The sequence below is a fragment of the Paraburkholderia caffeinilytica genome, assembly GCF_003368325.1.
Classification (GTDB): Bacteria; Pseudomonadota; Gammaproteobacteria; order Burkholderiales; family Burkholderiaceae; genus Paraburkholderia; species Paraburkholderia caffeinilytica.
In genome coordinates this window covers 1547999-1605669 of sequence record NZ_CP031466.1, presented here as the reverse complement: position 1 = coordinate 1605669, position 57671 = coordinate 1547999, and the positions used below count along the sequence as shown (strand labels likewise).

Genomic DNA, 57671 nt, shown 5'->3' with positions numbered 1-57671 from the left:
AAGGCCTCGTCGAAAAATTCTGCGAGTGGTACATCGGCCGTATCGCGGAGTACAGCGATACGCCCCAAACCCATGACGCCGGCGATGCGCCGGTTTCGCACGACGAAAAAGTCGTGTCTTTCGTGCGCTGAGCGCCATACCGCAACCAGGAGCGGGAGAAAATAATGATGCGCGATCAGGCGACGCTTCAGCTCAGCCCCGAGCCGGCCCCGAACCGGGAGGCTTTGGGGCCCAGGACTTTGAGCCGGGTCACGCAGCCGCGGTTCTGGGAGACGTTGCCGGCGCGCTGGAATAGCGATACCGACGAGACGCTGGTGTGCTGCCAGGTCCGTCAGGAAACGCACGACGTCAAGAGCTTTTTCTTTCGCGCGCCGTCCGAGCGGGCGTTCGTGTTCGAGCCGGGACAGTTCATCACGCTGGAGCTGGAGATCGACGGTGAGGCGGTGAATCGCTGCTATACGATCTCCTCGCCGCCCACGCGTCCGCACACGATTTCCATCACGGTGAAGCGCGTGCCCGGCGGTAAGGTCTCGAACTGGCTGCACGACAATCTGCACGCGGGTATGCAGGTTCGCGTGCTGGGGCCGTCCGGCGAGTTCACCTGTGCGCGGCATCCGGCGCGTAAATTTCTGTTCCTGTCGGCGGGTTCGGGCGTGACGCCATTGATGTCGATGAGCCGCGCGCATCACGAACTCGGCGAGGATAGCGACATCGTATTCGTGCACAGCGCGCGCACGCCGGACGACATCATCTTTGCTCGCGAACTGGATCTGATTGCGTCGAATCAGGCCAATTTCCGCACCGCGTTCGTCTGCGAGCGGCTCGGTGCGCGGCGCAATTGGCATGGCGTCACCGGCTTTCTGACCTTGCCGCTGCTCAAACTCATCGCGCCGGATTTTCTCGAGCGCGAGATTTTCACCTGCGGTCCGGCGCCCTACATGCAGGCAGTCCGAAATTTGCTGGATGAAGGCGGCTTCGATCGCAGCCACTATCACGAGGAAAGCTTCTCGTTCGAGACGATCAGCGAAGTGGCCGCGCAATTGACGACCGCGCATGTCGCCGACGCGTTGCAGGCGCCGACAGCCACCGCCGAGAGCTTTGTCGAAGCGCGTGAGCATGCGGCTGGATTCGCTCCCGCGCAGGTGCCGCTGGAGACGGAGACGAAGTTCAAGGTGAGCTTTGCCAAAAGCAACCGCGAGATCGAATGTGGCAGCGGCCAGCATGTACTCGACGCGGCGAAGAAGGCCGGCGTGCGCCTTGCCGCCTCGTGCACGCAGGGCATGTGCGGCACCTGCAAGGTGAAGCTGGTGTCCGGCGAAGTCGCCATGAAACATGCGGGCGGAATTCGTCAGCGCGAAATCGATCAGGGCATGGTGCTGCTGTGCTGCAGCAAGCCGTTGAGCGATCTCGTCGTCGATAAGTAAGACAAGAGCGGGACCCTGACTCGCGGCTGAGGTCGTCTGCGGACAACTGGATGTCGGAAAACGACGCTACCCGGCAATTCTGGTTGGCGATTCTAAATGCTCAATGGGTAGTTTGGACGGCGAACGGGAGAGTGGCGATGAGACTGGTCAAAAAGATGTTGATGTTGAGCGCGTTGAGTGCGGCGCTGGCGGCGGGCAGCGTGAGTGTGTCGGCCGATACCAAGCCGACGATCAAGATTGGCTACGTGGAAGGGTGGGACGACAGCGTTGCGACTTCCAACGTCGCTGCGCGCGTGATCGAGAAGCGCCTCGGCTATCAGGTGCAGCTCGTGCCGGTCGCGGCCGGCGTGATGTGGCAAGGCGTGGCGCGCGGCGACCTCGACGCGACGCTGTCCGCGTGGCTGCCGGTCACGCATGGCGCGTACTGGAACAACTTCAAGGATAAGGTTGTCGATCTGGGACCCAACTTCAACGATGCGAAGATCGGCCTGATCGTGCCGGATAACGTTGACGTGAAGAGCGTGGGCGATCTGGAAGCGAAGAAGGCGGAGTTCGGCTCGCGTATCGTTGGCATCGATGCCGGCGCGGGCGTGATGCAGAAGACCAGCGAGGCGATCAAGGCCTATGGGCTCGACTATCAGTTGATGCCGAGCTCGGGCAGCGCGATGACCGCGGAACTGGCCCGTTCGGAAGCAGCGAGCAAGCCGATCATCGTGACCGGCTGGAAACCGCACTGGATGTTCGCGAAGTACAAGCTCAAATTCCTCGAGGATCCGAAGAAAGTGTTCGGCGAAGCGGAGCACGTGGATAGCGTGGTGAATCCCGAACTGGCCACGAAGGCGCCGCCGGTCGTCGCGTTCCTCAAGAAGTTTCAATGGAAGCCGGGCGAGATCGACAGCGTGATGCTGGCGACGCAAAACGGCGAGAAGCCGACGGCCGCTGCCGATGCGTGGATCAGTGCGCACGGGGATCGCGTGGATAGCTGGGTGAAGTGACTTCGTGCTTCGCGTGAATGAGTTGCCGCTTGTTTTGAGCGGCAACTTCTGCAGAAAACGCCGCTTTTTCCCGCGGCGTTTTTTTTATTGCAGCACGACGGTGCGATCGCCGTTGATAAACACCCGGCGCTCGATAAACGCCTTCACGGCCCGCGCCAGCGTGATGCATTCGACGTCGCGTCCCGTCGCAAGCAGCCGCTCCGGGCTGTACGAGTGATCGACCCGCTCCACGACCTGCTCGATGATCGGACCTTCGTCGAGATCGTCGGTGACGAAGTGCGCCGTTGCACCGATCAGTTTCACGCCGCGCGCATGCGCCTGGTGATAAGGCTTGGCGCCTTTGAAGCCGGGCAGAAACGAATGGTGGATATTGATCGCGCGGGCCGCGAGCGCACGGCTCGTTTCGCCGGAAAGAATCTGCATGTAGCGCGCAAGAATCATCAGCTCGGCACCTGACGTCTCGAACAGATCGAGCAAGCGCGCCTCCTGTTGCGGTTTCGTGTCGGCGCTGATCGGTAGATGATGGAACGGCAAGCCGTGCTGTTGCGCGAGCGGTTCGAGATCGCGATGGTTCGATGCGATGCCGACAATATCCATCTTCAACTCACCCATGCGCCAGCGGAACAACAGATCGGCGAGACAGTGTTCGAGTTTCGACACCATGATCAACACCTTCGGCCGCGTGCCGACGTCATGCATCGCCCACGTCATCTGAAAGCGCTCGGCGATCGATTCGAATTCGCGCTTGAGTGCCGCGATGTGCAGGGTCTCCTGGGCGTCGACGCCATGAAACACGCAGCGTACGAAGAAGCGCTCGCTGAGGTCGTCGTCGAAAACGGTCAGTTCGTCGATATAGCAATGATGCCGGTCGAGAAAGCCGACGACGGCGGCAACCTGGCCCGCCGCGCTCGGACACGCGACGGTGAGAACCAGTTGATCGGGACGGGAATCGGCGGACATGTGCTCTCCACTTAGGCAATAGGGCCACGCCGCGGGGCGCGGCATGCATCGTCGCAGTAGAGCAAATCGGCGGGGCACGAGGATAGAAGCTAACCGCCGTGACGCTGGAATGGGAGCGTCAGGTGAGGCTGGGGCGGGCGATGGAGCGCTTTGGGCAGCCTCGACAGCGTGCGGTATTCATTCGGCGTCGAGCCCGCATTCGCCGAGCAGCCATTGGCGGAAGGCATTGACCACCGGTGCCGCCGCGCGCTGCGTGACGAGCAGGTAGCCGCGTTCGGTGACCACCGGCGTGTCGAACGGCTCGACGAGCTGCCCGGTGGCGAGCAGCTCGTCCACCAGTGGCGCCCAGCCGAGCGCGACGCCCTGGCCCATGATCGCCGCGTGGGCCACGAGCGTAAAACTGTTGAACGTGATGCCGCGATGCGCGGCGGGTGCATCGAGACCCTGCGCCGTGAACCAGTCGGCCCATGAGAGCCAGCGTGCCGGCTGGGTGGGTTCGAGATGCAGCAGCGGCAAGTTCAACAGATCGGACGGCGTGCGCAATTGCGGATGCGCGTCGAGAAAAGCCGGGCTGCACACCGGCGTGACACGTTCGGGAAATAACTTGAGCGCGCCTCGCGCGGCCCAGTCGGCATCTTCATCGCCGAACGCAATCACAATGTCAGCCTGATCGTGCGAGGGATCGCGCGCCGGGTCGAAGACGTTCTGCGACGTGATGATCTTGACGTCGACGTCGGGCATCAGCGCCTTGAACTGCGACAGGCGCGGCATCAGCCAGTAGGTCGCGAAACCGAAATCGGTGGAGAGCGTGAGGGTTTGCGGCGTGCGCCGAGCGCGGATTTCGGCGGTGGCGAGGCGGATCGTGTCGAGGGCATTGCGCACGGCTTCGAAGAGGCGCACGCCGTCTTCCGTCAGCGTGACGCCACGATGGCCGCGCTCGAACAGCGGTGCGCCCAGCGCTTCCTCGAGTTGCACCACGCGTTGACTGACCGCCGGCTGCGTCGAACCCAGTTCGCGTGCGGCCGCCGTGAAGCTCGCGAGACGCGCCGCGGATTCGAACATCGTCAACGCCTGCATAGGCGGCAAGCGATCCTGCCTCGGCATAAGCCCCCCTTATAGGCACATAACGATTTGCCGTCTTCACAGTGGCGAATTGGACGGCAATAGTGGTGTTCATGCGGGACCGGCACACTGGTTATCCCGCTTGCAACGACACCCGCACCCCTATCTGCGATTCTATTCGAGGCGCGCTCCAATGCATGACACGAAGCAGAATATCGTTATTCTGATGGCCGACCAGATGACGCCGTTTGCGCTCGCTGCATACGGACATCGTCTAACGAAAACCCCCAATCTCGATCGCCTCGCGAAACAGGGCGTCGTATTCGACTCGGCATATTGCGCCAGTCCGCTGTGCGCGCCGTCACGCTTTTCTTTTTTGTCGGGAAAACTGCCGTCCGCGATCGGCGCTTATGACAATGCAGCGGAATTTCCGTCGCAAACGCTGACATTCGCGCACTATCTTCGCGCCGAAGGGTATCGCACGATACTGTCCGGCAAAATGCATTTCTGCGGCGCGGATCAATTGCACGGATTCGAAGAGCGGCTCACCACCGACATTTATCCCGCCGATTTCGGTTGGACGCCGAACTGGGACGATGTCGAAACGCGCCCATCGTGGTATCACAACATGAGTTCGGTGATCGACGCGGGTCCGTGCGTGCGCACGAACCAACTGGACTTCGACGATGAAGTCACGTTCACCACGCGCCAGAAGCTCTTCGATATCGCGCGCGAGCGGCATGCCGGCAAGGATGCACGGCCGTTCTGCATGGTCGCCTCGCTAACGCATCCGCATGACCCGTACGCGATTGCGCAGAAGTACTGGGACATGTATGCGGATGAAGATATCGCGATGCCCGCGTATCGCGATTCGCTCGCAGAAGCCGATCCGCATTCCAGGCGCTTGCGCCACGTTTGCGAAACCGACCGCACGCCGCCGACCGACCAGCAGATCCGCAACGCACGGCGCGCTTACTACGGCGCGATCTCCTACGTCGACGACCAGTTCGGCGCGATCCTCGAGGCGCTCGAACAATCGGGGCTCGCGAAAGATACCGTTATCGTGGTGACGTCCGACCATGGTGAGATGCTCGGCGAACGCGGGCTCTGGTACAAGATGACGTTCTTCGAAGGCGGTTGCCGCGTACCGTTGATCGTTCACGCGCCGCAGCGGTTCGACGCGCGTCGTGTGCACGAGTCGGTCTCGCATCTCGATCTGCTGCCCACGCTAGTGGAATTGGCGCGCGGCGAACAGCCAACGGCCTGGCCGGATTCGCCCGACGGTCAAAGCCTCATACCTCATCTCCGTGGAACCCAGGGCGGCCACGATCAAGCGATCGGCGAATACCTCGCCGAAGGCGCTATGGCGCCGATTGTGATGCTGCGTCGCGGGCGCTTCAAGTTCATTCACACACCGGCCGATCCCGATCAGCTCTACGACGTGGCCGCGGACCCGTTGGAACGCAACAACCTCGCAGCGCGTGCCGACCATGCTTCACAGGTTGCGGCATTTCGCGAGGAGATCGCCCGGCGCTGGAACCTCGCCGCGCTGCACGACGAAATACTGAGAAGCCAGCGCCGCCGCCGCTTCCATTTCGAAGCCACGACGCAGGGCACGGTCGCGTCATGGGACTGGCAACCGCATGTCGATGCGAGCCAGCGCTACATGCGCAATCACATCGACCTCGACACGCTCGAAGCGATGGCGCGTTTTCCCGCAGTCGCGCGTTGATCTCCCCGCTTACGATTCAATCCACCTACAGGAAGCCGACATGATGAAAAAGCTCTTCAAACAGGCGGTATCCGGCGTTGCGCTGTTGTGTGCGGCGACCACCTTCGCCGCAGCCGCCGAACCGCAGTCCTGTACGCAGGTCAACATGGCGGGGCCAGGCTGGACCGACATCGACGCGACCAATGCAATGACCGGCGTGCTGCTGAAGGCGCTCGGCTACCATCAGAACGTGGCGAACCTGTCGGTGCCGATTACTTATCAAGGCCTGAAGAAAGGGCAGATCGACGTGTTTCTCGGTAACTGGATGCCGGCGCAAGCGCCAGTCGTCAAGCCGTTCGAGGATGAAAAGTCGATCGAAGTCGTGCACCCGAATCTGAGCAACGCAAAGTTCACGCTCGCGGTGCCCGACTACGTGGCGGCGGCCGGCGTGCATTCGTTCGCGGACCTCGCGAAGAACGCCGACAAGTTCGACAGCAAGATCTATGGCATCGAACCGGGTGCGCCGGCCAATCAGAACATCAAGAAAATGGTCGACGACAAGGCCTATGGACTCGGCGGCTGGAAGCTCGTCGAATCGAGCGAGACGGGCATGCTCACGCAGGTCGACCGCGCGGTGCGCGAGAAGAAATGGATCGTGTTTCTGGCGTGGGAGCCGCATCTGATGAACACGAAGTTCAAGCTGACTTACCTCGATGGCGGCGACAGGTACTTCGGGCCGAACTATGGCGGCGCCACGGTCAATACGGTTGCGCGCAGCGGGTACGCCGAGCAGTGTCCGAATGTCGGCCGCCTGTTCCGGCAACTCACGTTCAATGTCGATCTGGAGAACGGCGTGATCACCGAGGTGCTGGAGAAAAAGGCCGGCGTCGATGCGGCCGCCACCGAAGCGCTCAAGCGCCACCCCGAGTTGCTGAAGTCATGGCTCGACGGCGTGAACACCGCCGGCGGCGCCAACGGCCTGCAAGCAGTGCAAACCGCACTCGGTGTGAAATAACGGCGGCATCGCCGGCTATCAGGTCGCTGCTCGACAGATTCATGTCGCATCCGGTCGAATCCTCCTAAATCTGGACACTTATTCTTGACCCGTCGATGCAGGCATGCAGATGATCGTATGCCGCGCCGATAGCTTCAATCAGCCTGGCCGGCCGAGTCGGTTCTAGCCGGCCAGGTCAGCGCAATTGAGCTTCAATCAGTCTCAGCCGATTTCGAACTGCCCGTCATGCGAGAAGCGCCGCGCGTTGGAAGACAACACGCAGCAGGGATCGCTTTATTCAACGAAATACGCAGGCAAAGAGCAGGGGATAATTAGATGAAGAAGAAAAGTGCCGTTAGTCTTTCGGGACTCGCCCTCGCGGCAAGCGCGGTATGTGCGCCGACGGTGGCCCATGCGCAAAGCAGCGTCACCCTGTACGGGATTCTGGACGCCGGCATCACCTATGTGAACAATGCCGGTGGCGCGCACCAGTACAAATTCGACGACGGCATTTCGTACGGCAACCGGATCGGCTTCAAAGGCGTGGAAGATCTCGGCGGCGGCCTGCAAGCGGTCTTCGTGCTCGAATCGGGTTTTCACCTGGGCAATGGGCAACTGGGATTCGGCGGTGCTGAATTCGGACGCCAGGCTTATGTCGGCATCAAGAACTCGTGGGGGACTTTCTCGTTCGGCAACCAGCTCGACATGACCGAAGAGTTCGTCTTTCTGTACAACATCTCCGCATGGGCGAGCGGCTACGCGATTCACCAGGGCGACTTCGACCGGATGAACGGCGACCGTCTGCCGAACTCGGTGAAGTTCCTGTCGAACGATTTTGCGGGCTTCACCTTCGGCGGCATGTACTCGTTCGGCAACACCGCGGGCAACTTCCATGAGAAGAGCGCATGGAGCGTGGGCGCGCATTACGACCACGGTCCGTTCAACATGGGCGTGGCGTATACGCAATTGAACAATCCGTACGGCATCTATGCGTTCGACCCGTATGCGATGATCGGCACGCGCACCTTCCTCGGGCAGCCGACCGTCTCCGTCGATGCGACGACTGGCGCGGTGACCGATCTGTATAGCTCGTCGGCATTCCCGGTGGACAAGCAAGGCGCGTTCGCGATCGGCGCGGCCTATACGATCGGCGACCTGATGCTCACCGGCGACTTCACCTACACGACGATCAAGGGCTTCGGGCAGACCTCGCACATGCAGGTGTACGAAGGAGGCGCATCGTATAACTTCACGCCTGCGCTGTCGCTGTACGGCGGCTATCAGCACACGAGCTTCGAAGGCAATCACTGGAACCAGGGCTCGCTCGGGCTGCACTACCTGTTGTCCAAGCGGACCGATGTGTATATTTCCGGCGACTATCTGCGCGCGTCGAGCGGCGTGGATGCGGTGATCGGCTATAGCTTCACACCGTCGACGTCGAATACGCAATCCGATGTGCGGATCGGGATGCGGCATTCGTTCTGACGTAGCCGAGGTGGGGCCGGCACTCGAGTGCCGGCCCTGCACTGCGGACCTCGATGCGACAAGCCATCCGGGCCGGCATCACTCCGTGACGGCAGCACTGCCGCCCAGATAAGCGGCACGAACCCGGTTGTCCTGTGCCAATTCGTGAGCGGGGCCGGCGAGGGCGATGCGGCCGCTTTCCAGCACGTAGGCCCGCTGCGCGATGCGCAGCGCCTGGCGAGCGTTCTGCTCGACAAGCAGGATCGACGTGCCTTCCTTGCAGATGTCGGCGATCATGCCGAAAATCGCCCGGACCAGCTTCGGCGCGAGCCCCATGGAGGGTTCGTCGAGCACGATGATGCGAGGCCGCAGCATCAGCGCGCGGGCGATCGCCAGCATCTGTTGCTCGCCGCCGCTCAGCGTCCCCGCCAGCTGGCTGCGCCGCTCGCCGAGCCGCGAAAAAGTCTGGTAAACGTCCTTTATTCGCTGCTCCAGTACCGCGCTGTCGCGCCGGATCAGATAGCCGCCAAGCCGCAGATTTTCCTCCACGGTCAGCGCCCCGAACATACGGCGGCCTTCCGGTACATGACCGAGACCCAACGCCACGATCTGGTGGGCGCGCAAGCCGGTCAGCGTGTGCCCGGCCATCACGATCTGTCCCGCGCGAGGGCGAATCAGACCGGAAATGGCGCGCAGCGTCGTGGTTTTCCCCGCCCCGTTGCTGCCGAGCAAGGCCACGATCTCGCCCTCTCCGACGTCGAGCGAGATGCCATGCAGAACCTCCACGTTCCCGTAGCTCACGTGCAGATCGTGTATTTCTAGGAGTCCCACAGCGATTTCTCCCCGGCCGTATCGTCGGCTGCTTCGTCGGCCTCGGCCGTGCCGAGGTAGGCGTCGATCACCCGCGGATCGGCCTGGATGTCGGATGGCGTTCCCTCGGCGATGATGACGCCATGGTCCATGACGATGATCCGGTCCGACACGCTCATCACCAGCATCATGTCGTGTTCGATCAGCAGCACCGTCACGCCGGAATCCCGGATACGCCGGATCAGTTCCATCAGCGCGTGCTTCTCGGTCGGGTTCATCCCCGCTGCCGGTTCGTCCAGCAGCAGCAGGTGCGGGTTGCTGGCGAGGGCGCGGGCGATCTCCAGCCGGCGCTGATCGCCGTAGGGCAGGTCGGCCGCGCGTTCGCCCGCGCGTGCCGCGAGTCCGACGAAACTGAGCCAGCGCAGGCCTTCCGTTGCGTGATCGGCTTCCTCGGCGCGAGCGGAGGGCAACGCAAGCAATTCGGCGACGAGCGGCGTATGGAGGCGATGATCCATGCCGATCAGCACGTTCTCGAAGGCCGTCATGTTGGCAAACAGGCGGATGCCCTGGAAGGTCCGCGCCATCCCGGCGTGGACGATGCGATGCGGCGCGCCGCCGGCCAGCGAGGCGCCGCGCCAAAGCACCTGGCCGCCGGTCGGGCGGATCACACCCGTGAGGCAGTTGAACACCGTCGTCTTGCCCGCACCGTTGGGGCCGATCAGGCTAAGGATTTCGCCGTTGCGCACGGTGAAGCTGATACCGCCGACCGCCTGCACGCCGCCGAAGCGGCGCTGCATGTTGCGCACCTCGAGCAGGATTTCATCGGCGATCGTGTCCCGGGGCGGAAGGGCTTCCGGCGCACCGGTATCGTCGCGCGGCGGCGCCACCCGGCGCAGCGGCGCCGGCCATAGGCCTTGCGGTCTGAGCAGCATCAGGATCACGAGCCCGATGGCGAAACCGAAGATGCGCCAAAGGTTGAGAAAACGCAGCACCTCGGGCAGGCCGGCGACGATGACGGCGCCGAGTATCACACCCGGAATGCTGCCCCGGCCGCCGAGCACGACGACGATCAGGATCGTCACGGACTGCAGATAAGTGAAGCCGGTCGGGTCGATGGTGCCGAAGCGCGCGGCGAACAGGCTGCCGGCGAAACCGCCGATCAATGCGCCGAGGATGTACGCCAGCATCTTGACGCGCAACGTCGGCACGCCGACGGCCTCGGCCGCCGCCTCATCCTCGCGGATGCTGGTCCACGCGCGTCCGAGCCGGGATTGGCCAAGCCGGACCGCAAACACCAGCACTAGCACGAGGAATGCGATGCCCAGTTCGTAGACCGCGGCCGGCGAGCTGATTTCATAGCCGAACAGGCTTGGGCTGGCGATGCCGTAGATGCCGTTCGGACCGCCCGTGATGTTGAGATTGGTGGCAACGATGCGCGTGATCTCGCCGAACCCGAGCGTGACGATGGCCAGATAGTCGCTGCGCAGGCGCAGGGTAGGGTAGCCGATGACGATGCCGGAAGCACCGGCAAACACCAGGCTGAACGGCAGCGTTTCCCAGAACGAGAAGTGCAGCAGCGTTTCCAGCAGCGCCGTCGTGTACGCGCCGATGGCGAAGAAGGCCGCATAGCCCAGATCGAGCAAACCGGCATACCCGACCACGATATTCAGCCCGAGGCCCAGGATCGAATAGGTGGCGATGGTCAGGCCGACATCGACGATATAGTTGCTGGCGACAGCGGGTAGCGCCACGGCAGCGGCAAGAAGCGCGACGCCGGCAGGGCGCGATCGGCGCAATGACCCGAGCATGGCGCTCATGGCGCTACATTCTCTCGACCACGCGCTCACCGAACAAACCGGTCGGTTTGATCACGAGCACGGCAATCAGGACGCCGAACACGAGCACATCGGTCCACCGCGATGAGACGTAGCCCGCGCTAAAGGATTCCAGCAGGCCGATCAGGATGCCGCCCGCCATGGCGCCCGGAATATTGCCGATGCCGCCGAGCACTGCAGCGGTGAAGGCGCGCAGGCCCAGCACGAAGCCCATGAAGAAATTGATCTGGGTGTAGTAGAGCCCTTCCATGACGCCGGCCACGGCAGCCAGCGCCGAGCCGAGGAAGAAGGTTAGCTGGATCAGCCGCTCGACGTCGATACCCATCAGGCGCGCCGCGTCCTGATCGATCGCGAGCGCGCGCATCGCCGTGCCGACGAAGGTACGGTGAACGAAAAAATACAATGCGAGCATCAACGCAAAACTGGCGGCGATGATGCTGACCTGCGCGAACGTGATCTGCACGCCCTCGAATTCGAGTCCGGCCTGGGTGAGCACATGGGGATACGTGTTGAAGCCGGCGCCGTAAAGCAGCAGCACGCCGTTTTCCAGCGCCAGCGAAACGCCGAGCGCGGTGATCAGAATGGACAGCCGCGGTGCGCGCAACAGCGGCTGGTAGGCCACTCGCTCGATGGCGAGACCGAGTGCGCCGGTGACGGCCATCGCGGCCACAAAGGCGATCAGCAACGCCAACGCGAGCGGCAGGTGCGCCGCGGCAAGCACCGTCAAGCCGGTCCAGCCGATGAACGCGCCCACCATGAACAGATCGCCGTGAGCGAAGTTGATCAGCCGGATGATCCCGTAGACCATCGTGTAGCCGAGGGCGACGAGGGCATAGAACGAGCCGATCGTCAGCCCTTCGATGACGAACTGGAAGAAGTTGCTCATGGCGGGGCGCGCGCCGCGACAGGGCCTATTTCATCGCCATCCAGTGTCCCGCGGCATCCTGCTTCTGGTAGGGCGCGAAATTGTCGCCCCGAACGATGATGGTGATGTACACCGCCACGCTGCGGTCCCCCTTCGGGTTGAAGCCGATCGTCCCGGTCGCGCCCTGGTAGTTCGAAATCTTGTGCAAGGCGGCCGTGATCGCGGCGGGCGTTGCCGACTTCGCGTCTGCGATCGCCTTGGCCGTGACGCCGACGGCGTCGTATTCATAGACCGAATAAGGTCCCGGACCTTGCCCATAAGCCTTCGTATAGTCATCGACAAAGCTGTGCGCGCCGCTCAGGAACTGCGCCAGCGGCGCCGTGGTGATGATCATGTCATTGGCCGCGGGACCGGCTGTTTTCATCAGCGTTGGGTCGTTGGTGCCGTCGCCGCCCATCAAGGTCATCTTCAGGCCCAGTTGCCGCGCCTCCTTCACGAGCAGGCCGGCCTCCGAGAAATAGCCGGTGTAGTAGATCACGTCCGGCTTCAGTGAGGCGACATGGGTGAGCGTTGGCGAGTAGTCCATCTGACCGGGCGTGATCGCATCGTCGTAGACGACCTCGACACCGTCTTTCTTCAAGGCGGCCACGGTGTTGTCGGCGAGACCCTTGGCATAGGTCGTGTTGTCGTTGATCACGGCCGCACGCTTCGCGTGTAGCGAATTTTTCATGAAACTGGCTGCAAACGGCCCTTGCTCGTCGTCACGGCCAATCGTGCGGAACACGTGGTCGTAGCCCATCTCAGTCAGCTTGGGATTGGTCGACGCGTCCAGCACGTAGGGAATCCCGGCGCGATGAAAGGTCGTCAATTCCGGCAGCGCCGCGCTGGAGCAGTAACCGCCGGCCACCGCAACGACGCCGGCGTCGACAAGTTTCTGTGCCGCCTGCACGGCCGTCTGCGCGTCGCAGGCGTCGTCCTCGGGCACCAGCTCGATCTGCTTGCCGAGCACGCCGCCCGCCGCATTGACCTTGGCGGCGGCCAGCTTGGCGCCGTTGAGAATGTCCGTGCCGGCATTGGCGGAACTGCCCGATAGCGGTACCGGTACACCGATCTTTATGGTCTGGCTTTGCGCCGGACTGGAAGCCATGCCGGCGAGCACGGCCAGCGCGGCGGATACCGCGATTGTCGTCTGGCGCAGCACGCGACCCGCGGCCGGCCTGCCATTCGTCTGAGCAATCATGTTGGAAACTCCTTATTGTGAAAGGGATCGGAGCGATCCACCACACGGCTATCCCGGTGGCATCAGAAAACGGATGGAAACGTACGTCGCATGCAAGTTGTAATCTGCCAGTCCAACGGCCCGACTCGCGGTCTCATCGCAGCGCTACCATGAAAGCGTGTTTTTTCATGATAGAACTCGCCGCATCTTTCGCTGGTATAGGGTATCCGCGTATAGGACACCGTACAAAAGGCGCCGGCGAGGTTATATTGATCAATGGTCAGGGGCTTTGCATGGGACCGGCGTAACGCGAAAGCGCCGACTCCGGTCGACTGCCCTGCATGGGGCTGGAGTAAGCCATGAAAACCGTTGTGCTGGGAGGCGGAATTGCGGGCGTCACGGCCGCCTGGTACCTCGCGAGAGACGGCCGGGAGGTGACAGTGATCGACCGCCAGCCCGGCGTCGCGCTCGAAACCAGCTTTGCCAACGCCGGTCTGGTCGCGCCCGGACATTCGTACACGTGGGCCTCTCCGCGAGCGCCGAAAATTCTGCTGAAATCGCTCTTCGTCGAAGGGCAGGCGTTGCGCCTCAAGCTCAACGCGGACCCTCACATGTGGGCCTGGTGCTTTCAGTTCCTGCGCAACTGCACGGCGGAGCGTTCGCGTCGGAACACCACGCGTAAGGTGAAGCTCTGCCGCTACGCACAGAGTCAATTGCAGCAACTGACCGCGGCCGAACACCTGCACTACGATCGCATCAGCCGCGGCCTGTTGTACCTGTATCGCGACGAAGCCTCTTTCGCGCGAGGCACGCAGAATATGTCGATCCTCGCGGACAACGGGCTGTCGCTCGAAACACTCGATGCCGAACAGGTCGCCGCGCGCGAACCGGCGCTCGCGCATGCGCGCGACAGGATCGCGGGCGCGATTTATTGTCCAACCGATGAAAGCGGCGACGCGCATCTGTTCACCCGCGCGCTGAAGGCGGCGTGCGAACGCATCGGCGTGCGTTTCGAATTTGGCGCGGCCATTAGCGCGATCGAGGCGTCCGGCGATCGGGTCGTTGGCGTGCGCACGCCGGCTGGACTCGTGCAAGGCGACGAATTCGTTCTAGCACTCGGTTCCTGGTCGCCCATCCTGGCGCGCCGTCTGGGCTACCGGCTGCCGGTGTACCCGGTAAAGGGCTATTCCGCGACCTTTCCGGTCGGGCCCGGGCATCGTCCGCCGGAACTGGGCGGTGTCGACGAAAACAATCTCGTGGCGTGGGCGCGTTTTGGCCAGCGGCTACGCTTCACCGCGACCGCCGAGTTCGCCGGCTACGACACCCGCCACACGCCCGCCGATTTCACGCAGATGCTGCAGGCGGCCCGCGAATTGTTCCCTGAGGGCGCCGACTACAGCCGCGGGTCCTACTGGGCCGGTCTGCGGCCGATGACGCCCGAGGGGACGCCGCTGATCGGCCGCACGCGTCACCGCAACCTGTATCTGAACACGGGCCACGGACACATGGGATGGACGATGTCGTGCGGCACCGCAAAACTGCTGGCCGACATCATGGCCGGCCGCGAGCCCGAACTCGACATGACAGGGATGACACTGACATGAGCACGATTCCCCTGCAGGACGATGCCTACGTCAGGCTCGAATTCGCGCTGGACGACGGCATCTGCCGGCGCGCCGCCATCGGACTGGTGGTGCTCGCGACCGATCATACGATCGAGCACGAGTGGCGCAAGCTGCTGACCCAGGACGGCGTGGCCTTCTACGAGAGCCGCGTGCTCAACTCGCCGGACATCACGCCAGAGCGCCTCGCGGAAATGGAGGCGCGCATCGCTTCGGCGGTCGCGCTGATTCGGCCGGCGGAACGGATCGATGTCGTGGCGTTCGGCTGCACGTCGGCCTCGATGGTGATCGGCGAGGAAAACGTGTTCGCGCGCATCCGCGAAGCGCGTCCGGGCGTCGCGTGCACCACGCCGATTACCGCGGCGCTTGCTGCGCTGCGCGCACTGGGTGTCCGGCGCGCCGCCCTGTTGACGCCCTACGTGCGTTCGATCAACGACACTATGCGGGACTATATCGAGGCGCGCGGCATCGGCATTACACGCGTGGCGTCGTTCGAGCATGCAAACGATAACGAAGTAGCGCGGATCGACACGGCGTCCCTGCAAGCGGCGGTCGAGCGCCTTGCCCTGCACCCGGACGTGGACGCCGTTTTCGTGTCGTGCACGAGCTTGCGGATCGCCGAACTCGTTCCGGAACTTGAAGCGAGGCTTGGCAAGCCGGTGATATCGAGCAACTTCGCCATGGCCTGGCACGCGTTGCGACTCGCGGGCGTGGCGGACCGCGAACCTCAGCGAGGGACGTTGTTTGCGCTGTGACCGGTGCATTGCGTTTTGATGCCGGAATTGCCGTGCTGGGGCATCCGCCACGCCTCCGGCAAACCGCGCCCGATACACATGTTCCGTCGGCGGGCATGTCGCGCAGAAGCATGGAGCAGGGCGCGCGCAGCCGTTGATTACGCCGCGCCGTCGCCCTGTTTCTTGTGTTGCGACGCCATCCGCTCCTGCTGGGCGGCGGGTGCCGGATCGTAGTGGCTGAGCTGGATGCTGTAGTTGCCGTGCCCGCCGGCGATCGCGTTCAGCCGCGACTGGTAGTCGTTGAGTTCGGACAACGGCACCTGGCCTGCGACGACCACCGCGTTGCCGGCGGCCGTGCGCGTGCCATGGACCTGTCCGCGCTTGGCGGAGAGGTCGCCGATAATGTCGCCCATCGCGGCTTCCGGCGTCATCACCTCGATGTCTACGATAGGCTCGAGCAGAACGGGCTGCGCTTTCAGCACCGCGTCGATGAAGGCCTTGCGTCCGGCGGAAACGAACGCCACTTCCTTGGAATCGACCGAATGGCTCTTGCCGTCGAAGACGGTCACGCGCACGTCCTGCATCGGGAAGCCCGCCAGCGGCCCACTCTCGATCACCTGCTGGATGCCTTTTTCCACGGCGGGCATGAACTGGCCAGGGATGGCGCCGCCCTTGACGGCGTCGACGAACTCGAAACCCGTGCCGCGCGGCAGTGGCTCCACGCGCAGCATCACTTCGCCGAATTGCCCGGCGCCGCCGGTTTGCTTCTTGTGGCGATAATGCCCCTCGGCTTTGGCACCGATGGTTTCCCGATAGGCGATTTTCGGGGGCCGCGTCACGACGTCGAGCTTGTATTGCTCGGCTAACCGCTCCAGCATGAGGCGCAGGTGCAGTTCGCCCAGACCGCGCACCACCGTCTCGTTGGTGCCGACCGGGTGGTCGATGCGCAGACACGGGTCTTCCGCGCTCAGCTTTTGCAGAATCTCCCAGAGGCGCTGCTCGTTGCCCCGGCGCGCGGGCTCGATCGCCAGACCATAGATGGGCGTGGGGAAATCGAGCGGGGTCAGGTGGATGTCGCCGTCCTCGGGGGCGTCGTGCAGCACGGCATCGAAGCCGATTTCGTCGATCTTGGCCGTCGCGCAGATATCGCCCGGGCCGGCTTGTGGGACGTCCACGTGCTCCTTGCCCTGCAGCATCATCAGATGGGCGACTCTGAACGGCTGGCGCCCGTCGCCGATATAGAGCTGGCTGTCGCGTCTGATCGTGCCCTGATGGACGCGAAACACGGCCATCTTGCCGATGTAAGGGTCCATGACGATCTTGAAGGCGTGAGCCAGGACATGCTTGTCGGCGACCGGTTCGGCGTGCACGACTTCCTGGCGGCCGCGGGCATCGCGGTAAAAGAGCGGCGGGTTGCCTTCCATGGGATTGGGCAGGAGCCGCACGAACACGTCGAGCAGTTCCGCGATGCCGGCGCCGTTGGCCGCCGACGTGAAGCAGATCGGTATCAGATGACCTTCCCGCAGCGCGCGCTCGAAGGGCTCGTGCAACTGCTCCGGGCTGATGGCCTCGCCTTGCTCCAGGTAAAGCTCCATCAACGCGGGATCGATCTCGACCACCTGGTCGACCAGCGCGTTGTGCGCCGCCGCAACGGACAGGAAGTCGGCCTCGCCGGCCGGGTTGAAAAAGCAATCCACCACCTGGCGCCCGCTTTGCGCCGGCAGGTTGATGGGCAGGCATTCCTTGCCGAAAGCCTCCTGAATGTGCGTCAGAAGCGCCGGCAGGTCGACCTTTTCGCGATCGATGCCGTTTACGACGAGCATTCTGCAGAGCTTGCGTTTCTCGGCCCACGCCATCATGCGCCGGGTCGTCATTTCGATGCCAGTCTGTGCATTGATGACGACGGCGGCGGTCTCCACGGCGGGCAGGGCGCTGATCGACAGCCCCGAAAAGTCCGGATAGCCGGGCGTATCCAGCAGATAGATGCGGGTATCCCGGTAGTGCAGGTGGGCGAGGGCGGAATTCAGCGAGTGGTGATATTTGCGCTCGAGCGGGTCGAAATCGCAGACCGTGGTGCCGCGCTCCACGCTGCCGGCGGCGCGCAGCTCGCCGCCCTGGTGCAGCAGGGCTTCGACAAGCGATGTCTTGCCGCATCCGGCATGGCCGACCAGAGCGATGGTGCGGATGGCGTCGGGGCTGTAATGCATGGTCGCCCTCGTCCAGTAGTGGATGTGGGGCCATTATTGGCGAAAACGGAGCCGCGTGCCATACGACGCCATCAGTGCAGACCCTTAAACGCCTGGCCATCGAATGCCCGATTTTTCGAGCCGCGTTGAACGCATGACCCATCCGCGCTCGCGGGCATCGAACGAGGCGCAAAATTGAATCGTCCGGTGGAGACGATGTGTAGCCAGCTGGAAAGCTTGAACGATCATTAGGGGAGGCCACCATGATCGATTTCAGGGAAGCCCGGGAATGGATGGTCGTACGGCAAATCGTGGCGCGTGGCGTCCGCGACGCCAACGTGCTATCCGCCATGCGCCATGTGCCGCGCGAGGAATTCGTACTCGTGCAACTCCGTGAATTCGCGTACGACGACCGGGCCTTGCCTATCGCGAGTCAGCAAACGATTTCGCAGCCCGCCATCGTCGCGCAGATGATGGAGGCGGCCGAACTCGGTCCGCGCGACCGGGTGCTCGACGTCGGCACGGGGTCGGGGTATGCCGCCGCCATCGCGGCGGAAATCGTGGCGCACGTCCATTCGGTTGAACGCGATCCGGTGCTTGCCGAAACCGCTCGCGAGACGCTGGCGCGGTTGGGTATTTCAAACGTGACCGTTCATCTCTGCGACGGCACGGTCGGTTTGAGCGCCTACGCGCCGTACGACGCGATTATCGCGGGTGCCGGGGGGCCGCGTGTTCCGCGGGCGTGGCGTGAGCAACTCTCGATCGGCGGCCGGATCGTCATGCCGGTGGGACACGACCATCACCATCAGCGATTGATCAAACTGGTCCGCCACGGCGAGCACGATTATCGCGAGCGCTGGTTGGGTGACGTGAGCTTCGTGCCGTTGATTGGTGAGGATGGGTGGGATGCCTGTTATTAGAGAGCCTTGCATGGGTGGGCCGGATTCAGGTTTATTCCTTACGTCATTACGCCCGGGAGCTGTTCCGCGACAGCGGTGATTACCGGCGCGGAAGCATTGGTAATAGACGCCGTCTTTGTCCCCGGTATTCGTCCATTTTGGGCTGAATCGTGCTGGCTACACTCGCGTCTGCGTTTTCGCGCTTGCTCAGACCATTCGGGACGGAGGGGAAAAACATGATCCACAGTAGTCGACACCGCCGGGTTGCGCGCAACCCGGCCCGGCAAATTCTTCTGGCCGCTGCGCTCGCGGTTGTCTGCAGTCTGCAAGGCTGCGCCACTTCGCTCGAGACGTTCGGGCTCGGCGCGGGTGTGGGGATCGCCGGCGCGTTTGGTCTGATTAGCTGCGCGATCGGGTGCCATTGAGAAGAGGGCAACGAGGGCGGCACTTGCCCGACAAGGCGCGATTGACTGGGCCTCCGCGTATAGACAGCAGACGTGATCGCCAATCAGGCCGAAAGCGATGAAGCGTGGCTCTCCATACGCGCATCGACGGCGTCCGCGCCGACGCGATAGGGCAGGTCGTACGTCTCGCGGCTCGCTGCGCGCAGCGCGTCGATCATCAGAGCCGTAGCGGGCGAGAGAAGCTTCTCCGCCGGGGTGATGATCCCAAAGTCGTCCATTTTGCAGTCCATCGGCACAGGCAGGATCTCCACCATGCCGTGCGCCGCGTAATAACGCGCCACATCTTCGGCGAGCACGGCGATCATGTCGCTCTTCTCGAGCGCCCGCGTAATGAAGAGCAGCGCCGCCGTCTCCACGACGTTCGAGGGCGGAGCGAGGCTTGCACGCTGGAACATGAGCTCGAAACGGTGCCGCAGCACGCTGCCGGCCGGCGGCACGACCCACGCGCCGCGCTGGACATCGGACAGCGCAACCGGCGCCCCGCCCAGCAGAGGATGGCCCTGCCGAACCACGGCGCACACGGGCTCGCCGGCCAACGGTTCGTAGCACAACTGGCGCTTGTCGTGCTCCGCCGACAGACGTCCGATCACTACGTCGAGCTTGTCTTGCGCCAGCCGCTCCAGCAGCACGTTACTGGTGTCGATTTCGACCGAGATACGCATGTTCGCGTGTATGCGCTTGACTGCTGCGACAGCCGCCGGCAGCACTCGCACGCCCGGCGAGGTGATCGCACCCACTGCAACGTGCCCGAGGCGCCCGGCCTTCAACGCGGCCAGTTCTTCCTGTGCCTGGTCGAGACTGCCGAGCACGACGCGTGCATGGCGGATCAACGCATCGCCATAGAGAGTTGGCCGTACGCCGCGCGGCATACGCTCAAAAAGAACGGCGCCGAGCATCTCCTCCAACTCGCGCAACAGTTTCGAGGCAGCAGGCTGGGTCATGCTCAAGGCCGCCGCCGCCCGGTGGATGTTGCCTTCTTCGGCCAGCGCAACCACAAGGAGCAACTGGCGGGTTTTCAGACGAGTACGGACGTACCAGGGGTTCGTGTCCAGCATGATTTACGTGTTTACACTGATATGTAAATGGATATGGGAAGCGGCCAATTTTTCATTGGTAGGTTATCAGTTTGGTCCGTAGACTGCACGCAAATCTAGCCCTCCCAAAGACGGACAATGTCGGCAACCAAACCCAAACTGCGCTCCCAACTATGGTTCGGCACCATGGACAAGAACGGCTTCATGTACCGAAGCTGGATGAAGAATCAGGGCATTCCCGATCACGAATTCGACGGCCGGCCGATTATCGGCATCTGCAACACCTGGTCGGAACTCACGCCCTGCAATGCGCATTTCCGCAAGCTCGCGGAGCACGTGAAGCGCGGTATTTACGAGGCGGGCGGGTTCCCGGTCGAGTTTCCGGTGTTCTCGAACGGCGAATCGAACCTGCGTCCTTCGGCGATGCTCACGCGCAATCTCGCCTCGATGGATGTGGAAGAGGCGATTCGCGGCAATCCGATTGACGCCGTCGTGCTGCTGTGCGGCTGCGACAAGACCACGCCCGCGCTGCTGATGGGCGCGGCGAGCTGCGACGTGCCCGCCATCGCGGTGAGCGGCGGCCCGATGCTCAACGGCAAGCTCGAAGGGAAGGACATCGGCTCGGGCACGGCGGTGTGGAAGCTGCACGAGTCGCTCAAGGCGGGCGAGATCGACCTGCATCATTTCCTCTCGGCCGAAGCGGGCATGTCGCGCTCGGCGGGCACCTGCAACACCATGGGCACGGCCTCGACGATGGCGTGCATGGCCGAGGCGCTCGGCGTCTCGCTGCCGCACAACGCTGCGATTCCCGCCGTCGACGCGCGCCGCTACGTGCTCGCGCATTTGTCCGGCATGCGCATCGTGCAGATGGCGCTTGAGGACCTCACGCTCTCCAGGGTGCTGACGCGCGAAGCGTTCGAGAACGCGATCCGAACCAACGCCGCGATCGGCGGCTCGACCAACGCCGTGATCCACCTGAAGGCGATTGCGGGGCGCATCGGCGTGCCGCTCGAGCTCGAGGACTGGATGCGTATCGGCCGCAATACGCCGACCATCGTCGATCTGCAGCCCTCGGGCCGCTTCCTGATGGAAGAGTTCTATTACGCGGGCGGTCTGCCGGCCGTGCTGCGGCGTCTGGGCGAAGCGAACCTGCTGCCGCATCCCAATGCGCTCACCGTCAACGGCAAGTCGATCTGGGACAACGTGCGCGAAGCGCCGAACTACAACGACGAAGTGATCCGGCCACTGGGCAAGCCGCTGATCGAAGACGGCGGCATCTGCATCCTGCGCGGCAATCTCGCGCCGCGCGGCGCGGTGCTGAAACCGTCGGCGGCGACACCCGAGCTGCTCAAGCATCGTGGCCGCGCGGTGGTGTTCGAGAACTTCGATCACTACAAGGCGACCATCGGCGACGAATCGCTCGATGTCGACAAGGACTCGATCCTCGTGATGAAGAACTGCGGCCCGCGCGGCTATCCGGGCATGGCCGAAGTCGGCAACATGGGCCTGCCGCCCAAGCTGCTGCGTCAGGGCGTGAAGGACATGGTGCGCATCTCGGACGCGCGCATGAGCGGCACGGCCTACGGCACGGTGGTGCTGCACGTCGCGCCGGAAGCGGCGGCGGGCGGCCCGCTCGCGGCGGTGCGCAACGGCGACTGGATCGAGCTCGATTGCGAGGCGGGCCGGTTGCATCTCGACATCAGCGACGAGGAACTGATGCGGCGTCTCTCCGACGTCGATCCGGCAGCCGCGCCGGGTGTGGCGGAGCAGCAAGGCAAGGGCGGCTATGCGCGTCTTTATGTCGATCACGTGCTGCAGGCCGACGAAGGTTGCGACCTCGATTTCCTCGTAGGCAAGCGCGGCGCCGCCGTGCCGCGCCACTCGCACTGATTGGGAGCACGAAGCATGACGATGCAACTGACGGGCGAACTGCTGATCGCGGGCGAGGCGCGGCGCGGCGCCGGTGCGCCGTTCCAGGCGCTTGACGCCGCAACGAACGAACCCATTGCACAGCCGGTTTTTCATAGCGCCTTGAGCGCCGACGTCGACGCGGCGTGTGAACTCGCAGACGAAGCGTTCGACCTCTATCGCGCACTGTCCGCCGAAAAGCGCGCGCAATTCCTCGACGATTGCGCGGCGCGCATCGAAGCATTGGGCGATCCACTGATCGAACGCGCGATGGCCGAAAGCGGCCTGCCGCGTGCGCGCCTCGAAGGCGAGCGCGCGCGCACCGCGAATCAGCTGCGCATGTTCGCGGCGCTCGTGCGCAGCGGCGACGCACTCGACGCGCGCATCGAGCCCGCTCTGCCCGACCGTCAGCCGCCGCGCACCGATCTGCGCTTCTGGCGCATCGGTGTCGGCCCCGTCGCGGTGTTCGGCGCGAGCAATTTCCCGCTGGCGTTTTCGGTGGCGGGCGGCGATACGGCCTCGGCGCTGGCGGCGGGCTGTCCCGTCGTCGTGAAGGCGCATCCGGCGCATCCGGGCACCTCTGAACTCGTTGGACGCGCAATCCAGGCGGCCGTTGCGGCGGCCGGGTTGCCCGCGGGCGTCTTTGCCCTTCTGTTCGACGCGGGCCACGAAACCGGCAGCGCCCTGGTGCAGCATCCGGCGATCCGTGCGGTGGGCTTCACCGGTTCGCGCGCGGGCGGTCTCGCGCTGGTGAAGCTCGCGGCGGCGCGTGCCGAACCGATTCCGGTCTACGCCGAAATGAGCAGCGTGAATCCGAACCTGCTGCTGCCGGGCGCGCTCGCCGCGCGTGGCGAAACGTTGGCGCGCGAGTTCGTCGCGTCCGCGACACTCGGCTGCGGGCAGTTCTGCACGAATCCGGGCTTGATGCTTGGCCTTGCGGGCGCCGGGTTCGACACCTTCGCCGCCAACGCCGCACGCGACTTCAGCGCCGCGCCTGCCGGCGTCATGCTCGCGGCAGGCATCCTGCGCGCGTACGAGCGCGGCATCGAGCGTCTTATGCAGCATCCGAAAGTAACGACGCTCGCGCGCGGCGCGGCAGCGCCGGGACGTGCCCAGGCGGCGCTCCTGCGCGTGAACGCGAGCGATCTGCTCACCGATCCGACGCTCGGCGAAGAGGTGTTCGGTCCGAGCAGCGTGCTCGTGGAATGCGCGGATGCGGTCGAGTTGCGCGCGGTGCTGCGCAAAATCGAAGGCCAGCTGACGATCACGCTGCACATGGAGGCCATCGACGCCGAACTTGCGCACACGCTCCTGCCGCTCATCGAGCGCAAGGCGGGCCGCGTGCTCGCGAACGGCTTTCCGACGGGGGTGGAAGTGTGCGACGCGATGGTCCACGGCGGCCCATTTCCGGCGACCTCGGATGGCCGCAGCACATCGGTTGGCACGGCCGCGATCGAGCGCTTCCTGCGCCCCGTGTGCTACCAGAATCTCGCCGAGAGCCTGCTGCCCGACGCGCTGCGCGACGCCAACCCGCTGAACATGCGGCGCCGCTTTGCAGGCAAGCCGGAAACGCCGCGCGCGCCGTAACGCGAGGTTACGCCCGGCGCCGCGCGCCGAAGGCGGATCCACACGTGAATCGTGAAGGCGGGGCCTTCGAGGAACGCTATTTTTTGCAGGATTGGAGTGATGACAACTAGCCGCGGCTGCCTTTGGCGAATCGCTTTGGCTCAGCGAACATTGGCCGGAGAAACACCATGAATTCGACTTTTACGCTGGCGGTGGCCGGCATCGGCAAGATCGCCCGCGACCAGCATCTGCCTGCTATCGCGGCAAACGCGGGCTTTGCGCTGGTCGCATGCGCGAGTCGCAGCACGCAGGTCGAGCAGGTGCGCAACTATGCTGACATCGATGCGCTGCTCGCCGCCGAGCCTGAGCTCGACGCCGTCTCGCTGTGCGCCCCACCGCAGGTGCGCTACGCGCAGGCCCGCGCGGCGCTTGAGGCCGGCAAGCATGTGATGCTCGAAAAGCCGCCCGGGGCGAGCGTGAGCGAGGTCGAGGCCCTGCGCGAATTGGCGCGCGCCCGGGGGCGCACGCTCTTTGCCACCTGGCACTCGCGCTATGCAAGTGCCGTGGAGCCGGCGCGCGCCTGGCTTCAGGGCCGCACGATCCACTCCGTGCACGTGCGCTGGAAAGAGGACGTGCGCCGCTGGCATCCGGGTCAGCAATGGATCTGGGAGCCAGGCGGCCTTGGCGTGTTCGATCCGGGCATCAACGCGCTCTCCATCGTCACGCACATCCTGCCGCGTGAAATCGTGTTGTGCGGCGCGCAACTGCTCGTGCCGCGCGATGCATCGACGCCGATCGCGGCCGAACTCGACTGCATCGACACAGACGGCGTACCTGTGCGCGCCGAGTTCGACTGGCGCCACGGCCCCGTCGAGCAATGGGAGATCGACGTCGAAACCGCCGACGGGTTGCTCTCGATCTCGGAAGGCGGAAAACGTCTTTCGATTGCGGGCGAACCGGTTGCGCTCGAAGGCGAGCGCGAATATGGGGCGCTCTACGAACACTTTCACGGACTGATTGCGCACGGCGCCCACGATGTGGACGTGCGCCCGCTGCGCCTCGTCGCCGATGCGTTCCTGCTCGGACGGCATGTCGAAGTCGAGGCGTTCGGCCGCTAGACCTTAGTCTGCAAATCAATCGCCAGAAATCACCGCAATACCCACGCACGGTTGACCACAACCACACATCTCGGAGACAGAGTATGACCAGCAAGATCCGCCGGCTGACCCTTCGCGCCACCCTCGCGGCGATGTGCATCGCACCGCTCGGCATGAACCTCGCGGCGCGCGCCGATGCGCCGCTCAAGATCGGCTTTCTCGTGAAGATGCCGGAACAGGCATGGTTCATCAACGAACAGAAAGCCGCCACCGCGCTCGGCCAGAAGGACGGTTTCTCGGTGGTCAACATCGGCACGCCGGACGGCGAAAAAGTACTGGCCGCAATCGACAACCTCGGCGCGCAAGGGGCGCAAGGCTTCGTGATCTGCGCGCCCGACGTGCGGCTCGGACCGGCGATCCAGGCGCGTGCGAAACGCTACAACATGAAGTTCGTCACCGTCGACGATCAGCTCGTCGACTCCACCGGCAAGCCGCTGCCGAACGTGCCGCATCTGGGCATGTCCGCATTCAAGATCGGCAATCAGGTCGGCACGGCAATCTCCGAGGAGATGAAGCGCCGCGGCTGGAAGCCGGAAGAAGTCGGCGCGCTGCGCATCACGAACTACGAACTGCCGACCGCCAAACTGCGCACTGACGGCGCGACGGAATCGCTGCTGGCCGGCGGCTTCAAGAAGGAAAACATTTTCGATGCGCCACAGAAAACCACCGATGACGAAGGCGGTTTCAACGCGTCGTCGCCGGTGCTCGCGCAGCATCCGAACATCAAGAAGTGGGTGATCTTCGCGCTCAACGAGGAAAGCGTGCTGGGCGGCGTACGCGCGACCGAACAGCTGCACATTCCGGCAGCGGATGTGATCGGCGTCGGCATCAACGGGGCGGGCGAGGCGTTCGCCGAGTTCCAGAAGAAGGAACCGACGGGCTTCTACGGCACGATCGCCGTGAGCTCGACGATGCACGGCAAGGCGAGCACGGAGAACCTCGTCGGGTGGATCAAGAACGGCAAGCAGCCGCCCGCCGACACGCAAACCACCGGCAAGCTGATGGTGCGCGGCAACTGGCAGGACGTGCGCAAGGAACTGGGTATCTAAGCACGTCGGTATGAGCTGACAACGTTCGGTGCGGGCCAGCACCGTTACCCCATACCGGTTTCTCAGGCGAGGGATTGGCGGAATGGCCCGCACGCGTGTCCATCTGCAAAAGGCATTCGATGACGGTTTCAGAATACAACCAGGCGCGTGCACCCTTCGCGCCGGCGTCCGCCGATACCCGGGCGTATCTGCAGCTCGACGGCATTACCGTACGCTTTCCGGGCGTGTTGGCGCTCGATCAGGTGTCGCTCGACGTGCGGCGCGGCGAAGTACATGGCCTGATGGGCGAAAACGGCGCCGGCAAATCGACGCTGCTCAAGGTGCTGTCCGGCGTGAACCAGCCGGTGGCGGGCACCTTGTCGCTCGATGGCGTCGAGCAGCAGTTCGTCACCACCAAGGCGGCTATCGCGGCGGGCGTCGCAATCATCTATCAGGAACTGCATCTGGTGCCGGAGCTGACGGTCGCGGAAAACCTGATGCTCGGCGCACTGCCCAATCGTTTCGGCGTGCTGGACGAAAAAACGCTGGTTACGCGCGCCATTCGCGAACTCGAACGGCTCGGCGAGAAGATCGATCCGTCGCAACAGGTCAAGCAACTGTCCATTGGTCAGCGGCAAATGATCGAAATCGGCAAGGCCCTGATGCGCGATGCGCGCGTGATTGCGTTCGACGAACCGACCAGTTCGCTGTCGGCGCGCGAGACCACGCAACTGTTTCGCATCATTCGCGCATTGAAGGCCGAGGGCCGCGCGATCATCTACGTCACGCACCGCATGGACGAAGTCTACGAACTATGCGACCGCGTAACGGTGTTTCGCGATGGCCGCCACATCGATACGTTCGACGCGGGTGAAGGACTCGATCGCGACCGTCTGATCAGTAGCATGGTGGGCCGTTCGATTGCGGACGTGTACGGCTATCGTCCGCGCGCAACTGGCGACGTGCAGCTCGAGGTAAAGAAATTGATGGGACCGGGCCTGAGAGAACCCGCGTCGTTCTGCGCACGCGCCGGCGAGATTGTCGGCTTCTTCGGACTCGTGGGCGCGGGCCGCTCCGAGTTGATGAAGCTGATCTACGGCGCAGTGAGGCCCACTGGCGGCGAGATTGCGCTCAAGGGCAAGGGTGTGCGCTTTGCCACACCGCGCGATGCGGTACGCGCGGGCGTCGCACTGTGTCCGGAAGACCGCAAGCAGGAAGGCATCGTGGCGATCGCCTCCGTGTCGGACAACCTCAACATCAGTTGCCGCCGTCACTTCAGCCGCTTCAACGTGCTCAACGGCCGCAAGGAAGCGCAGATCGCGAAAGACTTCATCGCTAAGCTCGCCATCAAGACGCGCAACGGCGAGACCGCAATCGGCACGCTTTCCGGTGGTAATCAGCAGAAGGTGATCCTGTCGCGCTGGCTCGCAGAGGAGATCGACGTGTTCCTGATGGACGAGCCCACGCGCGGTATCGACGTCGGCGCGCGCAGCGAGATTTACGGCCTGCTGTATGGGCTCGCTGAAGCGGGCCGCACGGTAATCGTCGTGTCGAGCGATCTGGCTGAAGTGATCGGCGTGGCGGACCGTGTGCTCGTGATGAAAGAAGGCCGCATTGTCGGCGATCTGCCGAAGGCGCAGGCCACGCCCGACGCATTGATCAAGCTCGCACTGCCGCGCTAATGCGCTACGGCATTTCGCATCGCGTAACTGAGTGGGAAGTTGGTTTTGTAAAAGGCCTCAAGGAAATAGACAACATGCAAACGCAATCAAGCTCCTCCGATCCGGGCGGCTCGCCGGCCGTCTCCAACGGTATCAGCGCACGCGCCGCGCGCACCTGGGACCTGATCAACAAGTCCGGGATCGTGATGGTGTTCATCATCCTGTTCGCCGTTCTGTCGTTCACGGTGCCGGACTTCATCAGCTCGCGCAATATCCAGGGGCTTCTGCTGTCGGTCACGCTGATCGGCTCCATCTCCGTCACGATGATGTTCGTGCTGGCGCTCGGCGAAGTGGATCTGTCGGTCGCGTCGATCGTCGCTTTTGCAGGCGTGGTCGCCTCCACCCTGATCACCGCGACGCACAGCGTGATGCTCGGCGTCGCCGCCGGCGTGCTCGCGGGTGGTGCGGTCGGACTGGTCAACGGCGTACTGGTCGCGCGCTACAAGATCAACTCGCTGATCGTCACGCTCGCGATGATGGAAGTCGTGCGCGGCCTCGCCTTCATCACGTCGAACGGCGACGCGGTGATGATTTCTGAAGAGCGGTTCTTCGACCTGGGCGGCGGCTCGTTCCTCGGTATCTCGTATCCGATCTGGAGCAACATCGTCGGCTTCGTGCTGTTCGGCTTTCTGCTGAAAAAGACCGTGTTCGGCAAGAACGTGCTGGCCGTCGGCGGCAACAGCGAGGCGGCGCTGCTCGCGGGCCTGCCGGTCACGCGGATCAAGATCACCGTGTTCGTGTTGCAGGGGCTTGTTACCGGTTTTGCCGGCGTCATGCTCGCCTCGCGCATGAGCCTCGGCGATCCGAAAACCTCAGTCGGTCTCGAACTCGGTGTGATCTCCGCGTGCGTGCTCGGTGGCGTCTCGCTGACGGGTGGCGTTGCAACGATTTCCGGCGTGCTGGTCGGCGTACTGATCATGGGCTCCGTGCAGGATGCAATGAGCTTGCTGAATGTGCCGACGTTTTACCAATACCTGATTCGCGGCGGCATCCTGCTGCTGGCGGTCCTGTTCGATCAGTTCCGCCGAAGCAAGCGAGTTGTCTGACCGGCGGGCAGGCAGCCGGACACGACGAAGCCGCTCACGAAACAGGGGGGCATCCGAATAACAAGTGGCTTCATGGAGGAGGCAATAGAGAGATACAAACCCTTGCTCGATTTTAGTCTTGCAGAAAACCGTGTTGCTTCAGGCATGACACAGATCGGCCTTGAAGAGACGCGGTCGGGAATAGTTTCACGCTTACGCATGAGCGCTATCACGTGTGGTGCGGCGCTACAAATAAACCAACCAGAACGGAGACACACCATGAGACTTATCGGGAAGCTCGCAATCGGCACGCTGATCGGCACGACGCTAACGCTGGCAGCAGGTGTCGACGCATCGGCGCAGGAAAAGCCCATCACGCTCGGTTTTTCGCAGGTCGGTGCAGAAAGCGCATGGCGCACGGCCGATACCGTGTCGGTGAAGACGGCCGCGAAAGATGCGGGTATCAACCTTAAGTTCTCGGATGCGCAGCAGAAGCAGGAAAACCAGATCAAGGCGATCCGCTCGTTCATCGCGCAGAAGGTCAACGTGATCGCGTTCTCACCGGTCGTCGAGTCTGGCTGGGAGCCGGTGCTGACCGAGGCGAAGGCCGCGCACATTCCCGTCATTCTGACCGACCGCGCGGTCGACGTGAAGGACACCTCGCTCTACGTGACGGTGATCGGATCCGACTTCATCGAGGAAGGACGGCGTGCAGGCCGCTGGCTCGAAGAACGCTACAAGAGCGAAGCGGGACCCGTCAATATCGTCGAGCTGCAGGGGACTGTCGGCTCTGCGCCGGCCAACGACCGTCACGCGGGCCTGATCGAGGTGATCAGGAACGATCCGAAGTTCAAGATCATCGCGTCGCAGAGCGGCGATTTCACGCTTGCAGGCGGCAAGCAGGTGATGGAAGCGTTCGCAAAGACCTACGGCAAACAGATCAATGTCGTCTACGCGCACAACGACGACATGGCGCTCGGCGCGATCCAGGCCATGGAGGAAGCGGGCATCAAGCCCGGCAAGGACTTGAGCGTCGTCTCCTTTGACGCGACGAAGGGTGGTTTTCAGGCGATGGTCGCGGGCAAGATCAATGTCGACGTCGAATGCAGCCCGCTGCTCGGGCCGCAGTTGATGGCCGCGGTGAAGGACGTGGTCGCGGGCAAGCAGGTGCCGAAGCGCATCGTGACAAACGAGACCGTTTTTCCGATGAACGTTGCGGCGCAGATCCTGCCGACCCGCAAGTATTGACGCAGGCAGTCATCGGTATTACGTGCTCCGCGGCCCGGCGCGCATCGCCCGGGCTGTGCGGCTGTGTGGCTGTGTCTTCGACCACTTTGACGGGGCGGATTTGACGTTCCATTCACCTATGACCCACGCACCCATTCTTGAGATTATCGGCGTCGACAAGACCTTTCCGGGCGTCAAGGCACTGCAGCAGGTGAATTTTCGCCTCTTTCCCGGCGAGATTCATACCCTGATGGGCCAGAACGGCGCGGGGAAGTCAACGCTGATCAACGTGCTGACCGGCGTGTTCGGGCACGATTCCGGCGAGATTCGGCTCGGTGGCGAGACCGTGCGCTTCGCGGCCCCGCTCGAGGCCGAAGCCGCGGGCATCCAGACGCTCTACCAGGAAGTGAACCTGTGTCCAAACCTGTCCGTCGCGGAGAATATCTTCGCCGGGCGGCAGCCGAAGAAACGCGGAGCGATCGACTGGAAGGCAATCAACGCGCGCGCCAATGAAGCGCTCGCGAACCTGGATATTTTCCTCGATGTCACGCGCTCGCTCGACGCCTATCCGATCGCGGTGCAGCAGATGGTCGCGATCGCGCGGGCGGTGTCGGTCGATGCACGCGTGCTGATTCTCGACGAACCGACCTCGAGCCTCGACGACGGTGAGGTTGCGCGCCTCTTTGCCGTGTTGCGGCAACTGAAGGCGTCGGGCATGGCGATCCTGTTCGTGACGCACTTTCTGGAGCAAACCTATGCGGTGTCCGATCGCATCACGGTGATGCGCAACGGCGAGCGCGAAGGCGAATATCTCGCGAAGGACCTACCCGTCGAGTTGCTCGTCGCAAAGATGACGGGCCATGAGCGTATGAAAGAGAGGCTGAAGAGCGGCGCCGCGGACCTCGCACGCGAGGACAGTCGCGCGGCACCATTCCTGTCGATGCAGGGCGTGGGCCGGCGCGGTCTGATGAACCCGGTCGATCTCGAAGTGCGTCCGGGACAGATTCTCGGGCTCGCGGGGTTGCTCGGTTCGGGGCGCACCGAGACGGCGCGGCTCGTGTTCGGTGCGGAGCGTCCGGACGCCGGCACGATGCGGGTCGACGGACAGTCCGTGAAGCTCGCCTCGCCACGCGATGCCGTGCGGCACGGTATTGCGTATTGTCCCGAAGATCGCAAGAAGGAGGGCATCGTTGCCGCGCTGTCGATACGCGAGAACATCATTCTCGCGCTGCAGGCGCGGCGCGGCTGGTGGCGCATGCTGAGCCGGGCGCGGCAACGCGAGATTGCCGATGACTACATCGGACGCCTCGGCATCAAGGCGCGCGACGCCGAGCAGCCGATCGGCCTGCTTTCAGGCGGCAATCAGCAGAAGGTGCTGCTGGCGCGCTGGCTGGCAACCGAGCCGAAGCTGTTGATTCTCGATGAACCGACGCGAGGCATCGACGTAGCCGCGAAGTTCGACATCATGGATCGCGTGCTTTCGCTGTGCGCGAAGGGGCTTGCCATCCTGTTCATCTCTTCGGAGATAAGCGAGGTGGTGCGCGTGAGCCACCGGGTTGCCGTGCTGCGCGATCGGCGCAAGGTTGCGGAGGTCTCTGGCGAGAAACTGTCGGAAGATCAGGTGTATCGACTCATTGCCGGAGGTCAGTCGTGAAACGGATTCAGGCATTGCTTCGTCATCAGTTGATCTGGCCGGCGCTCACGCTCGTGCTGCTATTCGCGCTCGACCTCGCGCATCGGGCCAGCTTCCTGTCGATCACGGTTCTCGACGGCCACCTGTTCGGCGCACCGATCGACATCCTGAATCGGGCGGCGCCGCTCGTGATCGTATCGCTCGGCATGACACTTGTGATCGCGACGCGCGGCATCGACATCTCGGTCGGCGCGACCGTTGCGATTGCCGGCGCGGCGGCGTCCATCGTCCTGGAAGCGGACCCGTCCCACGTTGGCGAGGCGCTGCTCGCGGCGGCCGGAGTAGGGCTGCTGGCGGGCATGTGGAATGGCTTGCTGGTTGCGTTCGTCGGCATGCAGCCGATCATCGCGACGCTGATCCTGATGGTCGCGGGGCGCGGCATCGCCCAGTTGCTGACGGGCGGCCAGATTATCCCGATCGACGCGCCGGGCTACCTGAAGCTCGGCGACGGTTATCTCGCCACGCTGCCGTGCTCGGTGTGGATCGCGATCGCCGTGACGGCGGCGACCGCGCTGCTCGTGAACCGCACCGCGCTTGGACTCTTCATCCGCTCCATTGGCGTGAATCCGGTCGCGACCCGTCTGGTCGGCTTGCGCTCCGGCACGATCGTGTTCAGCGTCTATGTGTTCTGCGGGCTGATGGCGGCGATTGCCGGGATCATCGCCAGCTCGAACGTGCGCAGCGCAGACGGCAACAATGCGGGACTGCTGCTCGAACTCGACGCAATCCTCGCGGTGACGCTCGGCGGCACCTCGCTGCTAGGCGGCCGCTTCAGCCTGGCAGGCACGGTGCTCGGCGCGCTGATCATCCAGACGCTGACCTATACGACGTACTCGATCGGCGTGCCGCCGGAGGCGACGCTTGTCGTGAAAGCCATCGTCGTGGTGGTGGTTAGCGTGATCCAGTCCGAAACGGCTCGCGCGTTGCTCGTCAAGCAGCTAATGCGATCTTTCTCTTCCGCGCGGTCCCGCGCATCCACCGGAATGACACACTCATGAGCAAGTTGACTGGTCGACTGGCCGACCCTCGTACTTTGCCGATCGTCGTGACAATCGTGCTGTTTGCCGCGCTGTTCGGCTTCGGCTCGGTGATGTACACGGGCTTCTTCTCGATGCAGGTGCTGACCGGTCTGTTCGTCGACAACGCGTTCCTGTTGATCGTTGCCATCGGCATGACGTTCGTGATCGTGTCTGGCGGTATCGACCTGTCGGTTGGCGCGGTGGTCGCACTGACGACGATCCTCTGCGCGGTCGGCGCTGAACGGCTGCATTGGCCGATCTGGGTGATCGTGCCGCTCGTCCTGATGTTTGGCGCGCTCTATGGCGCAGCGATGGGCGCGCTGATTCACTTCTTCCACCTGCAGCCGTTCATTGTGACGCTTGCCGGCATGTTCCTTGCGCGCGGCGCATGCTTCCTGATCACGACCCAATCGATCACGATTAACGAACCGACGTTCCATGCGATTGCCGGCCTGAGCGTGCCAATCGGCGCCGGCTCGCTCAACGCGGGCGCACTGATCGCGCTCGCGACGCTGGCCGCCGCACTCTATGTTGCACACTTCACGCGCTTCGGGCGCAACGTCTATGCGCTCGGCGGCAGTGAGCGCTCGGCGCTGCTGATGGGACTGCCGGTCGCGCGTACGAAGGTCGCCGTGTACGCCCTGAGTGGCCTGTGCTCGGCGCTCGCCGGTGTCGTGTTCACGTTGTACGTGCTGTCCGGCTACGGGCTGCAGGCGCAGGGGATGGAGCTGGACGCGATCGCCGCGACCGTGATCGGCGGCACGTTGCTGACCGGCGGCGTCGGCTATGTGATCGGCTCGTTGTTCGGTGTCGGCATACTCGGCACGATCCAGACATTGATCACGTTCGATGGCACGCTGAGTTCATGGTGGACGCGCATCGTAATCGGCGCGCTGCTGTGTGTGTTCTGCCTGCTGCAGCGGATTATCGAGCGGCACGCGGTGCGGCGGCGCTCAGGTGGTACAGGGTTCGACGCGAAACCGGGCGTGCCGCCTGGCAAACGGCAACCGCCGGCGGGCGTTGGTGACGAGGCCGATCTCGTGACGATGGTGTGAGCGGCTTGAGCCCGCAACGGGTGAGCCGGTGGCGTGAGACAACAACCGGGCACGCGTCAGAGTGCGGTCTCGATGGAAGTTGCGCGATCACAAACGCATGACCAGCGAATTGAAAGTCGTCCCGATGCAGGATGAAACGGACAACGGACAGGCGTTTTGTCTGGAGGGAGTGGGGTATGTACATGGTAGATCCCCGCGAGGTCGATTCGGCTGCTTCAGCCGTCATGGACATCGCACGGCGGGCCGCCGGCAGATCAAACGAGGCTGTGAATGTCGGCGACTGCGTGACATTGGCAAACGCCTATCTGAAGCTTGACGTTGTATCAGGCGTGGTTGGGGGCGTTACCCGGTTTGACTGGAATGATCGTGGTGTGTGGGTGCCTGTGTTTCTCGCGCCTTCGGCGGTTACGTCGGGTGTGGATGCCCGGCAACTCGCATGTCACCCCGTATTTTCAACGCCTTTTCGTCTGGATGAACGGCGGTCGTGCCTTGCGGGGTGTCTATTGGGACCACAGTGCGCACTGTGCGCGCTGTGCAATTACGCCGAAGATCGGGTCCCGGCCGGTGATGGTCGTGTTCCGGGAGATTGGGAAATTGAATCGGCGGACGCCAGATGCGTGCGGTTGAGAACCGCAGGCACCTTGCGGAAACCGTATCACGCCATTCAGACGTATCAGATCGACGGACCGACGCTGACGGTAACGATCGAGATCGAAAACAGGGGGCGTAGAACATTACCGTTCGGGATCGGCATTCGTCCATTCCTGGTACGTGATGCGGATACCGGACTGTGCGCACCGGCCAGCGGCCTGTGGCTCACCAGGGATGATTGGGATGCGCCGCGGCACGTTCCAACCCCGCCCGCCTGGCAATTCGGTGTGACCTATCCGTTGCCACGGTCGCTGGTCGATCATGTATTTACGGGGTGGGGCGGCCGTGCGCTCGTGGAGTGGCCCACGCGCCAGTTCTCGCTGACGATTTCCGCGAACACTGCCAACTACGCGCTCCATACACCACGTCAGGGGAGCTTCTTCTGCTTCCAGCCGGGCGATGGCCGGCCTGGTGCGGCGGCTCTGCCAGGGAAGGGCGAGGCAAATGGCCTGACGATGCTCGCTGCCGGCGAAAGACTGTCTCGCCGCTTCAGTTTTACTGCCGAACGTCTGGGATCGGCGACAAAAACGGGGCGACAGTGATTGGACGTTCCCTTGGGCGACCTTGCGCGGGGAAGGTTCGCGCTATGCGCACGGTGTGCCGCTCGGCACGCAACGACGTTGTGCTGGACGGATACGGCTCGTGCGGGCTGTGGGGCGGTGATCGAGGCGGCCGTGTTCTCGACTATGTTTTTGTGGAGGTGACGGTCTGTGCTGTCGAACAAGATGAATAGGGTCGAGCGGGTGAAGGTCGCCTCCTGGGGTACGTTGCCCGACGGCAGGAACGTACGGACGTTTACGCTCACGAATACAAACGGCGTGAATATCCGGATTAGCGATCTGGGCGCGGCGCTTGTCTCATGGATAGCGCCGGACCGGGACGGCATTCCGGGTGAGATCCTCTTAGGCCATGACACACCCGGTGAGTATCTGGTGTCCGGCGCGTATATGGGAGCGCTTGTCGGCCGATGGGCCAACCGGATCGAGGCGGCAAGGTTCAATCTGGACGGTGTCGAATATCCGCTGATTCCGAATGAAGGTCTGAATCTGCTGCATGGTGGACTGAATGGATTTCACCAGATCGTGTGGAAGTCGGAACAGGATGGTGACGCGCTCATCATGCGCCTCGATTCTCCCGATGGCGACGGCGGCTTTCCAGGCAACCTGCAGGTGCAGGTCCGCTATACATTGAGCGACGATAACGCACTGGCGATTGAATACATGGCACGCACGGATCGTGCAACGCCGGTCAACCTGACGAGTCATCCGTACTTCAACCTCGCGGCCCGGGCAGGTAGCGACATTCGCGCACACCGGATGAAGATACAGTCGGACGCCTATTTTGAGGTCGACGCAGCGCTTATCCCTCGCCAGTGCGCATCCGTGGACGGTGGGCCGTTCGATTTCCGGCACGAAGCTTCCATTGGTTCGAGGCTCGATGTTCGCCATCCCCAGCTGGACCTCGCCCAGGGTTTCGACCACTGTTACGTGCTGCGTGACGGGGCGGACATGCCGAAGAATACGTTGAACCCCGCACTCCTGGAGTCATCGCGGGTGCGTCCGGTAGCAACAGTGGTCGACCCGGAAAGCGGACGCATGCTGACCGTATCGACCGACCAGGCCGGGTTGCAGTTTTACAGCGGAAACCGGCTTGGCGGAACACTGGGACGAGGTGGCGTGCCCTATCGAACCCACGCCGGCCTCTGTCTGGAGGCAGGTGGGTTTCCGAACCAGATCAACATGCCGGACCGTCGTGCGGTCATCGCGACGAGCGAGATCCCGTATCGTCAGGTGACGGTTTACCAGACAGGCGTGTTGGCAAGGCAGGCAGAGCAGTAGAGGATCGGGCACGGCGCTCTGGCCGTGGTGTCGACTGGGGCCGGGTATCACGGACTCGTGTTTATTCACAACAAGAACTCACCGCATTACTGCAGGTGCGGAAAACGATCCTGGCCGAGTTACACACTGTGTCGCACGATTCGCCAGGTCGCTACATAACGGGGCGAGCATGTTCAAAGGTTTGACCATCCGTGCGGGTTTGACGCTCGTGATCGCAGTATTCGTCACGATTCTCGCCGTCGAGAGCATTGTAGGCATCGGGGCGCTGAAGCTAGGCAATGACGCGTTGCGTGAAATGTACGAAACGGACACGAGTGCCCTGGTCGCGCTCAAGACCAGCGATGCACTGCTTCAACGCGCTCGCGTTTCGCTCGACAGCTACCACGCGCTATACGGGTTAGGGGATCCCGAACCCGCACTGCTCGATGCAGCACGCGTGGATATTCGCGAATCCGATCGCCAGTTCACCAGTTTCCTTTCGTTGCAGTCCCAATATGCGGAATCACGCGCCGCCACGCAGTTGAAGACACAACGTCGCGCGGTTCTCGACAAGGCGGTGCTGCCGGAATTGGAGGCGCTCGAGCACATGAATTTCGGCCGCTTCAAGGAGCTGCAAGGCAAGGAGACCCAGGCGTCCGTCAATGCCTACCAGAGTACGATGAAGGAGAGTGAAAATTCCGTCATCGACGGCCAGCGCACGCGCTATGCACAAGCCCAGACGCGCTTCCGGATGATGATTGCGTTGCTGGCAGGAACGGCGCTCGCGGCGCTCGCGATCGGCATCTTCGCGCGGGCCATGCTGGTCGGAATCGTGGTCCGTCCGGTTGCGCAGATCATGGAGCACCTGCGGCGCATCGCATCCGGCAACTTGAGCGCAGAGGTGCTGATTCAGCACCGCAACGAAATGGGCGCACTGCTCGCCGACGTCAAGACGATGCAGGAGGCGCTGGTCCAGACCGTGCGAAGTGTGCGGACGAGCACCGAGTCAATCAACTGCGGCGCTCAGGAAATAGCGTCCGGCAGTGCGGATCTGTCGCGCCGCACCGAGCACCAGGCTGCCTCGCTTGAGGTGACGGCGGCACGCATGAAGCAATTGACCTCCACGGTAAAGCAGAACGCGGAGAATGCCGACAAGGCGAGCAGACAGGCGTCGAAAGCATCGGAGACGGCGTCCGCCGGCGGACAGGTTGTCGACGACGTTGTCAGAACCATGCAGGGCATTTCGGTTCATTCCAGCAAGATTGCCGAGATCGTGGGCCTGATCGACAGCATCGCCTTCCAGACGAATATTCTTGCCTTGAATGCTGCTGTGGAGGCCGCGAGGGCAGGCGAGCTGGGGCGAGGGTTCGCCGTGGTCGCAAGCGAAGTCAGAAGCCTCGCCCAGCGCAGCGCCCAGGCAGCGAAGGAAATCAGACAGTTAATCGATGGCACGGTTGGGAAGATCGCCGAAGGCTCGGCGCTCGCCGAGCGTGCGGGCCGTACCATGACCGACGTTTTATCGTCGGTGACGTCAGTGAGCGAACTGATGATCGAGATATACGATGCCGCTCAGGAACAAAGCAAAGGCATTGAAGAAGTCAGCAAGGCAGTCGTGCAGATGGATACAACGACGCAGCAAAACGCCGCGCTCGTCGAAGAGGCCAGTGCCGCTGCACAGTCGCTCGAACAACAGGCCGTGCTGCTGAGCAATGCCGTCGCCACGTTCAAACTCGATTCCGATGGGCATCGTTGAGCGCGCGTCCATGATCTTCGTCACGCCATCTCACGTGACCGGCCCAGCAACCTGACAACGCCGTAAGTCACGTGCGCGGCGGCTCGCCGTCGTCCTCGTGATGGAACAGCGTGAGGAACTGTCGCGCGGGGATGCTGAGCGGCCGGTCGCGCCGCACGAGGCTGCCGTACGACGGCAGCTTCTGCGCGAGCGTGTAGTCGACGATCGCGACGAGCCCGTGCTCCGCGTTGCGCTGCGCGACCGTCAGCGGGATCACGCCGAGCATCTGCGAGCGGTCGACGAGGTTCATCGTCGTCAGCATCGAGCCGGTCTCGATCAGCCCGCGCGGCATCGGCTGGTGATGCATCCGGAACTCGCCCTCGATAACCTCGCGCGCCGGGCTGCCGCCCGGCTGCAGGATCCACGAATATGCAAGCAGCGCGTCGAACCCGACCGGCCCCGCGCCCGCGAGCGGATGGTCGCGGCCGCAGACGATCGCGAGCGCCTCGTCGTCGACCGCGCGGAACACGCAGTCGCTGCCGGCGTTGCGGCCGATCACGACCTCGAGCACGCCTTCCTGCAATTGCGGCATGAGCCGGTCGCTGGTGTCGACCGCGATCTCGATCGCGAGCAGCGGATAGCGCGCCTTCAACTTCACGAGCGCCTCGGTGAGCCGCCCCGGCGACGCGGCCATGATGCTGCCGATCGCGAGCCGCCCGGCGCTGCCGAGCTGCAGCTCCGCGAGCTCGCGGTTCAGCGCCTCCATGCTGCCGCGGATCCCGCGGAAATAGCCGAGCACGCGCTCGCCGGCCGGATTCAACACGAGGCCGCGCCCGACACGATCGAACAGCCGCTGGCCGAGCGCGTTCTCGAGCTCGTGCAGCATTTTCGTGGCGGCCGGCTGCGTGAGGCCGAGCCGGGCGGACGCCGCGCGCAGCGTCGAGCATTCGTCGACCGCGAGCAACAACGCGATCTGACGCATCCGCAGCCGGTTCAGCAACTGCGGCGTCGAGTCGCGTTTGTCGATTGAGCCCATATTTGATTACCTCAGGTTATCGATTCATCAAGAGTTTTCAATTTACGGGCACGTTCCGTCTACCTAGCATGAACCCCATATCAGAAACAGCCGGGTTCCGGCGAAAACGGAGACGCACTATGCAGATGGATTCAACGGTTGCGCGCCGCGCGGCGCATGCGGGAGAACCCGCATGACGGCCCCGTCGAGCTTGCCCGTCGTCGCGCTGACGCTCGGCGATCCCGCCGGCATCGGTGCCGAGCTGATCGCGAAGCTGCTCGCGCGCCCCGATGCGACGTCCCGCGCGAACCTCGTGCTGATCGGCGACCGCTGGCTGTGGGAAGCCGGCCAGCGCGTTGCCGGTGTGCAAGTCGACGTCGAGCCGATCGGGTCGCTCGCCGCCGCGCGCAACCGGCCGTCGATCGCGCGCCCCGCGTTCGTCGGAATCGACACGATCGACCCGGCACAAGTGAAGTTCGGCGAGGTCGGCGCGGCCGGCGGCCGCTCGGTGCTGACCGTGCTGAACCTGTGCATGGACGCCACGCTCGCCGGCGAGGTCGACGCGATCTGCTTCGCGCCGCTGAACAAGCACGCGATGAAGCTAGGCGGCCTGAAGCACGAGGACGAGCTCCACCACTTCGCCGAATACCTCGGCGTGACCGGCTACTTCTGCGAATTCAACACGCTCGGCGAGCTGTGGACGTCGCGCATCTCGTCGCACGTGCCGCTGAAGGACGCGCCGGGCTACCTGAGCGTGGAGCGGATCGAGCAGGCGTCGGAGCTGATCTACCGGTCGCTGCTCGCGAACGGCATCGCGGCGCCGAAGGTCGCGATCGCCGCGTTCAATCCGCACGGCGGCGACGGCGGCAGCTGCGGCCGCGAAGAGATCGACATCATCGAGCCCGCGGTGGAGAAGCTGCAGGCGCGCGACTGGCCGACCGACGCGCCGTTCCACGGCCCGTTCCCGGCCGACACGATCTTCCTGAAGGCTCAGGCCGGCGATTACCAGGCGATCGTCACGATGTACCACGACCAGGGGCAGATCGCGATCAAGCTGCTCGGCTTCTCGCGCGGCGTGACCGTGCAGGGCGGGCTGCCGGTGCCGATCACAACGCCCGCGCACGGCACCGCGTATGACATCGCGGGCCGCGGCACCGCCGACGTCGGCGCGACCTGGCAGGCCTTGCAGATCGCCTGCCGGATGGGCGCCGCGCGCCGGCAGCAGACGATTTCCGCGTAACGGCCGTCCGGCCGCCCGCGCGCTTCACGACGCATCGAAACACGACGAAACACGACGAAACACATCGAATCTCAGGAGACACCGTAATGAAGATCAAGGCCGTACGCGCCCGCGTATACCAATGGAAGGGCAAGACCGTGCCGCCGCAGGGCAATTTCTGCGCGAACGCGATGGACCTGCTGTACGCGCCGCAGGAAACGATGAGCACGTTCCGCTTCCATTCGTGGACGGTCGTCGAAGTCGAGACCGACGACGGGATCGTCGGTTACGGCAACGTCGCGCTGGCGCCGCAGGTCGCGAAGGCGATCATCGACCAGTACCTCGCGCCGCTCGTGATCGGCCAGGACCCATGGGACTACGAATACCTGAACCAGCGGATGTACCGCGCGACGCACGCATGGGGCCGCAAGGGGATCGGGATGGCCGCGATCTCGGGCGTCGACATCGCGATCTGGGACATCCTCGGCAAGAGCGTCGGCAAGCCGGTCTTCAAGCTGCTCGGCGGCCGCACGAAGGAGAAGATTCCGTGCTACTACTCGAAGCTCTATCGCACCGACCTGAAGGACATGCAGGCCGAGGCGCAGAAATTCCTCGACCAGGGCTTCCGGGCGTTCAAGATGCGCTTCGGCTACGGGCCCGCGCACGGGCAGCAGGGCGTCGTCGAGAACCTGAAGTCGGTCGCCGCGGTCCGTGAAGTGATCGGCTACGACAACGACCTGATGCTCGAGTGCTACATGGGCTGGAACCTCGAGTACGCGAAGCGGATTCTGCCGAAGCTCGAGCAGTATCAGCCGCGCTGGCTGGAAGAGCCGGTGATCGCCGACGACATCGACGGCTACGCGGAGTTGAACCAGCTGACGAGCATCCCGATCTCCGGCGGCGAGCACGAGTTCACGCTGTATGGATTCAAGCAGCTGCTCGACCGCAAGGCGGTGTCGGTGGTCCAGTACGACACCAACCGCGTCGGCGGCATTACGATGGCGCACAAGATCAACGCGCTGTGCGAGGCGTACAGCGTGCCGGTGATCCCGCATGCGGGCCAGATGCACAACTATCACCTGACGATGAGCTCGCTCGCGTCTCCGATGAGCGAGTACTTCCCGATGTTCGACGTCGAGGTCGGCAACGAGCTGTTCTATTACATCTTCGACGGCGAGCCGGTCGCCGAGAACGGCTACCTGCAGCTGCGCGACGACGTGCCGGGCCTCGGCCTCACGCTGAAGACCGAGTTCCTCGACCAGTTCGATATCGTGGAGTGATCACGCCGCGCTGGCGCCGCTGAGATCCGTTTGTCGCGCGGACGGGCAGGCGTTTGCGCAGAGGCGGAACGCCCATGCGTTCCGCACGGGCGGCCGGCTCCATGCCGGTTCGTCACGGCGTAACAGGCGGTCCATCAGAAGTCCGCCGCTGCCAACTACCCAAAAATGGAGACACCATGACTGTGCTGACCCCGGCCAACCCGGCTTACGACGCCGGCGAAGCCATTCCACGCCGCCGCTGGCTGCGCGTGATTCCGCCGCTGCTGCTCGCGTGCGTCATCTCTTACATGGATCGCGTGAACATCGCGTTCGCGATGCCTGGCGGGATGAACGCCGATCTCGGCATGGACGCGACGATGGCCGGTCTGGCCGGCGGGATCTTCTTCTTCGGCTACCTGTTTCTTCAGATTCCCGGCGGCAAGCGCGCGGCGCTCGGCAGCGGCAAGAAATTCATTGCGTGGTCGCTCGTCAGCTGGGCCGCGCTGTCGGGGCTGACCGGCCTCGTCACGCATACGTGGGAGCTGCTGACGCTGCGCTTCCTGCTCGGCGTCGCCGAAGGCGGGATGCTGCCCGTCGTGCTGACGATGGTCAGCAACTGGTTCCCCGATCGCGAACGCGGGCGCGCGAACGCGATGGTCATCATGTTCGTGCCGCTCGCCGGGATGATCACCGCGCCGCTGTCCGGCTACATTCTCGCCGCGTACGACTGGCGCCACCTGTTTTTCAGTACGGGCGCGCTGTCGCTGCTGTTCCTGATCGTCTGGATGCTGCTCGCCGACGACGGCCCCGAGACCGCGCGCTGGGTGTCGCCGCGCGAGAAGGCGTACATTCTCGACGCGCTGCGCGAAGAGCAGGAGCGCAAGCGCGCGTCGGGCAAGCCGACCTCGGCGTCGTTCGGCGCGATGATGCGCAACCCGACGATCTGGCTGCTGATCGCGATCAACTTCTGCTACCAGGTCGGCATCTACGGCTACACGATGTGGTTGCCGACGCTGCTGAAGAACCTCACGCACACCGGCATGGGCAAGATCGGCCTGCTCGCGATGCTGCCGTACATCGCGATGGTAATCGGCATGTTCGTGACGTCGTATCTGTCCGACCTGACCGGCAAGCGCCGCCTGTTCGTGTTGCTGCCGCTCGTCGGCTTCGCCGCATGCCTCGCGCTGTCGGTGCTGACGCACGAGACGATGCTCGTGTCGTTCGCGTTCCTGATCGGCTGCGGCTTCTTCCTGCAGGCGGCGGCCGGCGTGTTCTGGGCGATTCCGCCTAAGCTCTGCAGCCCTGAGACCGCCGGCAGTGCGCGCGGCCTGATTAACGCGCTCGGCAACCTCGGCGGCTTCTGCGGCCCGTACGCGGTCGGTGTGCTGACCCAGCACGTGAGCTCGGCGGCCGGCGTGTACAGCCTTGCGGTTACGCTCGCGGTGGCCGGCCTGCTCGCGCTGACGTTGCCGAAGCGCTGCGAGGACTGAGAAGTCCATTAACGATTAACGATTGACGATTGTGAACGCACAACGCAACGCACCCACACTCGCTGCCGCACGACATGCGTGCCGCAGCGAAACCTCGAAGGACGGAGATTCACAATGAACGACATCCTGCTGCTGGTGCAGAAATGTGCCCATACTTTCAGCTTTTACGATCTGGAGACGAAGGCGGCGCTCAAGCACATCGTGCTGCCGAATTTCCCGCACGAGTTCACCGTCGACGCGGAGCGCCGCTTCGCGTACGTCGGCATCTTCGGGATCGAAACCGCGTGGACGCGTGGCCAGGACGGGGATCACCGGATCGCCGAGATCGATCTGCACGAGCGCAAGCTCACGCGGATGCTGGACCTGTGGCCGTACTACCGGCCGCACGGGATGGCAAGCGACCACGACGGGCGTCTGTACGCGATGAGCGAGGCGAACGACATGCTGCTCGTGTTCGATCGTCCGCGCGAGCAGACGGTGCCGAACCTGGCAGTGCCGTCCGGCGGCGTGAAAACGCACCTCGTCACGCTGACGCGCGACGCGAGCCGCGCGTACGGCGTGCATCTGCTGTCGAACACGGTCACGCAGTTCGATCCGCGCGACGCGACCGTGACGCCGCGCGCGGTGATGCCGGGGCCGCGCCCCGAAGGCAACGCGCTGTCCAGCGACGAGAAGACGCTGTTCGTCGCGAACCGCGGCGACGACACGCTCGTCGCGATCGACACTGCGACGATGACCTGCGGCCGCCGCGTGAAAACGCGCAACGATCCGAACCGTATCTACCGGACGAGCTCGGCCGACGGCCGCGATCTGCTGCTGCTGACGAATTCGGGCGAACAGTCGATCTCGGTGTTCGACGCGGAACTGCTGGAGGAAGTCGAGCGCATCGCGCTGCCGGCGAATCCGACCGCGCTGTCGTTCCATCCGTCGCGGCCCGCCGCCTATGTGTCGTTCCAGGACGATCACGTGCGCGAGCTCGACCTGACTGCCTGGTGCTTCGTCAACGAGATGCCGACGCTGCGCGAGCCGGACGCGTCCTATGTGCTCGCAAGCGGCCGCTGATCCGCGCGCGGACGACGCGGCGTTCGCGCTGCCGGATGCGATCGTCGACGCGCATCATCACTTGTGGCGCCTGAACGGCGACGTTCGCTATCCCTGGCTGCAGGGCGCGTACGATCCCGAGCACTTCATCCTCGGCGATTACGCGGACCTGTGCAACGACTTCGGCGTCGACGAATTCCGGCGCGCGGCCGGCGGCGCGCCGGTCGTCGCGAGCGTGCACGTCGAAGCGGAGTGCCTGCGCGACGACGCGCTCGCGGAAACGCGCTGGCTGCATGACGTCGCGGCGCGTTATCCGATTCCGTCCGCCGTCGTCGCGTGGGTCGACCTGCTCGCCGACGATGCCGACGAACGCCTCGCCGAGCAGGCCGCGTATCCGCTCGTGCGCGGCGTGCGCTTCAAGCCGCGCACGTCGGCGACGCCGGACGCCACGGTCGATGGCCCTGGCACGCTGAGCGACCCGCGTTGGCCGCGCGCGCTCGAACGGCTCGCCGCGCACGAGCTGTGCTGGGATTTGCGCGTGCCGTTCTGGCATCTCGACGAAACGGCCGCGCGGCTCGCCGATGCGCCGGCGGTCGATGTGGTGCTCGAACACGCGGGGCTGCCGTGGGACCGTTCGGACACCGGTCTCGCGCGCTGGCGGCGCGGGATGGAAGCGCTCGCCGGGCAGCCGCGCGTGTCGGTGAAGCTGTCCGAATTCGGGTTGCGCGACGCCGCATGGAACGACGCGGAGAATCGCCGGATCATCGGCGACGCGGTCGCGATCTTCGGCGCCGAACGCTGCATGTTCGCGAGCAACTTTCCAGTCGCCGGATTGCGGATCGCGTATCCGGCGCTGGTGCGGACGTTCGCGGCCGCGATCGCGGACCGGCAGCTGAACGACGCGGCACGCCGCGCGATCTGGCATGACAACGCGATCCGGATCTACCGGATCGATCTCGACGAAGCTCGCAAACGGGACACACAGACAGGACGATGATGCAGATCACCGGAGAGATGTTGATTGGCGGCGCGTCGGTACGCGGCGCGGAAGGGACGGTGTTCGCATTCGACCCGGCGCGCGGCACGGCGCTCGAGCCGCCATTCGGCGCGGGCAGCGCGGACGACGTCGACCGCGCGTGCCGGCTCGCGCATGCGGCGTTCGATGTATTCCGGGCGGCGCCGCTCGACACGCGCGCGCGCTTTCTCGAGACGATCGCCGAGAACATTCTCGCGCTCGGCGACGCGCTGATCGAGCGTGCGCATCAGGAATCGGCGCTGCCGGTCGCGCGGCTCGAAGGCGAGCGCGGACGGACGGTCGGGCAATTGCGGCTCTTTGCGTCGCACATACGCGACGGGCGCTGGCTCGCCGCGACGATCGATCCCGCGCAGCCCGAGCGCAAGCCGCTGCCGCGCGCGGACCTGCGTCTGCAGAAGATTCCGGTCGGGCCGGTCGCGGTGTTCGGCGCGAGCAATTTCCCGCTTGCGTTCTCGGTCGCGGGCGGCGACACCGCATCCGCGTTAGCGGCCGGATGCCCGGTCGTGGTGAAGGCGCATCCTGCGCATCTCGGCACGTCGGAGCTTGTCGGGCGCGCGATCCAGCAGGCGGTGCGCGCGTGCAGCCTGCCGCAAGGCACGTTTTCGCTCGTGATCGGCGCGGGCAACGCGATCGGCGAGGCGCTCGTCGCGCATCCGGCGATCAAGGCGGTCGGCTTCACCGGCTCGCGCGGCGGCGGCCTCGCGCTGATGGACATCGCCGCGAAGCGTCGCGAGCCGATTCCGGTGTATGCGGAGATGAGCAGCATCAATCCGTTCTTCGTGCTGCCGGGCGCGCTCGCGAAGCGCGGCGCGAAGATCGCGCGCGGGTTCGTCGATTCGCTGACGCTCGGCGTTGGGCAGTTCTGCACGAATCCGGGGCTCGTCGTCGTGCTCGACGGGCCCAATACGCAGGCGTTCGTCGATGCGGCCGCGCAAGCGTTGGGGCAGAAGGGCGCGCAGACGATGCTGACCGCCGGCATTGCGGCTGCGTATGCTAATGGGATCGCCGAGCGTGCGGCGGGCGGGGAAGTGCATGCGCTCGCGCGCGGCGCCGACACGGACGCGAAAAGCGCCGCGTGCCCGGCGTTGTTCGCGACGTCGCAGCAAGCGTTCATGTCGGACCCGCAACTCGGGGACGAAATCTTCGGGCCGACGTCGCTGATCGTGACCTGCAAGAATGTCGACGAGATGATCGCGCTCGCGGAGCACCTCGAAGGGCAGCTCACGGCGACGCTGCACGTCGAGGCGGACGACGTCGCGCTCGCGCGGCGCCTGCTGCCGACGCTCGAACGCAAGGTGGGACGGATTCTCGCGAACGGCTATCCGACCGGCGTCGAGGTGTCGCATGCGATGGTGCATGGCGGGCCGTTCCCAGCGACGTCCGATCCGCGCACGACATCGGTCGGCACGATGGCGATCGAGCGTTTTCTGCGGCCGGTTTGCTATCAGGATCTGCCCGCGGAACTGCTGCCGCTCGCGCTGCAAGACGACAACCCGCTCGATATCTGGCGGGTGCGCGACGGCCGGCTCGGCCAGGGTTAGACTGGCACACGATGCAATCGCCGAATGCCGTACATCCCGAATACGCCGACGCAGTGCCGTAGATACTGAAGTCATACCATTCCATCGCACTGCCGGCGACACTGGCGCTGATGACGCGTCTGAGATCCCGATTCGTGACGGCAAGATCCGTCTCGTGCACCGTTGAGATGCTGGTGGTGACATGTCCCGTCATTCCTGTTTCCTTGCTCCGTGGATTCTCGTTCCGTCGTTTCGACGCCGTGCTTGCGCTCTTGCACTTTGAAACGGTGTACCTGCAAAACTGCGATCGTATTCAACGCCGAGATGCCAGCAGACCGCCTCGACGACAAGTTCATGGTCGGCTTCGCCGGTGAGCCCGGCAATTGCCGCCGCGCCTTCCAGTCCCTGTCCGCGAACGAATAGCGGTATTGCGCCACCCTCGGCGCTGTACGCTTCACTATCGAATCCGAAATCCAACAGCGAACGACCGCTCTGCCGCAGCCGAAAGCCAACTTCCATCGAGCTCTGCCCAAACGCCAGCGCGGTCTTCAGCCGTGCCTGCAATCGCGTCTCGTCAAGCGTTCCGGAGCCGTCGAGCGCGCAAAAGAACAACGTCTGCTTTGGCCTTGCTATACAAACGGCGATGGACAACCCGCGCCGCAAGGCAAGGTTGATGGCAATCTCGCCCATGGCTCTCGCCGCGGCGGCGTCCAGTCGAGGCAAGACGGTCGAACGCGCCTGCTTGCGCAGGCGACCTAGCTGATTGGCATGAACTTTTTCTGCTGGCATGACGGCCTCACGCCCCGCATCGGGTCCATTCGCTCGCCGAGAGACGCCATTGGCGACCCATCCTGAGAGACTCACTTGTGGTTCTCAATACCGGCATGAAGATTGAGGAATTCACCCATCCGGCGACGCGCCAGATCCGGACGGATCAGGACGCCCGCAGTATCCGCTTTCCGGAACACGTCGGCGTAATGCAGAACCGACCTGGCCGACTGCATGCCACCGGCCATCGAGAAGTGGCTTTGATGACCGTTCAGCCACGCGAGGAATACGACACCCGCCTTGTAATACTGCGTTGGCGCTACAAAGAGCTCGCGCGACAGCGAGATCGTCGGCCCTATCAACTGGTGGTACCGTTCGAGGTCGCCAGCTGCAAGCGCAACCAATGCGCGGGATGCCACGGGCGCGATCGGGTCGAAGATGCCAAGCAATGCGTGCGATTGGCCTGTGCTGTCACCCGCAATCAGGTCGCCGTAGTTGTAATCGTCACCGGTGAACATTAAAACGCCTTCAGGAAGCTGGGACCGCAGCTGACGCTCGTACTCGGCATTCAGCAACGAAATCTTGATCCCTTCGATGTTGCTGCGGTGCTGTCTGATGATGTCGAGGACCGTTGCCATCGCCGTCTGCACGTCACTGCTGCCCCAGTATCCGGCAAGGGACGCGTCGAACGCATCGCCGAGCCAGTGCAGAACGACCTTGTTGCGCGACGAGGAGATCACGGCGTCGTAGACGTTCTTGTAGTCGTCGGCAGAGCGGGCCGCAGCACAGAGCGCGCGGCTTGCCATCATGATCGGGCGGCCGCCCGCGGATTCCACTACCTCGAACTGCTCGTTGTACGCATTGATGATGTCCGACAGTGAGTGGCGTCGCGTACTATCCAGATGATCGGTGCCCGCCCCACAGGCAAGGTCTGCACCTGGGATCGTACGAGCATGGGCGACGCTGCGTCGGATCAGTTCGGCAGCCGTTGGCCAGCCAATGCCCATGCCTCGCTGCGCCGTGTCCATCGCTTCGGCGACTTTGAAGCCCAGGCTGTAGAGATGCTCGCGAAACGCAAGCGTGCTATCCCAATCGACGCGCGGCGCGTCGCCCCATGGTTCGTACGCGGCGCGCGGATCAACAACAACGTGTGCTGCTGCGTAGGCAATGCGGTTAAACGTTGGCGTCGTCGCGAGTGGCGCCGCGTCTTCCTGATGCTGCATCGCGTAGGTTTGGATCGTGCCGTCGTGGGCTGGCAGATTGATCTTCATGAAACCCTCTCAATGTCTGGATTGGATGATCATGTCGGCCGCTTTCTCAGCCACCATGATCGTCGGTGCGTTGGTGTTGCACGAAGGCACGAACGGCATGACTGATGCGTCGACCACGCGCAATCCGTCGAGGCCGATCAGACGAAGATCGGGTGTGACGACACTATCCGGATCGTTCGCGGAGCCCATCCGGCATGTGCCGACTGGATGGTGGTCGGTTTTCGCATTCGCGCAGGCGTAATCGAAAAGCTCCTGATCCGTGTTTGCACGCGGGCCTGGAAGGACTTCACTTTGCACATACCGCTTCATGGCGGGCGCGCTGATGATGTCTCGCGCAAGCCGCAGGCCCTTGATCGCCATGTCGCGATCGTGAGTATCGGACCAGTAGTTCGGATCAAGCAGCGGGGCGGCGGAGGGATCGGAACTCGACAGGCGAACCGTGCCTCGCGAGCGGGGCCGAAGGTAAGCGGTGTTTAGCGTCACGCCGGCGTTTTTCAGTTTCGCCATGCCGGCTTCGATGCCCGATCCCAACCCCAGATGAAACTGGATGTCGGGGGACCGGTCGCGCGACGTTGCATCGCGGTCGGCATACCAGAAACCTCCCGTTTCGAAGAGGCTTGAGGCGACAGGTCCTTTCTTCAGCACCAGGTATTGCAGTGCGGCCCACGCGGCGTGGTGCAGCTTGTTGTATTTGTCGTAGGTGTGATCGCCGGTACATTCCGCGATCACGAAAAGGTCCAGGTGGTCCTGCAGATTCTCGCCGACGCCTTTAAGGTTGTGAATGGTTTTGATGCCCACCGATTCCAGATGACCGGCCGGGCCGATCCCGGACTGCATCAGCAGTTTCGGCGAGCCGATCGCGCCCGACGAGACGATGACCTCGCGCTCCGCGCGGACGACCTGCGGATCGCGTCCACCATCCACAACGAGTTCCACCCCAACCGCCCGGTTCGCCTCGACAAGCACGCGCAGCGATCGGGTCTGCATCCAGACAGTCAGGTTCGGCCGGTCCAGAACAGGCCTGATGAACCCGGTCGCCGTGGAGGAGCGCCGTGCATCGAGCTGGGTGAGCTGGTAATACCCAAGTCCTTCCTGGCTCGCGCCATTGAAATCGGGGTTAAAAGGAATCCCCAGTTCCTGTCCAGCCTGAAAGAACGCTTCGCAGATCGGCAACGGGCTGATCGGATTCGACACCCCTAGCGGGCCGCCGTAGCCGTGATACTCGTTGGCAAAGCGCTGATTGTTCTCGGAGCGCTTGAAGTAGGGCAGAACATCGCGATAAGACCAACCGGTGGCGCCTGCCTTGCTCTCCCATTCGTCGTAGTCGGCAGGCACGCCGCGCGTATAGAGTTGGGCATTGATGGACGAACCACCTCCGATCACCTTGGCCTGAGTGAAGCGCAGGACACGATTGTTCAGATGCTTTTGCGGCACGGTGTACCACCCCCATGACCCGATGCCCCTGGTCATCTTTGCGAAGCCCGCGGGCATCGCAAAGAAGGGATGGCGGTCAGAGCCGCCCGCTTCCAGCAGCAGGACTTTCACCGAGGGGTCGGCGCTGAGGCGATTGGCCAGCACGCAGCCCGCCGAACCACCGCCCACAATCACGTAGTCGTATGTTGTCGTTTTCATGTCAGTCAGCTTCAAAAAGCGGGAATGGACAGGCCGCCGTCCACATTCAGAACACTCCCCGTGGCAAACGGGAGCGAGCCGTCGGCTAGCGTGGCGACGGCCTGGCCGACCTCGTCGCTTTCACCCCAGCGCCCGGCCGGAACGAGACCCTGTTCGAAACGTGTCTCGTACTTTTGCGCTACGCCCGCCGTCATCGGCGTTCTGATGATTCCGGGTCTGACTTCGAAGACGGCGATATTCGCGCGGGCCAGCCTCAGCGCGAACAGCCGGGTCATCATCGGCAAGGCGGATTTCGACAGGCAGTACTCGGCGCGTTCGGGTGAGGCCATCTCCGCGGATACCGACGAGACCGTGATGATCGAACGGGCAAAGTCGGAAGGTGTGGCTGCCATGTGGCGCGCCACTGCTTGCGACATGAAAAACGTTCCGCGCAGGTTGATGCCGATAACGGCATCGAACGCTTCAGATGAGACGTCGAGCAGATCGCCGCGGCTCGGTGAACCGATACCTGCGTTGTTCACAAGGCACGCCACGCCGCCTTTGAAACGGACGGCCTTCTCGAGAACCTCGGCATGCGAACCAATGTCGCTCAGATTGCTCTGTATAAAGAGCGCATCCCGGCCTTCGTGCCTGATCAGCGAGCAGGTGTGCTCCGCTTCTTCATCTTGTACGACATCCGTCAAAACAACATCGAAGCCGCGGCGCGCGAGCGCTACGCAGATCGATCGACCGATGCCTCTCCGGCCGCCTGTTACCAGTGCGGTCGGGGACTTTCCCACTGACTTGCTCATGGCTACACCATCTTTCAATTCGCGTAGCGCCGTAGCGCCGTGCGAGGCTCAATGAATCCGGGCTTCCGTTTCAGCGTCGAAGAGGACGAGTTTCGACAGATCCACCCGTAGCTCGCAGCGCTCCCCTGACCGGTGAAGCAGATCGGCTCCCAAACGGGCAGACACTTCCATGCCGCCGAATTCCAGAACGGCTAGCGTGTCGGGCCCGGTCGGCTCGAGTACGTTAATCTTCACTGGGACAGTGCGGATGGACGACGTGGCGCGCTCGTTCTCGACGCCTATCGCTTCGGGGCGAAGTCCCGCTATCACGTTTTTCCCGACATACCGTTCCACAGCTGCCGGTTGGGGCGGCAAGGCAAGATCGACCCCATCCTGACCGCTGCCGATGTGAAGGTTGAGCGCGCCGTTCTTCTGCTCGATGCGAGCCGGAATGAGGTTCATCGATGGCGAACCCATGAAGGTGGCCACGAACGTATTCGCGGGTGTGTTGTAGACCTCAGCGGGCGTGCCGAGCTGCTGAAGAATGCCGCCCTTCATCACGGCGATCCGGGTAGCAAGCGTCATCGCCTCGATCTGGTCGTGCGTGACGTAGACGATCGTTGCACCGAGCCGCTGATGCAGCTTCTTGATTTCGGTGCGCATATCGACCCGAAGCTTGGCGTCGAGATTCGAAAGCGGCTCGTCGAAGAGAAAGATCTTCGGGTGCCGCACCAGTGCCCGGCCCATCGCGACACGCTGACGCTGACCGCCGGAAAGCTGGGCAGGGCGCCGGTCCAGCAAGTGCTCGATCTGCAGGAGGCGCGCTGCGTCCTGCACGGCCTTCTCGCGTTCCGGCTTCGGCACTTTTCGCATCTCGAGGCCGAAGCTGATGTTCTGGCCGACGGTCATGTTCGGATACAGCGCATAGCTCTGGAACACCATCGCGATGTCGCGTTCGCTCGGATGCAGGTCGTTAACCTTGTCGGCACCGATCCGGATTTCACCGCCACTCAGTGTGTCGAGGCCCGCAATCAGGGAGAGCAGGGTGGACTTGCCGCAACCGGACGGACCGACCAGAACGAGGAAGTCCCCGTCCTCAACATCGATATTGATCTCGCGAAGGATTTCAGTGGAACCGTATGCCTTGCGGACATTGGATACGTGGAGAGAAGACATTTTTTACCCCTTGACCGAACCGGCCATCAAACCGCGAACGAAGTAACGACCGCCGATCACATAGACCAGAAGCGTGGGCAAGGCGGCGATCATTGCCGTTGCCATCTGGACGTTGTATTCCTTGACACCGGTGGACGTGTTGACGATGTTGTTGAGCGCGACCGTGATCGGCGCCGTGCTGCCGGTCGTGAAGGAGGCGCCGAACAGGAAGTCGTTCCAGATATTCGTGAACTGCCAGATCACGGTGACGGTAATGATCGGCACTGAGTTCGGAAGCAGAATCCGGAAGAAGATCCGGAAGAAGCGGGCGCCGTCGATCATCGCTGCCTTGACGAGTTCGTCCGGAAACGCGATGTAGTAGTTGCGAAAGTAGAGCGTCGTAAAGCAGAGGCCATACACGACATGGACGAATACAAGGCCGGGAATCGACTGTGCAAGTCCGACCTTACCGAGGAACGATGCCATCGGGATGAGGACGATCTGAAACGGAATGAAGCAGCCGAACAGGACGAGTGCGAACAGCACGCTATCGCCCTTGAAACGCCACTTGGTCAGCACGTAGCCATTCAGTGCGCCGATCAGTGTGGATAGCGCGACGGCTGAAATCACCATCCGGAACGAGTTCCAGAAGAAGCCTTTCACGCCAGAACAATCAAGCCCCACGCACGCCGAGCCCCATGCTTTTGCCCACGCGGCGAGGGTCCATTCGTGGGGCAGGGCGAGAATGTTGCCCGCGTAGACCTCGGGCAACGGCTTGAACGAGGTCAGAAGCATCACAAGCAGCGGTACGAGGTACACGACCGCCGTTACCGCGAGCATCGAGTAGATGACGATGCGTGAGATGTAGTTGTGCTTGCCCACCACCATCTGTGGTGAGTCCCATGATTTGGCAGCCATCATTGTCTCCTTGAGGCTCAGTGATCTGACTCGATGAGTCGGCTTGACGATTCGCCTAGTGCCCGCCCGCTGTCCGGCGGGGGCGCATTTCGGAGTAGAGATACGGCACCATGATGGCTGCGACGGTGCATAGCATCATCACGGCGCTGGCGGCCCCCATGCCGAGCTCATTGCGCGTGAACGTAAACGAGTACATGAAGGTCGATGGCAGTTCAGTGGCGTAGCCGGGTCCAGCTCCGGTCAGCGCGATCACCAGCTCGTAACTCTTCACAGCCAGATGCACAAGGATGACGAGCGCGGAAATGAACACCGGGCGCAACTGCGGGATGATGATGCGGCGGTAGATGGAAGGCATCCGTGCGCCGTCGATCGACGCGGCCCTGATCATCTCCTGGTCGATCCCGCGCAGGCCGGCGAGAAACATTGCCATCACAAAGCCGGAGGCCTGCCACACCGCGGCGATCACCACCGTATAGATGGCCATGTCGTCATTGATGATCCAGTCGAACTGGAAGGTGCTCCAACCCCAGTCATGGAAGAGCTTGGTGAGTCCGAGCCCCGGATTGAGAATCCACTTCCACGCCGTGCCGGTGACGATAAACGACAGCGCCATCGGATACAGGAAAATTGCCCGTAGTCCGCCTTCGGACCTAATACGTTGATCGAGGAGGATCGCAAGCGCGAGACCGATCACGAGACACAGCACCACGTAAAGCGACGCGTAGATGCCCAGATTCGTCACCGCCACGTGCCAGCGCGGATGCTCCCAGACCCGGCCGTACTGCGTGAAACCCGCCCATTTGAAGTTGGCGAACGCGCGAGACCGGGTGAACGAGAGGATCGTCGTCCACGCGATAAAACCGTAGACAAAAACGAGCGTGACGATCAGCGTCGGACTGAGAACGAGCTTTGGAAGAATTGCTTCAAACTGGTTGCGAAAGGAGCGCCTTTTCGCAACCGGTCCGGTGGACGGATTCAAAGGGCCAGCCGCGTCGACGGAATGGGCGCGATTGTGTGAGAGCATGGCATCACCTGCACATCAAGTACAACGAAATACACGAATGGGATACCTGACGGCATCCCGTGTCACCGGCTAGTCGATCACTTCGAGTTCTCTACGGCCGTCACAAGCGCTTTCACTGCGTCCGCGGACGACTGATTCGAGTTGAAGAAATGCGTCACCACGTCATACATGGCAGTCTTCGACGATTCCGGCATCGCCTGGCCATGCGCGAAACTGCCGACCATCGTGCCGTTCTTTAGCGCCGCGCGCATGTCGTTCATCGATTTCACGCCGCATTCGTCGAAGCCGTCAGACGGTACGTCGAGGCGTGCCGGGATCGCACCTTTCACCTGGTTGAACCTCGCCTGCACGCCCTTGTCCATGACCGCTTCTGCGAAGGCATTTTCACCCGGCTGACGGTCGGTGCCCGCCTTGAAGGTCGCGAACTGGTCGGTCACGAAGATGAAGTCGCCTTGCGTGCCGGGATAGCGCATGCACAGATAGTCGACACCGGGCTTCTTGCCGGCATTCGTGAATTCGCCCTTTGCCCAATCGCCCATGATCTGCATGGCCGCTTTGCCAGTGATGACCATTGAGGTGGCAAGGTTCCAGTCGCGGCCCGAGAAGTTAGGATCGACCATGCCGCGCAGCTTGCGCATCTGCTCGAAGGCCTTTTCCATTGTCTTCGAGCCAATCGCCCTGGTATCGAGATTGACCATTGCATCCGTATAGAACTTCGGTCCACCCGCCGACATCACGGCACTGTCGAAGATCGTCGCTTCCTGCCATGCCTGTCCGCCGTGGGCGAGCGGAATGTAGCCGGCCTTACGGATCTTGTCGGCGTCGGCCACCAGTTCGTCGAAGGTCTGCGGGGGCGTCAGCTTGAGTTCATCGAAGATCTTTTTGTTCGCCCAGATCCAGTTGGTGCTGTGTACGTCGATCGGCACGGCGTACCAGTGACCATCTGCCTTCGAAAAGCGCTGGATCGGAGCCGGAACGAGCTTGTCCCAGCCTCCTTTCGCTGCCACGCTGTCGAGCGGGTTGAGAAGGCTTTGTTCCGCGTAATCCTGCACGCTGAAGCCGAGCATCTGCATCGCATCCGGCGGGTTATTCGATGCAATGCGTGCGCGCAGTACGGTTCGCGCTGCTTCACCGCCTCCACCGGCGATCGGGCTGTCCTTCCACGAGTAGCCCTTCTGCTTCAGCTCGTCCTTGAGTACGCTCAAGGACTTGGCCTCGCCGCCGGAAGTCCACCAGTGCATCACCTCCACCTGCCTGGCATCGGCCGCAACGGCGGACAGGCAGTGGCAGGCGAGCAGTCCCGCTGCGATCGCGGCAATGCGTTTCTTGATCATCTTCGTCTCCATGATTACGCTCCCTTGACGGGGTTTCTTCTCGATTGCACGGCGACCTGCCGCCGTGGCCAGGTGAAAGTGATGAGGGTCAGGCCACCGGGCGCGGTAGCCACCAGTTCTTGCGCTCGCCGATGTGAAGCTGGATCGTTTTGGTCTCGGTGTAGTCTTCAACCGCCTGCTTGCCGAGTTCACGTCCTACGCCGCTCGACTTGAAGCCGCCGAACGGCAACTCCGGATAACCGTCCAGGAATGTGTTGACCCAGACCGTTCCAGCATCGACGCCGCGCGCAACGGTCAGGCACGTGTTGATGTCGCTGCTCCAGACTGCGGCGGAGAGACCATAGGCGGTGTCGTTGGCGATATCGATTGCTTGCTGCGTATCGGAGAACGGAATGATCACGAGAACCGGGCCGAAGATCTCGTCGCGGGCGATGCCCATGTTGGGCGTGACGTCGCTGATGATCGTGGGCTCGAGATAGAGGCCTTTCGCGTCGTAGCGTTTGCCGCCAAGCCGCAGCCTGGCGCCGGCGTCGACTCCCTTGCTGATATTGCCGAGGATCTCGCTCAACTGGTTCTCGCTGACGATCGCGCCGACCTTGCAATCCGGGTGTAGCGGATCGCCGACCGGCACCTGCCGCGCGCGTTCAACAACGGCCTGAGCGAAACGCTCCGCAATGGATTCATGGACGAGCACGCGGCTGCCGCTGTTGCAGCATTCGCCGGCATTGAAATACACGCCGAAGACGACTGCATCGACCATCGCGTCCCAGTCGCAGTCGGGGAACACGATCTGCGGATTCTTGCCGCCGAGCTCGAGCGCGATCTTCTTCAGGTTCTTCGTGGCGAGGCCGCCGAGCATGCTGCCGACCCGTGTCGAACCGGTGAACGACAGCATGTCGATGGCGGGATGTTCCGCAAGCGGCTGGCCGACCGTCGGACCTTTGCCGGTCACCACGTTGACCACACCGGCGGGCACGCCGGCTTCCTCGAGCACTTCCATCAGCATGACGGTGGTGCTCGACGTCAGTTCGCTCGGTTTAACGATGCAGGTGCAGCCTGCCGCGAGCGCAAAGGGCAGCTTCTGGGAAAGGATCCACAGCGGGAAATTCCACGGTGTGATCAAGCCGACGACCCCGATCGGCTGACGCAGCACAATGCCGAGCATGTCGTCGCCGAGGCTGTCGTAGGCGTCGCCGCTGGTGGTGCGCGCGAGGCCAGCCGCGTACTGCCATAGGTCGATGCAACCGGACACTTCCCCGCGAGCCTGCGAAAGGGGTTTGCCCGTTTCAAGTGATTCGAGCAGCGACATCTTGTCGACGCGGGCCTTGATCCCGTCGGCGACCGCGAGAAGAATCCTCGCACGCTCGACGCCCTTGAGCTTCGGCCACGGTCCTTGCCGGAAGGCTGCATCGGCGGCTTTGATCGCCGCTTCAACGTCCGCACCAGTTGCTTCGGGAAACGTGCTGACAACGTGACCATGTGCCGGGCTGTGGCGTTCGAAGCGCGTGCCGTCCTGTGATTCAGTCCATGCACCGTTGATGTACATCCTGCCGCGATAGGCATCCTGCGTGGGCGCCGTGGTGGCGGTGAGCAGGGTGGGCGCGGCGGGCACTGCGGAGTTTGCAGGTTCGTTCGTCATTTCATTGACCCTCGTATTGCGCCTTGCGGCGTTCGCGGAAGCTGGCCATGCCTTCCTGGGCGTCCTGTGTCGTTGCGGACAATGCGCCGGCCATCGCTTCCAGGGTTGCGCCGGCTCCGTGTCCGGAGGCGGCGTTGATCAGTTGCTTGGTCAGTTGGACGGACACCGGCGCCAGGGTTGCGATCCTTTCGGCAATAGCGATCGCCTCTTTGAGCGACTCCTTCGGCTCCGCGATCTCGTCGATGAGCCCGATTTCGTATGCGCGGTGTGCGTCGATCCGCCGAGCCGTGAGCGCGAGCGATTTGACGTGGCTGGGACCGATCAGCGAGACCAGCCGCTGCGTGCCGGACCAGCCGGGGCAGGTGGCAATGCTCGCCTCCGGCAATGCGAAGGTCGCAGCGGGATCGGCCACACGCACGTCCGCCACCGCCGCAAGCTCCAGACCGCCGCCGAACGCCGGACCATTGATGGCGGCGACAACCGGCAAACGCAGCGTGGCCCATCGATCGAAGATTCGATGCCCGCGCGCGACCCACACACGCCACATATCGAGCGGGGCGAGCGCGGCCCATTCGTTGATGTCCGCACCGACGCAGAATGCCCGCTCGCCAGCACCGGTGAATACGACGGCACGCAGTGCCGTATCCGCTTCGAGATTTCCCGCCGCCACCTCCAACTGATCCAGCATGGAAGGCGTGAGGGA

General features: G+C 63.4%; 48 protein-coding genes and 1 pseudogene (2 of these 49 running past the window's edge). 29 read left to right on the top strand and 20 right to left on the bottom strand.

Translation table 11 applies throughout. The annotated features are described in order from the left end of the window. The 3 genes from DSC91_RS07165 to DSC91_RS07155 all read left to right on the top strand — a co-directional run. Nucleotides 1-131, top strand: partial view of an aromatic ring-hydroxylating oxygenase subunit alpha gene (locus DSC91_RS07165; RefSeq protein WP_115777486.1) — the final stretch only. 1180 nt of this gene lie to the left of the window's left edge; the window shows 131 of its 1311 coding nt (coding positions 1181-1311); its start codon lies off the left edge, out of view; the stop codon is at nt 129-131. Between the two features lie 33 nt (nt 132-164). Then, complete coding sequence (locus tag DSC91_RS07160; RefSeq protein ID WP_373291955.1) at nt 165-1424, top strand: FAD-binding oxidoreductase; 1260 nt, start codon at nt 165-167, stop codon at nt 1422-1424. A gap of 137 nt (nt 1425-1561) precedes the next feature. Next, a complete protein-coding gene (locus DSC91_RS07155) occupies nt 1562-2419 on the top strand; it encodes a glycine betaine ABC transporter substrate-binding protein (protein ID WP_115777485.1) in 858 nt (285 codons plus the stop codon). 84 nt (nt 2420-2503) lie between these two features. Here the strand turns inward: DSC91_RS07155 and purU are convergent, their stop codons facing one another. Continuing rightward, nucleotides 2504-3379 (bottom strand): formyltetrahydrofolate deformylase, encoded by an 876-nt coding sequence (gene purU / locus DSC91_RS07150; protein WP_115777484.1) that lies wholly within the window; start codon nt 3377-3379, stop codon nt 2504-2506. Between the two features lie 177 nt (nt 3380-3556). Further along, nucleotides 3557-4483, bottom strand: a complete 927-nt coding sequence (locus DSC91_RS07145) for a choline sulfate utilization transcriptional regulator (protein WP_115777483.1) — start codon at nt 4481-4483, stop codon at nt 3557-3559. A 151-nt stretch (nt 4484-4634) separates the two neighbouring features. Here DSC91_RS07145 and betC point away from each other — a divergent pair, with 151 nt between their 5' ends. The 3 genes from betC (at nt 4635) to DSC91_RS07130 (ending at nt 8631) form a co-directional block, all read left to right on the top strand. After that, complete coding sequence (gene betC, locus DSC91_RS07140) at nt 4635-6173, top strand: choline-sulfatase (RefSeq protein WP_115777482.1); 1539 nt, start codon at nt 4635-4637, stop codon at nt 6171-6173. A gap of 40 nt (nt 6174-6213) precedes the next feature. Next, nucleotides 6214-7167 carry a choline ABC transporter substrate-binding protein gene (locus tag DSC91_RS07135; protein WP_167470494.1) on the top strand — a complete coding sequence of 318 codons (954 nt, stop codon included), beginning with the start codon at nt 6214-6216 and terminating at the stop codon, nt 7165-7167. A 315-nt stretch (nt 7168-7482) separates the two neighbouring features. Next, complete coding sequence (locus tag DSC91_RS07130) at nt 7483-8631, top strand: porin (protein WP_115777481.1); 1149 nt, start codon at nt 7483-7485, stop codon at nt 8629-8631. A 78-nt stretch (nt 8632-8709) separates the two neighbouring features. Here DSC91_RS07130 and DSC91_RS07125 read toward each other — a convergent pair whose 3' ends face one another. Genes DSC91_RS07125 through DSC91_RS07110 form a run of 4 tightly spaced genes read right to left on the bottom strand, consistent with a single transcriptional unit; the run spans nt 8710 to nt 13360 of the window. Continuing rightward, a complete protein-coding gene (locus DSC91_RS07125; RefSeq protein WP_115777480.1) occupies nt 8710-9441 on the bottom strand; it encodes an ABC transporter ATP-binding protein in 732 nt (243 codons plus the stop codon). Further along, nucleotides 9429-11237, bottom strand: coding sequence for a branched-chain amino acid ABC transporter ATP-binding protein/permease (locus DSC91_RS07120; protein WP_115777479.1), 1809 nt, complete (start codon nt 11235-11237; stop codon nt 9429-9431). Before DSC91_RS07120 ends, DSC91_RS07125 begins: the two co-directional genes overlap by 13 nt. Before the next feature lie 4 nt (nt 11238-11241). Further along, nucleotides 11242-12141: a branched-chain amino acid ABC transporter permease gene (locus DSC91_RS07115; protein WP_115777478.1), complete on the bottom strand. Its 900-nt coding sequence runs from the start codon at nt 12139-12141 to the stop codon at nt 11242-11244. Between the two features lie 25 nt (nt 12142-12166). After that, nucleotides 12167-13360 (bottom strand): branched-chain amino acid ABC transporter substrate-binding protein, encoded by a 1194-nt coding sequence (locus tag DSC91_RS07110; protein WP_115777477.1) that lies wholly within the window; start codon nt 13358-13360, stop codon nt 12167-12169. Between the two features lie 338 nt (nt 13361-13698). Here DSC91_RS07110 and DSC91_RS07105 point away from each other — a divergent pair, with 338 nt between their 5' ends. Both DSC91_RS07105 and DSC91_RS07100 read left to right on the top strand, forming a co-directional pair. Then, a complete protein-coding gene (locus DSC91_RS07105; protein ID WP_115777476.1) occupies nt 13699-14943 on the top strand; it encodes a D-amino acid dehydrogenase in 1245 nt (414 codons plus the stop codon). After that, nucleotides 14940-15716, top strand: coding sequence for a maleate cis-trans isomerase family protein (locus tag DSC91_RS07100; RefSeq protein ID WP_115777475.1), 777 nt, complete (start codon nt 14940-14942; stop codon nt 15714-15716). The genes DSC91_RS07105 and DSC91_RS07100 overlap by 4 nt, the downstream gene beginning before the upstream one ends. Before the next feature lie 137 nt (nt 15717-15853). Here DSC91_RS07100 and fusA read toward each other — a convergent pair whose 3' ends face one another. Next, a complete protein-coding gene (gene fusA, locus DSC91_RS07095; protein WP_115777474.1) occupies nt 15854-17902 on the bottom strand; it encodes an elongation factor G in 2049 nt (682 codons plus the stop codon). A gap of 242 nt (nt 17903-18144) precedes the next feature. On the opposite strand from fusA, the gene DSC91_RS07090 reads away from it, so the two are divergent. Then, nucleotides 18145-18801: a protein-L-isoaspartate(D-aspartate) O-methyltransferase gene (locus DSC91_RS07090; protein WP_115777473.1), complete on the top strand. Its 657-nt coding sequence runs from the start codon at nt 18145-18147 to the stop codon at nt 18799-18801. A gap of 215 nt (nt 18802-19016) precedes the next feature. After that, entirely contained in the window at nt 19017-19205 is a 189-nt protein-coding gene (locus DSC91_RS07085) for a hypothetical protein (protein WP_115777472.1), read from the top strand. 83 nt (nt 19206-19288) lie between these two features. Here the strand turns inward: DSC91_RS07085 and DSC91_RS07080 are convergent, their stop codons facing one another. Next, nucleotides 19289-20299, bottom strand: coding sequence for a LysR substrate-binding domain-containing protein (locus DSC91_RS07080; protein WP_115777471.1), 1011 nt, complete (start codon nt 20297-20299; stop codon nt 19289-19291). Between the two features lie 117 nt (nt 20300-20416). On the opposite strand from DSC91_RS07080, the gene DSC91_RS07075 reads away from it, so the two are divergent. The 13 genes from DSC91_RS07075 to DSC91_RS07015 all read left to right on the top strand — a co-directional run bounded on the left by DSC91_RS07075 (nt 20417) and on the right by DSC91_RS07015 (nt 37898). Beyond that, nucleotides 20417-22168 (top strand): IlvD/Edd family dehydratase, encoded by a 1752-nt coding sequence (locus DSC91_RS07075; protein WP_115777470.1) that lies wholly within the window; start codon nt 20417-20419, stop codon nt 22166-22168. Between the two features lie 21 nt (nt 22169-22189). Beyond that, entirely contained in the window at nt 22190-23773 is a 1584-nt protein-coding gene (locus tag DSC91_RS07070; protein ID WP_115779731.1) for an aldehyde dehydrogenase (NADP(+)), read from the top strand. 167 nt (nt 23774-23940) lie between these two features. After that, complete coding sequence (locus DSC91_RS07065; RefSeq protein ID WP_115777469.1) at nt 23941-24870, top strand: Gfo/Idh/MocA family protein; 930 nt, start codon at nt 23941-23943, stop codon at nt 24868-24870. An 83-nt stretch (nt 24871-24953) separates the two neighbouring features. Beyond that, nucleotides 24954-25958 carry an arabinose ABC transporter substrate-binding protein gene (locus tag DSC91_RS07060; RefSeq protein WP_115777468.1) on the top strand — a complete coding sequence of 335 codons (1005 nt, stop codon included), beginning with the start codon at nt 24954-24956 and terminating at the stop codon, nt 25956-25958. A 119-nt stretch (nt 25959-26077) separates the two neighbouring features. Then, nucleotides 26078-27619: an L-arabinose ABC transporter ATP-binding protein AraG gene (araG, locus tag DSC91_RS07055; RefSeq protein WP_115777467.1), complete on the top strand. Its 1542-nt coding sequence runs from the start codon at nt 26078-26080 to the stop codon at nt 27617-27619. 74 nt (nt 27620-27693) lie between these two features. Next, entirely contained in the window at nt 27694-28704 is a 1011-nt protein-coding gene (araH, locus tag DSC91_RS07050) for an L-arabinose ABC transporter permease AraH (protein WP_115777466.1), read from the top strand. A 258-nt stretch (nt 28705-28962) separates the two neighbouring features. Then, on the top strand, nt 28963-29931 hold the full coding sequence (locus DSC91_RS07045) for an ABC transporter substrate-binding protein (RefSeq protein ID WP_115777465.1): 969 nt from the start codon (nt 28963-28965) through the stop codon (nt 29929-29931). Nucleotides 29932-30049: 118 nt separating this feature from the next. After that, entirely contained in the window at nt 30050-31564 is a 1515-nt protein-coding gene (locus tag DSC91_RS07040) for a sugar ABC transporter ATP-binding protein (RefSeq protein WP_115777464.1), read from the top strand. After that, on the top strand, nt 31561-32601 hold the full coding sequence (locus DSC91_RS07035; RefSeq protein ID WP_115777463.1) for an ABC transporter permease: 1041 nt from the start codon (nt 31561-31563) through the stop codon (nt 32599-32601). The genes DSC91_RS07040 and DSC91_RS07035 overlap by 4 nt, the downstream gene beginning before the upstream one ends. Continuing rightward, nucleotides 32598-33677: a galactofuranose ABC transporter, permease protein YjfF gene (gene yjfF / locus DSC91_RS07030; RefSeq protein ID WP_115777462.1), complete on the top strand. Its 1080-nt coding sequence runs from the start codon at nt 32598-32600 to the stop codon at nt 33675-33677. The genes DSC91_RS07035 and yjfF overlap by 4 nt, the downstream gene beginning before the upstream one ends. Before the next feature lie 176 nt (nt 33678-33853). Beyond that, complete coding sequence (locus DSC91_RS37370) at nt 33854-34870, top strand: aldose epimerase family protein (protein WP_162831343.1); 1017 nt, start codon at nt 33854-33856, stop codon at nt 34868-34870. 183 nt (nt 34871-35053) lie between these two features. Beyond that, nucleotides 35054-36166: an aldose epimerase family protein gene (locus tag DSC91_RS07020; RefSeq protein ID WP_115779730.1), complete on the top strand. Its 1113-nt coding sequence runs from the start codon at nt 35054-35056 to the stop codon at nt 36164-36166. Nucleotides 36167-36335: 169 nt separating this feature from the next. Beyond that, the gene (locus tag DSC91_RS07015) at nt 36336-37898 is read left to right on the top strand and encodes a methyl-accepting chemotaxis protein (RefSeq protein ID WP_115777460.1); all 1563 of its coding nucleotides are present in this window, start codon (nt 36336-36338) and stop codon (nt 37896-37898) included. A gap of 67 nt (nt 37899-37965) precedes the next feature. On the opposite strand, the gene DSC91_RS07010 is transcribed toward DSC91_RS07015, so the two are convergent. Further along, nucleotides 37966-38913, bottom strand: a complete 948-nt coding sequence (locus tag DSC91_RS07010; protein ID WP_115777459.1) for a LysR family transcriptional regulator — start codon at nt 38911-38913, stop codon at nt 37966-37968. Between the two features lie 172 nt (nt 38914-39085). Here DSC91_RS07010 and DSC91_RS07005 point away from each other — a divergent pair, with 172 nt between their 5' ends. The 6 genes from DSC91_RS07005 to DSC91_RS06980 all read left to right on the top strand — a co-directional run bounded on the left by DSC91_RS07005 (nt 39086) and on the right by DSC91_RS06980 (nt 46478). Further along, nucleotides 39086-40132: a 4-hydroxythreonine-4-phosphate dehydrogenase PdxA gene (locus DSC91_RS07005; RefSeq protein ID WP_115777458.1), complete on the top strand. Its 1047-nt coding sequence runs from the start codon at nt 39086-39088 to the stop codon at nt 40130-40132. A gap of 86 nt (nt 40133-40218) precedes the next feature. Then, the gene (locus DSC91_RS07000; protein ID WP_115777457.1) at nt 40219-41391 is read left to right on the top strand and encodes an L-rhamnonate dehydratase; all 1173 of its coding nucleotides are present in this window, start codon (nt 40219-40221) and stop codon (nt 41389-41391) included. 176 nt (nt 41392-41567) lie between these two features. Next, complete coding sequence (locus tag DSC91_RS06995) at nt 41568-42860, top strand: MFS transporter (protein ID WP_115777456.1); 1293 nt, start codon at nt 41568-41570, stop codon at nt 42858-42860. 114 nt (nt 42861-42974) lie between these two features. Further along, the gene (locus DSC91_RS06990; protein WP_115777455.1) at nt 42975-43922 is read left to right on the top strand and encodes a YncE family protein; all 948 of its coding nucleotides are present in this window, start codon (nt 42975-42977) and stop codon (nt 43920-43922) included. After that, nucleotides 43900-44898 (top strand): amidohydrolase family protein, encoded by a 999-nt coding sequence (locus DSC91_RS06985; RefSeq protein WP_115777454.1) that lies wholly within the window; start codon nt 43900-43902, stop codon nt 44896-44898. The genes DSC91_RS06990 and DSC91_RS06985 overlap by 23 nt, the downstream gene beginning before the upstream one ends. After that, the gene (locus tag DSC91_RS06980; RefSeq protein ID WP_115777453.1) at nt 44898-46478 is read left to right on the top strand and encodes an aldehyde dehydrogenase (NADP(+)); all 1581 of its coding nucleotides are present in this window, start codon (nt 44898-44900) and stop codon (nt 46476-46478) included. The genes DSC91_RS06985 and DSC91_RS06980 overlap by 1 nt, the downstream gene beginning before the upstream one ends. Nucleotides 46479-46521: 43 nt before the next feature. Here the strand turns inward: DSC91_RS06980 and DSC91_RS38180 are convergent. The 11 genes and pseudogenes from DSC91_RS38180 to DSC91_RS06925 all read right to left on the bottom strand — a co-directional run. Continuing rightward, nucleotides 46522-46671: pseudogene (locus DSC91_RS38180) on the bottom strand (MFS transporter); the annotation flags it as partial. Continuing rightward, on the bottom strand, nt 46668-47246 hold the full coding sequence (locus DSC91_RS06970; protein ID WP_115777452.1) for a heme-binding protein: 579 nt from the start codon (nt 47244-47246) through the stop codon (nt 46668-46670). The pseudogene DSC91_RS38180 and the gene DSC91_RS06970, both read right to left, overlap by 4 nt. Nucleotides 47247-47317: 71 nt before the next feature. Continuing rightward, nucleotides 47318-48496 (bottom strand): dihydrodipicolinate synthase family protein, encoded by a 1179-nt coding sequence (locus DSC91_RS06965; protein ID WP_115777451.1) that lies wholly within the window; start codon nt 48494-48496, stop codon nt 47318-47320. Between the two features lie 9 nt (nt 48497-48505). Beyond that, a complete protein-coding gene (locus DSC91_RS06960; RefSeq protein WP_115777450.1) occupies nt 48506-50128 on the bottom strand; it encodes a GMC family oxidoreductase in 1623 nt (540 codons plus the stop codon). Nucleotides 50129-50139: 11 nt separating this feature from the next. Continuing rightward, entirely contained in the window at nt 50140-50919 is a 780-nt protein-coding gene (locus tag DSC91_RS06955; protein ID WP_115777449.1) for a 3-ketoacyl-ACP reductase, read from the bottom strand. A 48-nt stretch (nt 50920-50967) separates the two neighbouring features. After that, nucleotides 50968-52074, bottom strand: a complete 1107-nt coding sequence (locus DSC91_RS06950; RefSeq protein ID WP_115777448.1) for an ABC transporter ATP-binding protein — start codon at nt 52072-52074, stop codon at nt 50968-50970. 3 nt (nt 52075-52077) lie between these two features. Next, nucleotides 52078-52941, bottom strand: coding sequence for a carbohydrate ABC transporter permease (locus tag DSC91_RS06945; RefSeq protein ID WP_162831415.1), 864 nt, complete (start codon nt 52939-52941; stop codon nt 52078-52080). 85 nt (nt 52942-53026) lie between these two features. Further along, nucleotides 53027-53995, bottom strand: coding sequence for a carbohydrate ABC transporter permease (locus DSC91_RS06940; RefSeq protein WP_115777446.1), 969 nt, complete (start codon nt 53993-53995; stop codon nt 53027-53029). A gap of 77 nt (nt 53996-54072) precedes the next feature. Beyond that, a complete protein-coding gene (locus DSC91_RS06935) occupies nt 54073-55329 on the bottom strand; it encodes an ABC transporter substrate-binding protein (RefSeq protein ID WP_115779729.1) in 1257 nt (418 codons plus the stop codon). 88 nt (nt 55330-55417) lie between these two features. Then, nucleotides 55418-56968 (bottom strand): aldehyde dehydrogenase family protein, encoded by a 1551-nt coding sequence (locus DSC91_RS06930; protein WP_115777445.1) that lies wholly within the window; start codon nt 56966-56968, stop codon nt 55418-55420. A gap of 1 nt (nt 56969) precedes the next feature. Further along, nucleotides 56970-57671, bottom strand: partial view of an enoyl-CoA hydratase/isomerase family protein gene (locus DSC91_RS06925; protein WP_115777444.1) — the 3' portion only. Its footprint extends 81 nt past the window's final position; 702 of the gene's 783 nt are visible here — the last part of the coding sequence; its start codon lies off the right edge, out of view; the stop codon is at nt 56970-56972.

What these genes read in the sequence shown, in the direction of transcription:
- DSC91_RS07065 (WP_115777469.1), top strand. Translation starts at nt 23,941, where the DNA reads ATGAATTCGACTTTTACGCTGGCGGTGGCCGGCATCGGCAAGATCGCC.
- DSC91_RS06970 (WP_115777452.1), bottom strand. Translation starts at nt 47,246, where the DNA reads ATGCCAGCAGAAAAAGTTCATGCCAATCAGCTAGGTCGCCTGCGCAAG.
- DSC91_RS07015 (WP_115777460.1), top strand. Translation starts at nt 36,336, where the DNA reads ATGTTCAAAGGTTTGACCATCCGTGCGGGTTTGACGCTCGTGATCGCA.
- araG (WP_115777467.1), top strand. Translation starts at nt 26,078, where the DNA reads ATGACGGTTTCAGAATACAACCAGGCGCGTGCACCCTTCGCGCCGGCG.
- DSC91_RS37370 (WP_162831343.1), top strand. Translation starts at nt 33,854, where the DNA reads ATGTACATGGTAGATCCCCGCGAGGTCGATTCGGCTGCTTCAGCCGTC.
- purU (WP_115777484.1), bottom strand. Translation starts at nt 3,379, where the DNA reads ATGTCCGCCGATTCCCGTCCCGATCAACTGGTTCTCACCGTCGCGTGT.
- DSC91_RS07105 (WP_115777476.1), top strand. Translation starts at nt 13,699, where the DNA reads ATGAAAACCGTTGTGCTGGGAGGCGGAATTGCGGGCGTCACGGCCGCC.
- DSC91_RS07060 (WP_115777468.1), top strand. Translation starts at nt 24,954, where the DNA reads ATGACCAGCAAGATCCGCCGGCTGACCCTTCGCGCCACCCTCGCGGCG.
- DSC91_RS06930 (WP_115777445.1), bottom strand. Translation starts at nt 56,968, where the DNA reads ATGACGAACGAACCTGCAAACTCCGCAGTGCCCGCCGCGCCCACCCTG.
- DSC91_RS07145 (WP_115777483.1), bottom strand. Translation starts at nt 4,483, where the DNA reads ATGCCGAGGCAGGATCGCTTGCCGCCTATGCAGGCGTTGACGATGTTC.
- DSC91_RS07010 (WP_115777459.1), bottom strand. Translation starts at nt 38,913, where the DNA reads ATGGGCTCAATCGACAAACGCGACTCGACGCCGCAGTTGCTGAACCGG.
- DSC91_RS07120 (WP_115777479.1), bottom strand. Translation starts at nt 11,237, where the DNA reads ATGAGCGCCATGCTCGGGTCATTGCGCCGATCGCGCCCTGCCGGCGTC.
- DSC91_RS07080 (WP_115777471.1), bottom strand. Translation starts at nt 20,299, where the DNA reads ATGCTGGACACGAACCCCTGGTACGTCCGTACTCGTCTGAAAACCCGC.
- DSC91_RS07070 (WP_115779731.1), top strand. Translation starts at nt 22,190, where the DNA reads ATGCAACTGACGGGCGAACTGCTGATCGCGGGCGAGGCGCGGCGCGGC.
- DSC91_RS07130 (WP_115777481.1), top strand. Translation starts at nt 7,483, where the DNA reads ATGAAGAAGAAAAGTGCCGTTAGTCTTTCGGGACTCGCCCTCGCGGCA.
- DSC91_RS07110 (WP_115777477.1), bottom strand. Translation starts at nt 13,360, where the DNA reads ATGATTGCTCAGACGAATGGCAGGCCGGCCGCGGGTCGCGTGCTGCGC.
- DSC91_RS06965 (WP_115777451.1), bottom strand. Translation starts at nt 48,496, where the DNA reads ATGAAGATCAATCTGCCAGCCCACGACGGCACGATCCAAACCTACGCG.
- DSC91_RS07045 (WP_115777465.1), top strand. Translation starts at nt 28,963, where the DNA reads ATGAGACTTATCGGGAAGCTCGCAATCGGCACGCTGATCGGCACGACG.
- DSC91_RS06985 (WP_115777454.1), top strand. Translation starts at nt 43,900, where the DNA reads ATGTGCTCGCAAGCGGCCGCTGATCCGCGCGCGGACGACGCGGCGTTC.
- DSC91_RS06990 (WP_115777455.1), top strand. Translation starts at nt 42,975, where the DNA reads ATGAACGACATCCTGCTGCTGGTGCAGAAATGTGCCCATACTTTCAGC.
- DSC91_RS07100 (WP_115777475.1), top strand. Translation starts at nt 14,940, where the DNA reads ATGAGCACGATTCCCCTGCAGGACGATGCCTACGTCAGGCTCGAATTC.
- DSC91_RS06950 (WP_115777448.1), bottom strand. Translation starts at nt 52,074, where the DNA reads ATGTCTTCTCTCCACGTATCCAATGTCCGCAAGGCATACGGTTCCACT.
- DSC91_RS07115 (WP_115777478.1), bottom strand. Translation starts at nt 12,141, where the DNA reads ATGAGCAACTTCTTCCAGTTCGTCATCGAAGGGCTGACGATCGGCTCG.
- yjfF (WP_115777462.1), top strand. Translation starts at nt 32,598, where the DNA reads ATGAGCAAGTTGACTGGTCGACTGGCCGACCCTCGTACTTTGCCGATC.
- araH (WP_115777466.1), top strand. Translation starts at nt 27,694, where the DNA reads ATGCAAACGCAATCAAGCTCCTCCGATCCGGGCGGCTCGCCGGCCGTC.
- DSC91_RS07155 (WP_115777485.1), top strand. Translation starts at nt 1,562, where the DNA reads ATGAGACTGGTCAAAAAGATGTTGATGTTGAGCGCGTTGAGTGCGGCG.
- DSC91_RS07040 (WP_115777464.1), top strand. Translation starts at nt 30,050, where the DNA reads ATGACCCACGCACCCATTCTTGAGATTATCGGCGTCGACAAGACCTTT.
- DSC91_RS06940 (WP_115777446.1), bottom strand. Translation starts at nt 53,995, where the DNA reads ATGCTCTCACACAATCGCGCCCATTCCGTCGACGCGGCTGGCCCTTTG.
- DSC91_RS06935 (WP_115779729.1), bottom strand. Translation starts at nt 55,329, where the DNA reads ATGATCAAGAAACGCATTGCCGCGATCGCAGCGGGACTGCTCGCCTGC.
- DSC91_RS06980 (WP_115777453.1), top strand. Translation starts at nt 44,898, where the DNA reads ATGCAGATCACCGGAGAGATGTTGATTGGCGGCGCGTCGGTACGCGGC.
- DSC91_RS07085 (WP_115777472.1), top strand. Translation starts at nt 19,017, where the DNA reads ATGATCCACAGTAGTCGACACCGCCGGGTTGCGCGCAACCCGGCCCGG.
- DSC91_RS06995 (WP_115777456.1), top strand. Translation starts at nt 41,568, where the DNA reads ATGACTGTGCTGACCCCGGCCAACCCGGCTTACGACGCCGGCGAAGCC.
- DSC91_RS06960 (WP_115777450.1), bottom strand. Translation starts at nt 50,128, where the DNA reads ATGAAAACGACAACATACGACTACGTGATTGTGGGCGGTGGTTCGGCG.
- DSC91_RS07075 (WP_115777470.1), top strand. Translation starts at nt 20,417, where the DNA reads ATGTCGGCAACCAAACCCAAACTGCGCTCCCAACTATGGTTCGGCACC.
- DSC91_RS07160 (WP_373291955.1), top strand. Translation starts at nt 165, where the DNA reads ATGATGCGCGATCAGGCGACGCTTCAGCTCAGCCCCGAGCCGGCCCCG.
- DSC91_RS07135 (WP_167470494.1), top strand. Translation starts at nt 6,214, where the DNA reads ATGATGAAAAAGCTCTTCAAACAGGCGGTATCCGGCGTTGCGCTGTTG.
- fusA (WP_115777474.1), bottom strand. Translation starts at nt 17,902, where the DNA reads ATGCATTACAGCCCCGACGCCATCCGCACCATCGCTCTGGTCGGCCAT.
- DSC91_RS07005 (WP_115777458.1), top strand. Translation starts at nt 39,086, where the DNA reads ATGACGGCCCCGTCGAGCTTGCCCGTCGTCGCGCTGACGCTCGGCGAT.
- DSC91_RS06955 (WP_115777449.1), bottom strand. Translation starts at nt 50,919, where the DNA reads ATGAGCAAGTCAGTGGGAAAGTCCCCGACCGCACTGGTAACAGGCGGC.
- DSC91_RS07090 (WP_115777473.1), top strand. Translation starts at nt 18,145, where the DNA reads ATGATCGATTTCAGGGAAGCCCGGGAATGGATGGTCGTACGGCAAATC.
- betC (WP_115777482.1), top strand. Translation starts at nt 4,635, where the DNA reads ATGCATGACACGAAGCAGAATATCGTTATTCTGATGGCCGACCAGATG.
- DSC91_RS07020 (WP_115779730.1), top strand. Translation starts at nt 35,054, where the DNA reads ATGAATAGGGTCGAGCGGGTGAAGGTCGCCTCCTGGGGTACGTTGCCC.
- DSC91_RS07000 (WP_115777457.1), top strand. Translation starts at nt 40,219, where the DNA reads ATGAAGATCAAGGCCGTACGCGCCCGCGTATACCAATGGAAGGGCAAG.
- DSC91_RS06945 (WP_162831415.1), bottom strand. Translation starts at nt 52,941, where the DNA reads ATGGTGGTGGGCAAGCACAACTACATCTCACGCATCGTCATCTACTCG.